This is a genomic window from Ramlibacter sp., from assembly GCF_041916345.1.
GTDB lineage: Bacteria > Pseudomonadota > Gammaproteobacteria > Burkholderiales > Burkholderiaceae_C > Ramlibacter.
Window position 1 is genome coordinate 57378 of sequence record NZ_JAYRZR010000002.1, and the last position, 54643, is coordinate 112020.

At 70.3% G+C, this 54643-nt stretch carries 54 protein-coding genes and 2 tRNA genes (2 of these 56 only partly in view); 18 read left to right on the forward strand and 38 right to left on the reverse strand.

Annotated elements, in window-relative coordinates; all coding sequences use genetic code 11:
• Positions 1–506 carry the 3' portion of a LysR family transcriptional regulator gene (locus ACE3T5_RS00850; RefSeq protein ID WP_374663431.1) on the forward strand. The gene continues 421 nt to the left of window position 1, outside the view, so 506 of the gene's 927 nt are visible here — the last part of the coding sequence; its start codon lies off the left edge, out of view; its stop codon occupies positions 504–506.
• Between the two features lie 95 nt (positions 507–601).
• Here ACE3T5_RS00850 and ACE3T5_RS00855 read toward each other — a convergent pair whose 3' ends face one another.
• The 9 genes from ACE3T5_RS00855 to ACE3T5_RS00895 all read right to left on the reverse strand — a co-directional run bounded on the left by ACE3T5_RS00855 (position 602) and on the right by ACE3T5_RS00895 (position 9229).
• Entirely contained in the window at positions 602–1678 is a 1077-nt protein-coding gene (locus ACE3T5_RS00855; protein WP_374663433.1) for an MBL fold metallo-hydrolase, read from the reverse strand.
• A 139-nt stretch (positions 1679–1817) separates the two neighbouring features.
• Positions 1818–2531 (reverse strand): ABC transporter ATP-binding protein, encoded by a 714-nt coding sequence (locus tag ACE3T5_RS00860; protein WP_374663435.1) that lies wholly within the window; start codon positions 2529–2531, stop codon positions 1818–1820.
• Complete coding sequence (locus ACE3T5_RS00865) at positions 2524–3282, reverse strand: ABC transporter ATP-binding protein (protein WP_374663437.1); 759 nt, start codon at positions 3280–3282, stop codon at positions 2524–2526. Before ACE3T5_RS00865 ends, ACE3T5_RS00860 begins: the two co-directional genes overlap by 8 nt.
• On the reverse strand, positions 3275–4273 hold the full coding sequence (locus ACE3T5_RS00870; protein ID WP_374663439.1) for a branched-chain amino acid ABC transporter permease: 999 nt from the start codon (positions 4271–4273) through the stop codon (positions 3275–3277). The genes ACE3T5_RS00865 and ACE3T5_RS00870 overlap by 8 nt, the downstream gene beginning before the upstream one ends.
• Positions 4270–5133: a branched-chain amino acid ABC transporter permease gene (locus tag ACE3T5_RS00875; protein WP_374663442.1), complete on the reverse strand. Its 864-nt coding sequence runs from the start codon at positions 5131–5133 to the stop codon at positions 4270–4272. The genes ACE3T5_RS00870 and ACE3T5_RS00875 overlap by 4 nt, the downstream gene beginning before the upstream one ends.
• Positions 5133–5750 carry a LysE family translocator gene (locus ACE3T5_RS00880; RefSeq protein WP_374663444.1) on the reverse strand — a complete coding sequence of 206 codons (618 nt, stop codon included), beginning with the start codon at positions 5748–5750 and terminating at the stop codon, positions 5133–5135. The genes ACE3T5_RS00875 and ACE3T5_RS00880 overlap by 1 nt, the downstream gene beginning before the upstream one ends.
• Before the next feature lie 104 nt (positions 5751–5854).
• Positions 5855–7042 carry an ABC transporter substrate-binding protein gene (locus ACE3T5_RS00885; RefSeq protein ID WP_374663446.1) on the reverse strand — a complete coding sequence of 396 codons (1188 nt, stop codon included), beginning with the start codon at positions 7040–7042 and terminating at the stop codon, positions 5855–5857.
• Positions 7043–7120: 78 nt separating this feature from the next.
• Entirely contained in the window at positions 7121–8704 is a 1584-nt protein-coding gene (locus ACE3T5_RS00890; RefSeq protein ID WP_374663448.1) for a benzoate-CoA ligase family protein, read from the reverse strand.
• 57 nt (positions 8705–8761) lie between these two features.
• The gene (locus tag ACE3T5_RS00895) at positions 8762–9229 is read right to left on the reverse strand and encodes a flavodoxin domain-containing protein (protein WP_374663450.1); all 468 of its coding nucleotides are present in this window, start codon (positions 9227–9229) and stop codon (positions 8762–8764) included.
• Positions 9230–9353: 124 nt separating this feature from the next.
• Here ACE3T5_RS00895 and ACE3T5_RS00900 point away from each other — a divergent pair, with 124 nt between their 5' ends.
• The 3 genes from ACE3T5_RS00900 to ACE3T5_RS00910 all read left to right on the forward strand — a co-directional run bounded on the left by ACE3T5_RS00900 (position 9354) and on the right by ACE3T5_RS00910 (position 10476).
• A complete protein-coding gene (locus ACE3T5_RS00900; RefSeq protein WP_374663452.1) occupies positions 9354–10250 on the forward strand; it encodes a helix-turn-helix transcriptional regulator in 897 nt (298 codons plus the stop codon).
• Between the two features lie 47 nt (positions 10251–10297).
• Positions 10298–10374, forward strand: a tRNA-Pro gene (locus ACE3T5_RS00905).
• Between the two features lie 25 nt (positions 10375–10399).
• Positions 10400–10476: transfer RNA gene (locus tag ACE3T5_RS00910), tRNA-Arg, on the forward strand.
• 5 nt (positions 10477–10481) lie between these two features.
• On the opposite strand, the gene ACE3T5_RS00915 is transcribed toward ACE3T5_RS00910, so the two are convergent.
• Genes ACE3T5_RS00915 through ACE3T5_RS00930 form a run of 4 tightly spaced genes read right to left on the reverse strand, consistent with a single transcriptional unit; the run spans position 10482 to position 14554 of the window.
• Positions 10482–11462, reverse strand: coding sequence for an FAD:protein FMN transferase (locus ACE3T5_RS00915; protein ID WP_374663454.1), 981 nt, complete (start codon positions 11460–11462; stop codon positions 10482–10484).
• Positions 11443–13641, reverse strand: coding sequence for a PepSY domain-containing protein (locus ACE3T5_RS00920; protein ID WP_374663456.1), 2199 nt, complete (start codon positions 13639–13641; stop codon positions 11443–11445). Before ACE3T5_RS00920 ends, ACE3T5_RS00915 begins: the two co-directional genes overlap by 20 nt.
• A gap of 10 nt (positions 13642–13651) precedes the next feature.
• Positions 13652–14128, reverse strand: coding sequence for a DUF2271 domain-containing protein (locus tag ACE3T5_RS00925; RefSeq protein ID WP_374663458.1), 477 nt, complete (start codon positions 14126–14128; stop codon positions 13652–13654).
• A gap of 33 nt (positions 14129–14161) precedes the next feature.
• Complete coding sequence (locus tag ACE3T5_RS00930) at positions 14162–14554, reverse strand: PepSY domain-containing protein (RefSeq protein WP_374663460.1); 393 nt, start codon at positions 14552–14554, stop codon at positions 14162–14164.
• Positions 14555–14804: 250 nt separating this feature from the next.
• Here ACE3T5_RS00930 and ACE3T5_RS00935 point away from each other — a divergent pair, with 250 nt between their 5' ends.
• A complete protein-coding gene (locus ACE3T5_RS00935) occupies positions 14805–16100 on the forward strand; it encodes a M20/M25/M40 family metallo-hydrolase (protein ID WP_374663462.1) in 1296 nt (431 codons plus the stop codon).
• A gap of 21 nt (positions 16101–16121) precedes the next feature.
• Here the strand turns inward: ACE3T5_RS00935 and ACE3T5_RS00940 are convergent, their stop codons facing one another.
• Positions 16122–16844, reverse strand: a complete 723-nt coding sequence (locus tag ACE3T5_RS00940) for a glutathione binding-like protein (protein ID WP_374663464.1) — start codon at positions 16842–16844, stop codon at positions 16122–16124.
• 32 nt (positions 16845–16876) lie between these two features.
• Between ACE3T5_RS00940 and ACE3T5_RS00945 the strand changes: the two genes are divergently transcribed.
• A complete protein-coding gene (locus ACE3T5_RS00945) occupies positions 16877–17566 on the forward strand; it encodes a hypothetical protein (protein WP_374663466.1) in 690 nt (229 codons plus the stop codon).
• Between the two features lie 39 nt (positions 17567–17605).
• Here the strand turns inward: ACE3T5_RS00945 and ACE3T5_RS00950 are convergent, their stop codons facing one another.
• The 5 genes from ACE3T5_RS00950 to ACE3T5_RS00970 all read right to left on the reverse strand — a co-directional run bounded on the left by ACE3T5_RS00950 (position 17606) and on the right by ACE3T5_RS00970 (position 23131).
• A complete protein-coding gene (locus tag ACE3T5_RS00950; protein ID WP_374663468.1) occupies positions 17606–18880 on the reverse strand; it encodes an acyl-CoA dehydrogenase family protein in 1275 nt (424 codons plus the stop codon).
• Between the two features lie 21 nt (positions 18881–18901).
• Positions 18902–20005, reverse strand: a complete 1104-nt coding sequence (locus ACE3T5_RS00955) for a phosphotransferase family protein (RefSeq protein WP_374663470.1) — start codon at positions 20003–20005, stop codon at positions 18902–18904.
• A gap of 19 nt (positions 20006–20024) precedes the next feature.
• Positions 20025–20744, reverse strand: coding sequence for a Crp/Fnr family transcriptional regulator (locus ACE3T5_RS00960; protein ID WP_374663472.1), 720 nt, complete (start codon positions 20742–20744; stop codon positions 20025–20027).
• 87 nt (positions 20745–20831) lie between these two features.
• A complete protein-coding gene (locus ACE3T5_RS00965) occupies positions 20832–21611 on the reverse strand; it encodes an oxepin-CoA hydrolase, alternative type (RefSeq protein WP_374663474.1) in 780 nt (259 codons plus the stop codon).
• Entirely contained in the window at positions 21611–23131 is a 1521-nt protein-coding gene (locus ACE3T5_RS00970) for a 3-hydroxyacyl-CoA dehydrogenase (RefSeq protein WP_374663476.1), read from the reverse strand. The genes ACE3T5_RS00965 and ACE3T5_RS00970 overlap by 1 nt, the downstream gene beginning before the upstream one ends.
• A gap of 91 nt (positions 23132–23222) precedes the next feature.
• Here ACE3T5_RS00970 and ACE3T5_RS00975 point away from each other — a divergent pair, with 91 nt between their 5' ends.
• The gene (locus tag ACE3T5_RS00975; RefSeq protein ID WP_374663478.1) at positions 23223–25478 is read left to right on the forward strand and encodes a hypothetical protein; all 2256 of its coding nucleotides are present in this window, start codon (positions 23223–23225) and stop codon (positions 25476–25478) included.
• 25 nt (positions 25479–25503) lie between these two features.
• Here the strand turns inward: ACE3T5_RS00975 and ACE3T5_RS00980 are convergent, their stop codons facing one another.
• Both ACE3T5_RS00980 and ACE3T5_RS00985 read right to left on the reverse strand, forming a co-directional pair.
• Entirely contained in the window at positions 25504–26673 is a 1170-nt protein-coding gene (locus tag ACE3T5_RS00980; protein ID WP_374663480.1) for an MFS transporter, read from the reverse strand.
• Positions 26674–26685: 12 nt separating this feature from the next.
• A complete protein-coding gene (locus tag ACE3T5_RS00985) occupies positions 26686–27693 on the reverse strand; it encodes a D-2-hydroxyacid dehydrogenase family protein (RefSeq protein WP_374663482.1) in 1008 nt (335 codons plus the stop codon).
• Positions 27694–27789: 96 nt separating this feature from the next.
• Here ACE3T5_RS00985 and ACE3T5_RS00990 point away from each other — a divergent pair, with 96 nt between their 5' ends.
• The gene (locus ACE3T5_RS00990) at positions 27790–28305 is read left to right on the forward strand and encodes a DUF1993 family protein (protein WP_374663484.1); all 516 of its coding nucleotides are present in this window, start codon (positions 27790–27792) and stop codon (positions 28303–28305) included.
• On the opposite strand, the gene ACE3T5_RS00995 is transcribed toward ACE3T5_RS00990, so the two are convergent.
• Complete coding sequence (locus tag ACE3T5_RS00995; RefSeq protein WP_374663486.1) at positions 28281–28616, reverse strand: hypothetical protein; 336 nt, start codon at positions 28614–28616, stop codon at positions 28281–28283. The two genes, ACE3T5_RS00990 and ACE3T5_RS00995, sit on opposite strands and share 25 nt — an antisense overlap.
• Before the next feature lie 112 nt (positions 28617–28728).
• Positions 28729–29403 (reverse strand): transcriptional repressor LexA, encoded by a 675-nt coding sequence (lexA, locus tag ACE3T5_RS01000; protein WP_374663488.1) that lies wholly within the window; start codon positions 29401–29403, stop codon positions 28729–28731.
• Between the two features lie 78 nt (positions 29404–29481).
• Here lexA and ACE3T5_RS01005 point away from each other — a divergent pair, with 78 nt between their 5' ends.
• The 3 genes from ACE3T5_RS01005 to ACE3T5_RS01015 are packed head-to-tail and all read left to right on the forward strand — an operon-like array spanning position 29482 to position 31335.
• The gene (locus ACE3T5_RS01005) at positions 29482–30417 is read left to right on the forward strand and encodes an asparaginase (RefSeq protein ID WP_374663490.1); all 936 of its coding nucleotides are present in this window, start codon (positions 29482–29484) and stop codon (positions 30415–30417) included.
• Positions 30417–30836: a hypothetical protein gene (locus ACE3T5_RS01010; protein WP_374663492.1), complete on the forward strand. Its 420-nt coding sequence runs from the start codon at positions 30417–30419 to the stop codon at positions 30834–30836. The genes ACE3T5_RS01005 and ACE3T5_RS01010 overlap by 1 nt, the downstream gene beginning before the upstream one ends.
• Positions 30837–30867: 31 nt before the next feature.
• Entirely contained in the window at positions 30868–31335 is a 468-nt protein-coding gene (locus ACE3T5_RS01015) for a DUF6152 family protein (RefSeq protein ID WP_374663494.1), read from the forward strand.
• Between the two features lie 6 nt (positions 31336–31341).
• On the opposite strand, the gene adk is transcribed toward ACE3T5_RS01015, so the two are convergent.
• The 6 genes from adk to ACE3T5_RS01045 form a co-directional block, all read right to left on the reverse strand.
• Positions 31342–31998 (reverse strand): adenylate kinase, encoded by a 657-nt coding sequence (gene adk / locus ACE3T5_RS01020; RefSeq protein ID WP_374663496.1) that lies wholly within the window; start codon positions 31996–31998, stop codon positions 31342–31344.
• Positions 31999–32116: 118 nt separating this feature from the next.
• Positions 32117–32905 carry a 3-deoxy-manno-octulosonate cytidylyltransferase gene (kdsB, locus tag ACE3T5_RS01025; protein ID WP_374663498.1) on the reverse strand — a complete coding sequence of 263 codons (789 nt, stop codon included), beginning with the start codon at positions 32903–32905 and terminating at the stop codon, positions 32117–32119.
• Entirely contained in the window at positions 32902–33111 is a 210-nt protein-coding gene (locus ACE3T5_RS01030; RefSeq protein ID WP_374663500.1) for a Trm112 family protein, read from the reverse strand. The genes kdsB and ACE3T5_RS01030 overlap by 4 nt, the downstream gene beginning before the upstream one ends.
• A complete protein-coding gene (lpxK, locus tag ACE3T5_RS01035; protein ID WP_374663502.1) occupies positions 33092–34093 on the reverse strand; it encodes a tetraacyldisaccharide 4'-kinase in 1002 nt (333 codons plus the stop codon). The genes ACE3T5_RS01030 and lpxK overlap by 20 nt, the downstream gene beginning before the upstream one ends.
• Positions 34094–34522, reverse strand: a complete 429-nt coding sequence (locus tag ACE3T5_RS01040; protein ID WP_374663504.1) for an ExbD/TolR family protein — start codon at positions 34520–34522, stop codon at positions 34094–34096.
• Positions 34523–34527: 5 nt separating this feature from the next.
• Entirely contained in the window at positions 34528–35157 is a 630-nt protein-coding gene (locus ACE3T5_RS01045) for a MotA/TolQ/ExbB proton channel family protein (RefSeq protein ID WP_374663506.1), read from the reverse strand.
• Between the two features lie 352 nt (positions 35158–35509).
• Between ACE3T5_RS01045 and xseA the strand changes: the two genes are divergently transcribed.
• Together xseA and ACE3T5_RS01055 are read left to right on the forward strand one after the other, a co-directional pair.
• Complete coding sequence (gene xseA, locus ACE3T5_RS01050) at positions 35510–36811, forward strand: exodeoxyribonuclease VII large subunit (RefSeq protein WP_374663508.1); 1302 nt, start codon at positions 35510–35512, stop codon at positions 36809–36811.
• Positions 36812–36861: 50 nt separating this feature from the next.
• Positions 36862–37443 carry a superoxide dismutase gene (locus ACE3T5_RS01055; protein WP_374663510.1) on the forward strand — a complete coding sequence of 194 codons (582 nt, stop codon included), beginning with the start codon at positions 36862–36864 and terminating at the stop codon, positions 37441–37443.
• 76 nt (positions 37444–37519) lie between these two features.
• Here the strand turns inward: ACE3T5_RS01055 and ACE3T5_RS01060 are convergent, their stop codons facing one another.
• The 3 genes from ACE3T5_RS01060 to ACE3T5_RS01070 form a co-directional block, all read right to left on the reverse strand.
• Positions 37520–37963, reverse strand: coding sequence for a DUF192 domain-containing protein (locus ACE3T5_RS01060; protein ID WP_374663512.1), 444 nt, complete (start codon positions 37961–37963; stop codon positions 37520–37522).
• 62 nt (positions 37964–38025) lie between these two features.
• Complete coding sequence (locus ACE3T5_RS01065) at positions 38026–38286, reverse strand: hypothetical protein (RefSeq protein WP_374663514.1); 261 nt, start codon at positions 38284–38286, stop codon at positions 38026–38028.
• A gap of 153 nt (positions 38287–38439) precedes the next feature.
• Positions 38440–38658, reverse strand: coding sequence for a hypothetical protein (locus ACE3T5_RS01070; RefSeq protein WP_374663516.1), 219 nt, complete (start codon positions 38656–38658; stop codon positions 38440–38442).
• 234 nt (positions 38659–38892) lie between these two features.
• Between ACE3T5_RS01070 and icd the strand changes: the two genes are divergently transcribed.
• The gene (gene icd, locus ACE3T5_RS01075) at positions 38893–40146 is read left to right on the forward strand and encodes an NADP-dependent isocitrate dehydrogenase (protein WP_374663518.1); all 1254 of its coding nucleotides are present in this window, start codon (positions 38893–38895) and stop codon (positions 40144–40146) included.
• Between the two features lie 104 nt (positions 40147–40250).
• Here icd and ACE3T5_RS01080 read toward each other — a convergent pair whose 3' ends face one another.
• On the reverse strand, positions 40251–40559 hold the full coding sequence (locus ACE3T5_RS01080) for a cold-shock protein (RefSeq protein WP_374663520.1): 309 nt from the start codon (positions 40557–40559) through the stop codon (positions 40251–40253).
• Between the two features lie 231 nt (positions 40560–40790).
• Here ACE3T5_RS01080 and clpS point away from each other — a divergent pair, with 231 nt between their 5' ends.
• The 3 genes from clpS to ACE3T5_RS01095 all read left to right on the forward strand — a co-directional run bounded on the left by clpS (position 40791) and on the right by ACE3T5_RS01095 (position 45088).
• Positions 40791–41159, forward strand: a complete 369-nt coding sequence (gene clpS / locus ACE3T5_RS01085) for an ATP-dependent Clp protease adapter ClpS (RefSeq protein WP_374663522.1) — start codon at positions 40791–40793, stop codon at positions 41157–41159.
• Between the two features lie 58 nt (positions 41160–41217).
• Positions 41218–43563 (forward strand): ATP-dependent Clp protease ATP-binding subunit ClpA, encoded by a 2346-nt coding sequence (gene clpA, locus ACE3T5_RS01090; protein WP_374663524.1) that lies wholly within the window; start codon positions 41218–41220, stop codon positions 43561–43563.
• 94 nt (positions 43564–43657) lie between these two features.
• The gene (locus ACE3T5_RS01095; protein ID WP_374663526.1) at positions 43658–45088 is read left to right on the forward strand and encodes a M20/M25/M40 family metallo-hydrolase; all 1431 of its coding nucleotides are present in this window, start codon (positions 43658–43660) and stop codon (positions 45086–45088) included.
• Here the strand turns inward: ACE3T5_RS01095 and ACE3T5_RS01100 are convergent.
• Both ACE3T5_RS01100 and ACE3T5_RS01105 read right to left on the reverse strand, forming a co-directional pair.
• On the reverse strand, positions 45078–48170 hold the full coding sequence (locus tag ACE3T5_RS01100; RefSeq protein WP_374663528.1) for an efflux RND transporter permease subunit: 3093 nt from the start codon (positions 48168–48170) through the stop codon (positions 45078–45080). The two genes, ACE3T5_RS01095 and ACE3T5_RS01100, sit on opposite strands and share 11 nt — an antisense overlap.
• Positions 48171–48180: 10 nt before the next feature.
• Entirely contained in the window at positions 48181–49401 is a 1221-nt protein-coding gene (locus ACE3T5_RS01105; RefSeq protein WP_374663530.1) for an efflux RND transporter periplasmic adaptor subunit, read from the reverse strand.
• 182 nt (positions 49402–49583) lie between these two features.
• On the opposite strand from ACE3T5_RS01105, the gene ACE3T5_RS01110 reads away from it, so the two are divergent.
• Entirely contained in the window at positions 49584–50789 is a 1206-nt protein-coding gene (locus tag ACE3T5_RS01110; RefSeq protein WP_374663532.1) for a multidrug effflux MFS transporter, read from the forward strand.
• A gap of 5 nt (positions 50790–50794) precedes the next feature.
• Here ACE3T5_RS01110 and ACE3T5_RS01115 read toward each other — a convergent pair whose 3' ends face one another.
• The 3 genes in view from ACE3T5_RS01115 to ACE3T5_RS01125 are tightly spaced (at most 11 nt apart) and all read right to left on the reverse strand, a layout consistent with a single transcriptional unit that may run on beyond the window.
• Entirely contained in the window at positions 50795–52771 is a 1977-nt protein-coding gene (locus tag ACE3T5_RS01115; protein WP_374663534.1) for a glycosyltransferase family 39 protein, read from the reverse strand.
• A gap of 9 nt (positions 52772–52780) precedes the next feature.
• Positions 52781–54070, reverse strand: a complete 1290-nt coding sequence (locus tag ACE3T5_RS01120) for an amidohydrolase family protein (protein WP_374663536.1) — start codon at positions 54068–54070, stop codon at positions 52781–52783.
• 11 nt (positions 54071–54081) lie between these two features.
• On the reverse strand, positions 54082–54643 hold the 3' portion of the coding sequence (locus ACE3T5_RS01125) for an RNA methyltransferase (protein ID WP_374663538.1). It continues 521 nt past the right edge of the window; 562 of the gene's 1083 nt are visible here — the last part of the coding sequence; its start codon lies off the right edge, out of view — the gene reads right to left on this strand; the stop codon is at positions 54082–54084.

Here is a 54643-nt window from a genome sequence, read left to right on the forward strand (position 1 = left end):
TCGACGTCGCCCTGCGGGTGCGGCCGTCCCTGGACGAGAGTGGGAGCCTGGTGGTGAAGCAGCTCGGCCGGTCGGCCACGCTGCTGGTGGGCGCACCCTCGCTGCTGGATCGGCAGGGCGCACCAGCCACACCGCTGGATCTCGAGCGGCTGGACTCCGTGGCCATGGGCGCGGTGGATGGGCGCGCGCAGTGGCGGCTCGTGGGGCCGCACGGGGAGAGCTTCCGCCTGGAGCACCGCCCGCGCTACATCGCCGACGATCTGCTCACCCTGCGCGCCGCGGTACTGCGTGGCATCGGGATCGGGCTGTTGCCCGACTACCTGTGCCGCGCGCCGCTGTCACGCGGCAAGCTGGTCGAGGTGCTGCCCGGCTGGGCGCCGCCGCCCGGCGTGGTGCATGCCGTGTTTCCCTCGCGCCGCGGCCTCGTGCCGGCGGTACGTGCCTTCCTGGACTACCTGGGGGAGCATGTGAAGGGCGAGGATCTGGCGGAGTGCGATGCCGCTTGAATGGCCGCTTCCGTCATGCCCGCGCAGGCGGGCATCCAGGAGGCATAGGCGTGCAGAGACCTTCTGGGTCCCCGCCTGCGCGGGGACGCCGGGGGCTAGCGAAGGCCGTCCCACCACAGCCGGTTCGCACGGGGCCGCCCGATGGTGAGCGGCTCGCCGATCTCCGGCGTGGCGAGGTCCAGCCCGCGCTGGTGCGCGAGTGCGGCCACGCGCTCGAGCGGCTCGCGCCAGGGGTGGAACGCGAGGTCGAAGGTGCTGTTGTGCACCAGGTAGAGCGTCCTGGCGCCCAGGTCCTCGAAGGCCCGCACGGTCTCTTCGGGGGTCATGTGCACGGCGGGCCAGTAGGCGTCATAGGCGCCGTTCTCCATCAGCGCCAGGTCGATCGGGCCATGCCGCTGGCCGATGGTGCGGAAGCCCGGGAAGTAGCCGCCGTCGCCGCTGTAGTAGATGCGGTGCGGCCCGCTCTGGATCACCCACGAGGCCCACAGCGTGGTGTTGCGGTCGCCGAGGCTGCGCCCTGAGAAGTGCTGCGCCGGCGTCGCCACGAGCTTCACGTCGCCCAGCCGGCCCTCCTGCCACCAGTCGTACTCCTCGATGCGGTCGGCCGGCACGCCCATGCCACGCAGTCGCGCACCCACGCCCAGTGGCACGAAGTAGCGCTGCACCCGGGCCGTGAGGGCCTCGATGGTGACGGTGTCCAGATGGTCGTAGTGGTCGTGCGAGAGGATCAGTCCGTCGACGGCGGGCAGGTCCGCCAGCGCGACCGGTGGCGCGTGGAAGCGCTTGGGCCCCAGCCACGAGAACGGTGACGCCCGCTCGCCGAACACCGGGTCGATCAGCCACCAGCGGCCGCGCAGCTTCAGCAGGTGCGAGGAGTGGCCGAGCCGGATGACGTGGTTGCCGGCCGCATCCAGCGCGTCGAGGTCGGCGCGCGTGAGCTTGCGCACCGGGATCGGGTCCACCGGCACCGTGCCCTCCTTGCGGGCGAGCAGGAGCCGGGTCCAGATCTCCAGCGCGCCTCGGCCCGGCTTCACATCGGGGTTCGGCGGGTTGCGGAACCGGCATTCGGCGGCGTCGTACTGCGGTGAGGCCTTGTAGGCCTCGTCCGCACAGGCGAGGGCGGCGCCGGTGCCGAAGAGAGCAATCAGGGCGACCAGAAAGGCTGTGCGCATGCCTTCGAGGACGGCCCAGGGCCTGATCAGCGAGCGTGGCGGTTCGAAGGGGCCCATCGCCGCGGATTGTGGGGCCATCCGCAGGATCCTGCCGGTCCGTGACCCTGCGCGAAGGTGCCCGCAGCGGCGACGGACGCCCTCACACGCCCAGGTGCTGCTCCAGCAGTTGCGGTTGCGCGCGCAGTTCGGTGGAGGTGCCGCTGTACGCCACCTCCCCCTTGACGAGGATGACGTTGCGGTCCGTCACCTGCGTCACGTGCTTCCAGTTCTTGTCCACGATCACGCTGGAGATGCCGCTCTCGCGGATCAGCCCGCAGATGCGCCAGATCTCGCGCGCGATCAGCGGGGCCAGGCCCTCGGTGGCTTCGTCGAGGATCAGCACGTCGGGGTTGGTCATGAGGGCGCGGCCGATGGTCAGCATCTGCTGCTCGCCGCCGGAGAGCTGCTGGCCGCCGTGGCCCAGGCGCTCCTTCAGGCGCGGGAAGGTCTCCAGCACGCGCTCATAGGTCCAGTCGCGCTGGCCCTGGGTGCCGGCGCGCGCGGCCATCACCAGGTTCTCCTTCACGCTCAGGTTGCCGAAGATGCCTCGGCCCTCGGGGACATACGCGATGCCGAGCTGCGCCACCTCATACGGCGGTCGACCGAGCGTGGACCGGCCCTTGACGGCGACGGAGCCGCCGCGCGGCACCACCAGGCCCATCAGCGACTTCAGCAGGGTGGACTTGCCCATGCCGTTGCGGCCCATGAGGCCGATGGTCTCGCCACGGTCGACGTGGAAGTCGATGCCGCGCAGGATGTGGCTGGCGCCGTAGTAGGTCTGCAGGCCGCGGGCCTCGATCAGGCGTTCAGCCATGGCCGGCCTCCTCGCCCAGGTAGGCGGATTGCACGCCGGCATCGGCGCGCACCTCGGCCGGCGTGCCGCTGGCGATGACCTGGCCGTTCACCATCACCGTCAGGTGGTCGGCCAGCGCGAACACGGCGTCCATGTCGTGTTCCACCAGCATCATCGCGTGGTCCTTCTTGAGGCGCAGCAGCAGCTCCACCATGCGTTCAGCCTCGGCCGTGCCCATGCCGGCCAGCGGTTCGTCGAGCAGCAGCACCTGCGGATCGGTGGCGAGCGTCATCGCGATCTCCAGCTGGCGCTGCTCGCCATGGCTGATGGCGCTGGCCAGGAAGTCGCGGCGGGCCTGCAGGCCGGCGAGCTCCAGGGCGCGCTGGGCGCGCTCGTTGGCCGGACTCACCTTCGATGCGAGCTGCAGCCAGTGCGCGGCACGCGGAGTGCGCGACTGCGCGGCCAGTCGGATGTTCTCCCACACGGTGAACGGCAGGAAGATGTTGGTCTTCTGGTAGCTGCGTCCCAGGCCGCCGCGCGAGATCTTCTCGGGCGGCCAGCCGGTCACGTCCTGCCCGCCCAGCGAGACCGTGCCCGCGGTGGGCGGCAGATCGCCGGAGAGCAGGTTCGTCAGGGTGGACTTGCCGGCCCCGTTGGGGCCGATCACGGCATGGATGCGGTCACGCCAGAGATCGAGCGTGACGTCATTGACGGCTGCGAGGCCGCCAAAGCGCTTGGTGAGGCCGCGCGCGGCCAGCAGCACCTCAGGCATCGCCATCCCCCTTGCGGCGCAGCAGGCGATCCGCCAGGCCCAGCAGGCCGCGGGGCGCAAAGGCCACCACCATCACGATGAACAGGCCCATCCACAGTTGCCAGTGCTTGCCCATGCGGAAGCCGCCCAGATCCGGCAGGTCCTTGAACTCGTGCAGCAGCATCTCGAAGGCAAAGGCGCCGACGATGGCGCCCGCGAAGTTGCCCATGCCGCCGAGGATGACCATCATGATCGCGTGCGCGCTCATGTGGAACCCCATCAGCTCCGGGTTCACGAAGCCGGTCTGCGCCCCCCACAGGTAACCCGCCAGGCCCGCCAGCGAGCCGGCCAGCGTGAAGGCGGCCAGCTTGTAGCCGAAGGTGCCGAAACCCATGGCGCGCATGCGGTGCTCGTTGACGCGGATGCCGGCCAGCGCGCGGCCGAACGGGCTGAACAGCAGGCGGCGCAGGAACAGGTAGACCGCCAGCAGCATGGCCAGCGTGAAGAAGTAGAAGACGCGCTTGTTCTCCAGGTCGAACAGGCCGGCCGACGGTTTGAAGTTGATGTAGATGCCGTCGGAGCCGCCCAGCGCCTTGTTGTCGAAGAACAGGTAGAACACCATCTGCGCGAAGGCCATGGTGACCATGATGAAGTAGATGCCGTGCGTGCGGACGACGAAGAAGCCGATCACCAGTGCAGCCAGGCCCGAGGCCGCGGCGGCGGCCGGCAGCGTCCACCACAGGCTGACCGGGCCATCCTGCGGCGTGAGGAAGGCCAGTGCATAGCCGGCCAGGCCGAAGAAGGCCGCATGGCCCAGCGAGACCAGGCCGGTCACGCCCTGCAGCAGATCCAGGCTCATCGCGAAGATGGCCAGGATCATCATGCGGGCCACCATCTGCACGTAGAAGTCGGTGGCAAAGAAGGGGAAGGTGGCCAGGGCCACCACACCCAGGCCCAGCGCGACCTGCAGGCCGCGTGGCAGCGATTCCAGACGGGACGATGCGGCGCTCATTGCTTGAACAGGCCCTCGGGCTTCCACAGCAGCACGGCCGCCATGAGCATGTAGACGAGCATGCCGGCCACCTGAGGCAGCAGCACCTTGCCGAACGTGTCGACGAAGCCGACCAGCAGCGCGGAGATCAGTGCGCCGCGCACCGAACCGATGCCGCCGATCACCACCACCACGAAGCACATGATCAGCACCTGCGAGCCCATGTTCGGGTACACGCTGGAGATGGGCGCGGCGATCATGCCGGCGATGGTGGCGAGCCCGACGCCGAGCGCGAACACCACGGCGTGGATCAGCTTGATGTTGATGCCCAGGGCCTCGGTCATGTCGCGGTTGAAGGCACCGGCGCGGATCTTCATGCCCAGGCGGGTGCGCGAGATCAGCAGGTACAGGCCGACGGCCAGCGCGATGCACAGGCCCGACATGAACAGGCGGTAGACCGGGTAGGACAGGTTGTCGGTGAGCGGGATCGAGGCCGCCAGCACGTCAGGGATCTTGACGCCGTGCACGTCGTCGCCCCACAGGATGGAGCGCGACTCCTCGAAGATGTAGATCAGGCCGAAGGTCAGCAGCACCTGGTCGAGGTGGTCGCGGTGGTAGAAGTGGCGGAACAGGATGCGCTCCAGCAGCAGGCCGAAGGCGACCGAGAGCGCCGTGCCGAGCAGGATGGCCAGCAGCAGGCTGCCGGTCTTGAGCGAAAGCCACCACGCGAGGTAGGCGCCCAGCATGTAGAAGCTGCCGTGGGCGAGGTTGACCACGCCCATGATGCCGAAGATCAGCGTGAGTCCGGCCGCCAGCATGAACAGCAGCAGGCCGTACTGCACGCTGTTGAGCAGCTGAATGAGGAAGTTGGCGAGGTCCATCAGGCTTGCCGTCGCGACAGCAGCAGCAGGCCGCCCATCAGGGCGAAGAGGCCGCCGAAGGTGCGGTTGATCCAGCGCACGAGCGTGGCCGAGCGCAGCAGCGGCACGAGCCGCGCGACCCCCAGCGCGCACAGGCTCAGCACGGTCAGCTCACAGACGACGAAGGTGCCCGCCAGGATCGCGAACTGCGGCACCACCGGGTGCGCGGGGTCCAGGAACTGGGGAAAGAAGGCCGCGAAGAACAGGATGGCCTTGGGGTTGCTGGCGCCCACCAGGAAGCCTTGCGCGACGAAGGAGCGCGGCGAGGCCGAGGCGCCTTCGATCTGCAGCAGCCCGGTGCTGCGGAAGGTGCGGATGCCCAGCCAGACCAGGTAGGCGGCGCCGGCTGTCTTGGCCAGGGTAAAGGCGGTTTCCGACGCCGCGAGCAGCGCGCCCAGGCCCATGGCCGACAGCGCCATCACGCCCACCACCGCCACGATGGCCCCGGCCACCGACGCCATCGCATGCGAAGGCCCGTGGTTGAGCGCGTTCGTCATGCACATCAGCATGGTCGGCCCGGGGGTCAGGATCAGCAGCAGGACCGCCGCCAGGTAGATGAGGTACGTGGAGAGACTCATGGCTCGGCCGTTCGGGACGCAAGCCCCGTGCCGGTGCCAGTCGCTGGCACGGACGGGAAGATGCAGGGGAAACAGCGCGCCGGACGGTGCCGGCGCGGTGGGCATCAGCCCAGCTTGCAGCCGGCGCCGGAATCGGCCAGGGCCTTGGCGGCGATGCCGATCACCTTGTTCTCCTTGTTCTCGACCCGGCGCAGGTAGATGTCCTGGATGGGATTGTGCGACTTGCTCATCGTCCACTTGCCACGCGGGCTGTCGATGGTCTGCGTCTCCAGTGCCTTGTACAGCGCCGGCTTGTTGCCGATGTCACCCTTGACCGCCGCCATGCCCTGCGCCAGCAGCAGGCCGGTGTCGTAGCCCTGCACCGCGTACACGTCCGGCTGCATCTTGAAGCCGGTGGCATAGGCCGTGCGCCACGCCTTGTTCTTGGGCGTATCCAGCGAGTCGCTGTAGTGCATCGTGGTCATGATGCCGTCGGCGGCAGGGCCGGCGGCGTCGAGCACGCCCTCGGTCAGGAAGCCCGAGCCCCACAGCGGGATCTTGTCCTTCAGGCCGGCCGCGGCGTAGTCACGGATGAACTTGGCCGCGCCGCCACCGGCGAAGAAGCAGGCCACGGCGTCCGGCCGCAGGGAGGCGATCTCGGTCAGCAGGGCCTGGAACTCCACGTTGGGGAAGGGCAGGCCCAGTTCCTTGATGATGGTGCCGCCTGCCTTGGTGTAGCTTTCCTTGAAGCCCTCGAAGGCCTCGTCGCCGGCGGCGTATTTCCAGGTGATCCACACGGCGCGCTTCAGGCCCTTGTCCATCATCGGCTTGCCCAGGGCGAGCGTGGGCTGGCTGTTGGTGAACGAGGTGCGGAACACGTTGGGCGCGCACAGGGCGCGCGTGGCGGCATGGACGCCCGCGTTGGGGATCAGGCTCAGCACGCCCGACTCGCGCGCGACGCGCTGGATGCCCATCTGCACGCCGGAGTGGACGGTGCCGATCAGCACGTCGACCTTGTCGCGCTGGACCAGTCGCTGGGCGTTCTCGACGCCCTTGGACGGCTCCGACTCGTCGTCGACCTTGAACCACTCGATCTCACGGCCGCCCAGCTTGCCGCCCCGCTCGTTGATGGCCATGCGAACGCCGTTCTCGATGGCGACGCCGAGCTGGGCGAAGGTGCCGGTGTAGGGCAGCATGAAGCCGACCCGGATCTTGTTGGACTGCGCGCGCACGATCTGCGGCAACAGCAGCCCGGCGGACGCGGCGCCGACGACGGCGGCACCGCGGGCGAGGACGAGACGGCGAGTGGTCATGGATGCTCCTTGGTTGATTTAGTTTAGGCCTAAAGCATTTTTAGCTCAAGTGGCATTTTCGCGCCACATGGCTTTCCCTCAGGATGCCGCGCCCGTGGCACCGGCCCGCAGCCGGAAGCGCTGGATCTTGCCAGTGGCCGTCTTGGGCAGCTCGCTGGCGAACTCGATCCAGCGCGGGTACTTGTAGGGCGCCAGCTGGCTCTTCACATGGGCCTGCAGCGCCTCGATCGTCACCTGCTGCCCGGCCTTGAGCACCACGTAGGCCTTGGGCTTGACGAGGTCGTCGCTGTCGGCCACGCCGATCACCGCGGCCTCCAGCACGGCCGGATGCGTCATCAGGCAGGCCTCCACCTCGAATGGCGAGACGTAGATGCCGCCCACCTTGAGCATGTCGTCACTGCGGCCGCCATAGGTGTAGAAGCCGTCGGCGTCGCGCGTGTACTTGTCGCCGCTGCGCGTCCATTCGCCCGCGAACGTGGCCTTGGTCTTGGCGCGGTTGTTCCAGTACATGATGGCGGCACTGGGCCCGCTGATCTGCAGCTCGCCGATCTCGCCCGGGCCGCATTCATGGCCGTCGTCGCCCACGATGCGCAGCACGTAGCCCGGCACCGGCACGCCCGTGGTGCCATAGCGCACCGCACCAGGACGGTTGGACAGGAAGATGTGCAGCATCTCGGTGGAACCGATGCCATCCAGGATCTCGCAGCCATAGGCTTCGGTCCAGCGGCGGCCGATGTCCGCCGGCAAGGCTTCGCCTGCGCTGGTGCACACCCGAAGGCGCAGGGCCTCGCGAGCCGGGCGCGCCGGGTCCGCCAGGAGGGCCGCGTACAGCGTGGGCACGCCATAGAAGATCGTCGGTTGCTGCTTCTGCAGGATGCCGAACACGTCCGCCGGCGTCGGGCGTGCGGGCAGCAGCACCGTGGTGGCGCCCACGGCCAGCGGGAAGGTGAGGGCATTGCCCAGCCCGTAGGCGAAGAACAGCTTGGCGGCGGAGTAGACGACGTCGTCCTCGCGGATGCCCAGTACGCCACGACCGTACAGCTCCGCCGTCTGGATCAGGTGGCTGTGCAGGTGCACCGTACCCTTGGGCGTGCCGGTGGAGCCGCTGGAGTAGAGCCAGAAGCACGCATCGTCGCAGGAGGTGGGGGCCACCCAGGGCGTGCGGTCGCCTTCCTCGATGAGCGCGGCCACTGAACCCGCACCACTGGTGCCGGCGGTGAATACGTGGCGCAGCGTCGGGATCTGCCCGATCAGGCCGTCGAAGGCGGGCAGCAGGGGCTGCGAGACGAACAGGGCCTGCGCACGCGAGTCGCGCAGCATGAACTCGAAGTCCTTCGAGGTCAGCAGCGTGTTGGCCGCAATGGGCACCACGCCGGCCAGGATGCAGCCCAGGAAGACCACCGGCCACTGCGGCGTGTCCAGCATCGCGATCATCACGCGCGTCTCGGGGGCGAAGCCCCTCGCGCGAAGGGCGTTGGCCAGGCGTTGCGCCCGCTCGCTCAGTTCACCGTAGGTGAGGCGCTCGCCGCTCACCGCGTCGATGTAGGCGACCTTGCCCGAACGCGCCGAATGGCGGGCCAGCAGGTCGTAGGCGGCGTTGTAGTCGCGCGGGATCTCGACGCGCGGCGGCTGCGTGCCGTGGTCGGCGTGGCTCATGTGCATGGGGTTGTCTCCTGTTCGTCTTCGGCCTGGAAGGCCTGTGGGTCGCCGCGCCGAAGCCTACGTGGCTGGCGCGGCGGCCAGGGCCTCGGGCAGCCATTGGCGGCACCATTCGACGCCCAGGCCTTCGGGCTGCGTGCCGGCGCTGGCATCGTGGCACCAGATCTCGCCGATGCGGCGCGCGCCGAGGCCCTGCAGGCGCTCGTCGAACCGGCGGCCGCCATTGCAGAAAGTCTGCAGGTAGGTGCGGTCGCCCAGCGCGATCACGCCGTAGCGCACGTGACCCAGGTAGCGGGGCTGGCTGTCGAGCGAGTCGTAGAGCGCCCGCGCGTTGTCCGGCACATCGCCCGACCCGTAGGTGGAGGTGCAGATGAGGTAAATTGCATCCTCGTCGAACGCCGAGATGTCCAGGCCGTCCATCAGCGTGACCGTGATCTCCTCCACCAGGTCGGCGCAGTCCATCTGGATGGCCTGCGCCACATAGTCGGCGGTGCTGGTCATGGTGCCGACGAGGATCTTGAGCTTCATGCGGGTCGGTGCGGTCGGGTGGGAAGAAGATGCACTAAAGTGCTTGAGGCTTGATTTCGGCGAAGTATACTGCACCATTGATCCCGCGCAAGGCGTATTGCCCGGATCTGAGCTAAGCGACTCCATGACCGTCGAATCCGATTCCCGTGCCACGCTCGCCGAACTGGGCGCGCGCGTGCGCGCCTGGCGCGCCCGACGCGGCATGACCCGTCGTCAGCTCGCCGTAGACTCCGGCCTGTCCGAGCGCTTTCTCGCGGACGTGGAGGGCGGCAAGGGCAACGTGTCGATCAACTCGCTGGCCGCCGCCGCGCGGGCGCTGAACATCACCATCATCGACCTGCTGCAGGATGCCCCCCGGCCGCCGCTGGCACGCGCGCAGGGGTTGCTCGCGCGGCTGGACGACAACCAGCTCGATCAGGCCTACACGCTGCTGTCCACGAACTTCGGCCTGGCCGATGCCGAGGGCCGCGAGAAGCGCGTGGCGCTGGTCGGCCTGCGGGGCGCGGGCAAGTCGACCCTGGGCGCCCAGCTGGCCGCGCAGCGGCAGGTGCCCTTCGTGGAGCTGGATCGCGAGATCGAGCGCGAGGCCGGCACCAGCATGAGCGAGATCCTGCTGCTGCACGGCCAGGCGGGCTACCGCCGCTACGAGCGCCGCGCCCTGCTGCGCATCGCCGAGCAGCATGCCGATGGCGTGGTCATGACCACCGGCGGCAGCATCGTCAGCGAGCGCGAGACCTTCGACCTGCTGCAGAGCCACTTCTGGTGCGTGTGGATCAAGGCCAGCCCCGAGGAGCACATGTCGCGCGTCGTGGCCCAGGGTGACATGCGGCCTTTCGGCGCGGCCCGGCCGGAGGAGGCCGACATGTCGCCCGGCGTGATGGGGGAGGCGCTGGAGGACATCCGGCGCATCCTGGCCAGCCGCGAGGCGCTCTATGCGCGAGCCGATGCGGTCGTGGACACGGCCGCGCGAACGGTGAAGCAATCGCTGCGCGACCTGGACCGCGCCGTGCCGGCGTTCTAGCCGCGGCAGGCCGCGCCGACAGGTCGACCGGCTAGAATCCGCGCCATCGGAGCGTAGCGCAGTCTGGTAGCGCATCTGGTTTGGGACCAGAGGGTCGTAGGTTCGAATCCTATCGCTCCGACCAATCCCACCCGCCCATCCCTTCCCACCTGCCCGTAGCTCAGTTGGATAGAGCACCTGCCTTCTAAGCAGGTTGTCGGGGGTTCGATTCCCTCCGGGCAGGCCAGCCGCTCATCGCGACTGTGCACGCGCCGCGGCGAAGCGCCCCAGCCCGACCTCCCTCACGCCCTCATCGTCGCGCAGCAGGAAGAGGACATCCATGCCCATGCGCTGCGCCAGCGCCGGCCCGTCGTCCGGACCCGCCACCAGCAGGGCCGTGGCCCAGGCGTCGGCGCGCATGCAGGTGCGGGCCAGCACGGTGACCGATGCCACCGTGTTCTTCACCGGCGCGCAGCGCAGCGCGTCCATCGTGTGGGCCAGGCGCTGTTCGCCAATGGCCAGGAAGCGCCGGTAGTCGCCAGACGTGGCCACCGACAGGTCCTGCAGTTCGATCACGCCGCGCACCGCACGCCGGCCCGCCTCCGGGCTTTCGACCGCCACGGACCACGGCGACCCGCCGGCCTGGCCGCCCAAGGCGCGCAGCTCGCCGTCCAGCGCGGCCAGGGCGTGGCGCACGCCGTGCCGCTGCAGCACGGCGGCCATGCGATCCACCCCGTAGCCCTTGGCGATGCCGCACAGGTCGACCTGCAAGGGCAGCGTCTTGCGGGCGCGCCTGGCGGGCCGGTCCAGGTCCAGCGCCTGGCGGGCCGCCCGCGGTGTCGCGTCGCGCGCCGCGCGAACGGCCTGGGCATCGGGTTGGTCGCGCACGGCGCCGAAGCCCCAGGCATCGACCAGGGCGCCCACGCACGGGTTGAAGGCGCCACCGCTCTGGTCATGGACATCCAGCGCGCACGCCAGCACCTCCACCATGTCGGAAGGCAGATCGACCCAAGTGCCCACGGGGGCGTGGTTGAGGCGCACGAGATCGCTGTCCGGCTTCCACGGCGACATCTGGGCATCCACCTGCTCGACAGCCGCCGACAGATCCGCCTGCAGGGCGGCCAGATCTGTCGCGCCGTCGGCATCCAGGTGAACGGACCAGCGCGTGCCCATGGTCGGCCCGTTCAGCACGGTGCGCCGCCAGGTGGTGGCGTCAGAAGATGTCTTCGGCATAGCGCTCCCTGGCTTTGAGTTGGGCCACGCTCAGGTTCAGGGGCGCCAGCAGGGCATCCAGCGCCTCGGCCACGCCCTGCGCCATGGCGCGGCTGCCGCACACGCGCACCAGGGCGCCCTGGGCGAGCAGGTCGCGCACGCGGTCGGCGTCACGCCGCAACGCGTCCTGCACGTAGCCGCCGCCTTCGGGCACGCGCGAGAACACCGTGCGCAGGCTGGTCAGGCGGCCTTCCTGGAGCCAGCCCTGGACTTCGTTGCCGAAGTAGAAGTCCTGCGCCGGATCGCGTCCGCCAAAGTACAGGTGCATCGGGCTGTGCCGGTCGTTGCGGCGGATGAAGCCGGCAAGCGGCGACACACCGGTGCCGGCACCGATCAGCAGCACAGGCCGCCGCGTGCGTGGCAGCGCAAAGCCCGGATTGGGCCGGATGAAGGCCGTGACGGGCTCACCCACCTTCAGGCCGAGCAGGTGCGAGGAGCACAAGCCGCCCGGCACCTGGCGTACGCAGAGGGCGACGAAGCCGTCTTCCCAACCCGACGCCAGCGAGTAGTAGCGCGGCACGGCCGAGCCCGGCGGCACGATGCCGATGAGATCGCCGGCCGCGAACCGGGCCAGGCCGTGGCGGCTGCCAGGGCTCTGTGACGGCCAGGTGAAGCGCAGGATCGATGCGGGCTGCTCGCTCGCGCCGGGATAGTCCTCGCGCGAGGCCAAGGTCAGCGTCACCGTCGGCGGGACGCGCGGCACGTGCGCCAGCACCAGGCCCTCGCCCAGCGCCTGGGCCAGGGCCTCGCCCCAGCGCGCGAACTGCTGGCTCGACTGCTGGTGGATGCACTCCAGCGGCAGCAGCGCGGGCCACCCGCGTTCGCGCAGCATGTGGTCCAGCGCCACCGCGAAGGCGCAAAAGGCGGGGAACTGCCGGTCGCCGAAGCCGAGCACCGTGACCGGCACGGACCCGGCAGACTGCTTCGCGATCTGGGCCAGGGCCTGGCTGGCGTGGGCCGGGGCCTGGCCCTCGCCATAGGTGGCGGCCAGCACGAAGACCTGCCGGGCTGCCGGCGTGGTGCGGAAGTCCTCCAGCGCGGCGGTGTGCACCCGGTGGCCGTTGCGGGCCAGGGCATCATGCAGCGTCTGCGCGAAGCCCCAGGTGCTGCCGCCCTCGCTGGCCACGAAGATCAGGATGTCGGCCTGTCCCACCGGCACGTTGCCGGTGATGCGGGGTGCGAGGCCACGTGCCTGCCACCAGATGAGAAAGCCCGACAGCCAGAACACCAGCACGCTGGCGCCGGTGAGGCCGAGGACCGCGGCCCACAGCCAGGCGGCGTTGCCGGTGTGCAGCACGAGGGCCCAATCGTTGACGCGCTGGGCCCGCGTCGCGTCCTGCCAGGCCAGCATGCGGCCCGAGTGGCGGTCGATCCAGCCCTGGCCCTCTACGGTGGCGATCTTCCAGGTGTCCTCGGGGTCCGTGGCGCTCGGGAAGGTGAGCTTGCGCAGATCGCCCACGGTCATGCCTTGCAGCGCCGCCAGCTGAGCGGCAGGCACGGCAGGCTGGGCCGTCACGATGGAGGCCACCTCGGGCTCCGCGCGGGCGTCGAGTTCCACCAGGCCCAGGGTCGACGCACTGAGGGTTAGCGCCGTGAGCGATGTCAGGGCGAGCACGACCAGCACCACCCGACCGGCGACGACGTGGATGCGCTGGGGCAGGGTGCCGCGCACGCGGCCGGCCAGCCGCCGCCAGCCGCCCATGCGGCGAACGAGCAGCACCAGGGCGGACACGCAGAGCAGGCCCATGACGAGCGCCGTGGCCGCTGCGCCCCAGCGACCGGCATCCCCGAGCAGGAGCGAGCGGTGCAGGTTCTTGATCCAGCGGGGCAGCACCGTGGCCTGCCACGGGCCCAGCACGCGGCCGTCGGCCGGGTCCACGTAGCTGGCCTGTGGCTGGTCGCCGGCAAAGCCGTAGACCACGATGGCCCCCGATGGCAGGCGGCGGATCTCTTCCGCGCCGGAGACGCTGCGCGACACGCGCTCCACGAGCGTGGCCACGGGCAGGTGGGCCGCTGCGGTGGGTGCCTCCCAGGCCTGGCGGACCGGGTCGATCGCCAGCAGGGCGCCGCTCAGGCCCAGCAGCACCGTCAGCGTGCCGACGGTCAGGCCCAGCCAGCTATGGATGCCTTTCCAGCCCATGCCCATCACGTCACTGGAGCTGGAAGCTCGCCGACTGGATGTACTGCTTGCCGGCCTGCGGCTTGCCGGCCTGGCTCGCGCTCAGCGGAATGCGCACTTCCGACGGGCTGTCGCGCATGTCTTCCACGGCCGCGTCGATGCGGATCTCGTAGCCTGCGTCGATCAGCGCATCGGCCAGGTCGGCGGTGACCTTGAGCGTGCGGCCTGCGCCGACACTGGCACCCGTGACACCATCGAGCCGCCTGGCATCCTGTGCCGAGAGGCGGTTCCAGTCGGCCAGGTGCTTGTGGTACTTGGCCTTGCCGCCGGCGACCCACAGCGTGCGGACATACGTGCCCTTGGCGTCGGTCAGGTAGGCCGCTAGGTAGGCGCCGTTGCCGCCGTAGTTCTTGAGCTGCGCGGTCAGCGTGACCGGGCGGCTGTGCGACACGGCGGGAAGGCCCAGCGCACAGGCGGTGGCCAGGATGGTGAGGAGCGGTCTGGACATGGTGAGGATCCTTGTGAATGAGGGTGATCGGATCTAGCGGCGCGGCCCGGGCTCGGGCGACGGCGCGGAGGCGGCGTTCGATGGCGGCGGCCGTCCTGCGCGCGCGGCACCGTCGTGCTCGTGATCGCGTGCCCGTTCCCGCAGCCCCTCGCCTGACTTCAACTTCAGCACGGCCAGCGTCTCCGGGTCGAGCCGGGCCTTGAAGCTGCGTCCCTGGGCGTCGGTGCCGCTGATCTCGTAGCAGCCGTCGTCGATCTTCAGTCGCTGGATCTGCCAGCCCTTGGCGGCTGCCGCCTGCCGGACGGCCTCACGCGACTGCCACCGGCCCAGCGGCGCCTCGCAGTCGGGGCCGGCCCAGGCCGGCAGGGTTGCGAGGGCCATGGACGCGAGCAGCACGCCGTGGCGGGAAGAGGGGGGATGGCTCATGGCAGGGCTCCTTCGGCATTGAGCTGCGGGCGGCGGCTGCGTGCCGTGTCTGCAGGTCTGTTGAAGGGCATTGTGGGCCGGCCCCACTGCCTGCGACCTGAACGGCGCAGTCATCTCCTGTTCAGGATCAAGCAGAGGCCACGCGGTGCCGGGTGGCGGCCGTTTCGAGCCCGTGCACGGCGCCAGACGCCCCTGTGCGCGGGCTCCGGGCGCCTGTATGCTGCGTTCTCCACGGATGAGGAGAACACCGATGCACACCCCCTGGTCCCGGCGCGCGCTGCTCGCGACCGCATTCACCAGCCTGCTGTCCCTGCCGCCAGCCTTGTGGGCCCAAGGCGCGGACGCGGCCGTCCAGCGCGCCGCCGCCGAGCAGAAGCAGCCCTTGCTGGACACGCTGAAGGCGTTCGTCTCCATCGAGACCGGCAGCCGCGACATCGAGGGCATCAACCGCGCCACGGACCTGCTGGCCAGCAAGCTGCGGGCATTGGGCGGCGACGTGGCCTTCATCGAGCCCTCCGAAGCCACGACCTACCGCATGGCCGACACGCCGCCCAAGCCGGGGCGCATGGTGCGCGCCACGTTCAAGGGCAGCGGCAGCAAGCGCATCCTGCTCATCGCCCACATGGACACCGTCTACCTCAAGGGCATGCTGGAGAAGCAGCCCTTCCGCATCGACGGCAACCGGGCCTACGGCCTGGGCATCTCCGATGACAAGCAGGGCGTGGCCATGGTGGTGCACGTGGTCGCCCTGCTCCAGTCGCTCGGCTTCAACGAGTACGGCACGCTGACCGTGCTGGTCAACTCCGACGAGGAGATCAGCTCCCCCGGCTCGCGCGAGGCGCTGAGCGAGGCGGGCGCCCAGCATGACGCGGTGCTTTCCTTCGAGGCGACCCGCGCCGAAACCGACAAGCTGTCGCTGGCCACCAGCGGCATTGCCTCGGTGGAGCTCAAGGTGGAAGGCCGGGCCTCCCACGCCGGGGGCGCGCCGGAGCGCGGCGTGAACGCGCTCTATGAACTGTCGCACCAGATCCTGCAGATGCGGGACCTGTCGGAGCCGCAGGTGGGCCTCAAGCTGAACTGGACGATTTCGCAGGCCGGCACCAACCGCAACGTCATTCCCGCCCATGCCACCGCGCAGGCGGACGTGCGGGTGCTGCGCGTGGCCGACTACGACCGTATCGAGGCCAGCGTCCGCGAGCGGGTGAAGAAGCAGCTGCTGCCGGATGCAAGGATCACCGTGAACTTCGAGCGTCGGCGGCCGCCCCTGGAGGCGACGGAAGCGAGCCGCAAGCTGGCGGCGCATGCGCGTGGCATCTATGCCGAGATCGGCCGCACGCTCGTGATCGACGACCAGCCCGAGGGCGGCGGCACCGACGCTGCCTTCGCCGCGCTGCGCACGCGCGCACCGGTGATCGAGCGCTTCGGCCTGCCGGGCTTCGGCGCCCACTCGGCCGAGAACGAGTGGGTGCTGCTCGATGCCATCGAGCCGCGCCTCTACCTGGCTGCCCGGGTGATCATGGATGTCGCGCGCGGGAAGGGCCTGTAGCGGCCCGCGACGCAGGCCGCCTCAGCGCTTCTCGTACTGCGTCTTGCCGAACAGCACCTCGCGCGCCTTGTCGTCGGTGATCGGCTTGCGCCGATCCGCCAGCACCTGCACGCCGCGCTGCACCGCGGGCCGTGCGGCGATGGTCTCGAACCAGCGCTTCAGGTGCGGGTGCTCGTCGAGCACGATGCCCTGGTTGGCCCAGTTGCGCAGCCACGGGAAGGTGGCGATGTCGGCGATGGAGTACTCGGCGCCGCCCAGCCAGGGGCTCTGCGCGAGACGGCGATCCATCACGCCGTACAGCCGGCGCGCCTCGTTGGTGTAGCGGTCGATGGCGTACTCGATCTTCTGCGGGGCATACAGCCTGAAGTGGTGCGCCTGCCCCAGCATGGGGCCCACGCCGCCCATCTGGAACATCAGCCACTGCAGCACCTCGTACTTCTCGCGGTCGCCCCGCGGCAGGAAGCGCCCGGTCTTGGCCGCGAGATACACCAGGATGGCACCGGATTCGAACAGGCTGATCGGCTGGCCGTCGGGGCCCTGCGGGTCGGTGATCGCCGGGATCTTGTTGTTCGGGCTGATGGCCAGGAAGTCCGGCTTGAACTGGTCGCCGGCGCCGATGTCCACTGCGATCGCTTCATACGGAAGGCCACACTCCTCCAGCATGATGTGGACTTTGTGGCCGTTGGGCGTGGCCCAGGAAAAAACCTGGATCGGGCTGCTCTGCCGGGCGGTGTTTGCTTTCATAATGATCCCACTCTAGGTCAATCCGCCCACGCATGTTCGACCGCCTCCGGAAAGCCTTCACCCGCGACAACAAGGAGCCCGAGGCGCCTGCCTCCCAGATCAGCCATGGGCCGGTTTCCGAGTGGGCGGCCTCGCGCGGCATGACGTTCTCCGCGGCGTCTGCCGGCGGTGCGGTGGCCATGCAGGGCAAGGTGGGGGGCTGCCAGTGGCGCATGGAGATCGGGCGCCCCTCGCGCAAGTACATCGAGGGCGAGGAACTCCGCGCCCGCGCCGAGCTGGGCGTGAACGACGACGTATCGGCCCTGGTGATCAACCGCCCGCTGAAGGACGCGCTGGAGCGGCAGGCCTACAGCATGATCACCGACACGCTGCAGACCACGGCAGACCCGAACCTGCCGGAAGAGATGCGCTGGCTCGCCATGTACGACGAGGTCGGCTGGGATGGTTTGCCTTCCAACTTCTGGAAGCGCTACGCGATCCTCACGGACCAGCGCGAGCACGCCCTGGCCTGGCTCGACACCGACCTCGCGCGCCTGCTCATGGAATGGCCGCAGCCCGCGCCGGAGCCGCACACCCCGTTCATCGTGGTGCTGATGCGCGGCAAGTGCTACCTGCGCATGCAGTACCACCCGGCGGACACCACGACGCTGCAGCACGCGTCCACCATCTTCACGACCGCGTGCGAAAGCGCCCTGGGCGCCTTCAAGGGCCGCGGGCGCTGAGCGCGCCAGGCCGGCCCGTGCAGGCCGGCCGACGCAGGGTCAGCTGCCGCGCGTGACGGGCACCGAGGCGTCCTTGCCGTAGGCGCCGTACTTGCCCAGTTCCCACTTGGCGATGGCATTGCGGTGCACTTCGTCCGGGCCGTCCGCGAAGCGCAGCGTGCGCGCGCCGGCGTAGGCATACGCCAGCGGGAAGTCATCGGAGACGCCGCCGCCGCCATGGGCCTGCATGGCCCAGTCGATCACCTGGCAGGCCATGTTCGGGGCCACCACCTTGATCATCGCGATCTCGGTTTTGGCCACCTTGTTGCCGGCGACGTCCATCATCCAGGCCGCCTTCAGGGTGAGCAAGCGCGCCATGTCGATCTTGCAGCGCGCCTCGGCGATGCGTTCCTGCGTCACGGTCTGCTGGGCCACCGTCTTGCCGAAGGCCACGCGCGCCAGCGAGCGGCGGCACATCAGTTCCAGCGCGCGCTCGGCCAGGCCGATCAGGCGCATGCAGTGGTGGATGCGGCCCGGGCCCAGGCGGCCCTGGGCGATCTCGAAGCCGCGGCCCTCACCCAGGAGGATGTTGCCCACCGGCACCTTCACGTTCTCGAAGAGCACCTCGGCGTGGCCGTGCGGCGCATCGTCGTAGCCGAACACGTTGAGGTGGCGCAGGATGGTGATGCCGGGCGTCTCGGCCGGCACGACCACCATGCTCTGCTGCGAGTGCTTGGGTGCGTCGGGGTCGGTCTTGCCCATGGTGATGAAGACCTTGCAGCGCGGGTCATTCGCGCCGGAGGTCCACCACTTGCGGCCGTTGATGACGTAGTGGTCGCCCTGGCGCTCGATGCGGGTGGAGATGTTGGTCGCGTCGGACGAGGCGACGTCCGGCTCCGTCATCGCGAAGGCCGAGCGGATCTGGCCTTCCAGCAGCGGCTTCAGCCAGGTGGCCTTGATCGGCTCGGAGCCGTAGCGGGCGATCGTCTCCATGTTGCCGGTGTCCGGCGCGGAGCAGTTGAAGACCTCGCTCGCCCATGGCACGCGGCCCATGATCTCGGCCAGCGGGGCGTATTCCTGGTTGGTCAGGCCGGCACCGTGATAGCCCGAGGCCTGGGCGGTGTCGACCGGCAGGAACAGGTTCCACAGGCCCGCCTCACGCGCCTTGGGCTTGAGGTTCTCGATGGTCGCCAGCGGCTTCCAGCGGTTGCCGGCCGCGGTGTTCGCGGCCTGCTCCTCCTTGTACGCCTTCTCGCTGGGATAGACGTGGTCATCCATGAACTTCTGCAGGCGGGCCTGCAGTTCCCTGGTCTTGGCGGAATACTCGAAATCCATGGGGACTCTCCTTCGTGTGCGTCAGGCCTTTTGGGCGAATGTCCAGGCCAGTTCGGCCATGGGCCGCGCGCCGGCGGCCGAAGCGGCCGCCTGCGCGCTGGATGCGGTGCCCGCCTCGACCCGCTTGGCAATGCCTTGCAGGATGGCGGCGATGCGGAACAGGTTGTAGGCGAGGTAGAAGTTCCAGTCGGCCTTCAGCGCCTCGACGGTGCCGAAGCCGGTGCGCTCGCAGTAGCGGCGCATGTAGGCGTCTTCCGAGGGGATGCCCAGCGCGGCCAGATCCAGGCCGCCGATGCCACGCCCCGGATGCGGGATGTGCCACGACATGCAGTGGTAGCTGAAGTCCGCCAGCGGGTGGCCGAGCGTGGACAGTTCCCAGTCGAGCACGGCCACGATGCGCGGCTCGGTCGCGTGGAACATCACGTTGTCCAGGCGGTAGTCGCCATGCACGATGGAGACCATGGCCTCGTCGCGCGCGGCCGCCGGGATGTGCGCAGGCAGCCAGTCGAGCAGGCGCTCCATCTCGGGGATGGGCTGCGAGAGCGGGCCGGCGCCATCGGCGGAGGCCTTGTACTGCTTGCTCCAGCGGCCGATCTGGCGCTCGAAGTAGTTGCCGGGCTTGCCATAGTTCGCGAGGCCGCGCTCGGCGAACTTCACGCTGTGCAGCGCGGCGATCACCCGGTTCATCTCGTCGTAGATCTCGGCACGCTGGGCCGGCGTCATGTCGGGCAGGGCCTGGTCCCACAGCACGCGGCCCTGCATGCACTCCATGATGTAGAAGGCGCGGCCGATGATGGACTCATCCTCGCACAGGCCCAGCATGGCGGGCACGGGGACATCCGTTCCGGCGAGGCCGGACATGACGGCGAACTCGCGCTCGATGGCGTGCGCGGAGGGCAGCAGCTTCGCCACCGGGCCGGGCTTGGAGCGCATCACGTAGCTGCGCCCTGGGGTGTCGAGCCGGTAGGTGGGATTGGACTGGCCGCCCTTGAACATCTGCACGGACAGCGGGCCTTCGAAGCCGGCGATGTGCTGGTGCATCCAGGCGGTGAGCGCGGCGGTGTCGAATGCGTGCTGCGCCGAGACGGGCCGCGTGCCGATGAAGTGGTCGTAGGTGTCGCTCATGGGGTCGGTACGTGGGCGATCAGTTGTCGGCCTCGACGATGCGCGACAGGGCGTCGCGGTTGCGCACGACCAGGCCGCCGGGTTCGATGCGGATCACTTCCTCGCGCTCCATCGACTTCAGTTCCTGGTTGACGCGCTGGCGCGAGGCGCCCAGCAGCTGCGCCAGCTCTTCCTGCGCGAGCTGCAGGCCGATGCGCACCTCGCGCCCGTCGGCCAGCGAGGGCACGCCGTAGCTGCGCACCAGATGCTGCAGCTGCTTGGCCAGGCGCGCGCGCAGGGGCAGGGTGTTCAGGTCTTCCACCAGGCCGTAGAGCTGGCGGATGCGCCGCGCATGCAGGCGCAGCACGGCCTCGTACAGCTCCACATGCTGCGCGAGGATCTTGCGGAAGTCCCCGCGCGAGACGGACAGCAGTGTCGTGTCGCCATGCGCATAGGCATCGTGGGTGCGCCGGTCGCCGTCGAAGATCGCCACGTCGCCGAACCAGATGCCCGGCTCCACGTACGTCAGCGTCACCTGCTTGCCCGTGATCGAGGTGGAGCTCACCCGCACCGCGCCGCGCGCCACCGCGCTCCATTCTTCCGGCGGGTCGCCGCGTGCGCAGATGAGTTCGCCATCCTTGAACCGTTTGACGTAGGCGCATCGGAGGATGTCGTGGCGGAGGGAGGGCGAGAGGGATGAGAACCAGCGGCCGGCGTTGATTGCCGCCCGTTCCTCAATGGTAAGAATCGGCTCGTCCATGGTCTGTCCTGTGAGTGACTGGCGCTGCGCGCATTGTCACGCGGGGGACCCTGCGCGGCGCACAGGGTTGTCACCTGAGCGGCTCGCCTACTCGTAGCGGGGCGTCTGCCGCGCGAGGAAGGCTTCGATGCCGATGCCGCCGTTGGCGTGATGCAGGTTGCGCACGAAGTGCTGCTGCTCGGCGCGCAGCTGGGCTTCCAGCGGCACCAGGGGCGCCGCGCCCAGCAGCTCCTTCACGCTGGCCAGGGCATTGGGCGCGCGTTCGTTCAGGCGCTCGGCCAGGGCCAGCGCCTCCGTAAGGGCGGTCTGCGCCGGCACCACGCGGTTGACGATGCCCAGCTCGTGCAGGCGCGCGGCGCCGATGGGCTCACCCGTCATCAGCAGTTCGCTGGCCAGCTGGCGCGGCAGGGCGCGGCCCAGGGCCCAGCTCGCACCGCCGTCGGGCGACAGGCCAACCGTCGTGTAGGCCATGACGAAGATCGCGTTCTCGGCCGCGACGATGAGGTCGCAGGCCAATGCCAGCGAAAAGCCGGCGCCGGCGGCCGCGCCCTCGACCGCGGCGATCACCGGCTTGGGGAAGGTGCGGATCGCCTCGATCCAGCCGTGCAGCGCGTCGACCGATGCCGACTGCACCTCCGGCGGCTTGCGCCGGTTGTCCAGCAGCCGTTGCAGGTTGCCCCCGGCGCAGAAGTGCGCGCCTTCGCCGGTGATGATCACGCTGCGCACGTCGGTGTTGCGCTCGGCGGCGTTCAGCGCCTCCACGCCGGCCGCATACATCTCGGGTCCCAGCGCATTGCGGAACTCCGGGTTGCTCAGCGTCAGCACCAGGGTGCGGCCCTGGCTCGCGCTCTTCAATTCGGCCGGCATCAGGCCTCCTCGTGCAGCAGCGAGAGGCCGATGGCCCCGCGGCGGCGCAGCCAGGGGCTGGGGCGGTAGCGAGGATCGCCGTAGACCGTCTGCAAGTTGAACAGAACCTCCAGCACGTTGGCCGGACCGAGCCGGTCGCCAAAGGCCAGCGGGCCCATCGGGTAGCCCAGGCCCAGCGTGACGGCCAGCTCCAGGTCCTTCGGGGTGCAGATGCGCTGCTGGCAGATGTCGGCGGCGATGTTGACGATGGTGGCGAGCACGCGCTGCGTGACGAAACCACCGGAGTCGCGGATCACGCTCACCGCCTTGCCGTCGCGGGCGAACAGCGCGTGGGCGGCATCGCGCATGTCGGTCCGCGTGGCCGGATTGGTGGCCAGCACGCGCCGTCGCGTCGCCTTGTCGTCGACCAGCATGTCGATGCCGATGGTGCGTGCCGGGTCCAGTCGTTCCACCACGGCCACGGTCGTGACGTCGAAGCCCAGCGGCGCGACCAGGGTCAGCGCACGGGGCGAGGGCGACTGGCCGGTCTCGATGGTGGCGCCCAGGTCCTTGAGCAGCTGGTACAGCTCGGAGCGGCGGGTGGCACGGGTCGAGACCCACACCGGCGGCATCTCGGCCACCACCGGCACGGCCGGCTCGGGCGGCAGCTGCGCCTGGCCGTCGACATAGCGGTAGAAGCCTTCGCCGCTCTTGCGGCCCACCACGCCGCCGGCCAGCCGCTGGGCAGTGATCACGCTGGGCCGGTAGCGCGGCTCCTCGTAGTACTGGCGGTAGATCGACTCCATGACCGGATGCGAGACGTCCAGCGCGGTCAGGTCGAGCAGTTCGAAGGGGCCCAGCTTGAAGCCGGCCTGGTCGCGCAGGATGCGGTCGATGGTCGCGCAATCCGCCACGCCCTCGCTGGCGACGCGCAACGCCTCCGTGCCGTAGCCCCGGCCGGCGTGGTTCACGATGAACCCCGGCGTGTCCTGGGCCTGCACGGGCGTGTGGCCCATCTCCCGTGCATAGGCTGCGAGCCCGGCGCAGACCGACGCATCCGTCTTCAGGCCGGCAATCACTTCCACCACCTTCATCAGCGGGACCGGGTTGAAGAAGTGGTAGCCAGCGAAGCGCTGCGGCCGCTGCAGCGCGGCGGCGATGGCCGTCACCGACAGCGACGAGGTGTTGGTGGCCAGCACGGCATCGGGGCCGACGATGGCCTCCAGCTCCTTGAACAGGCCCTGCTTGACATCCAGCCGCTCCACGACGGCCTCCACCACGAGCCCGCAGTCCGCCAGCTCGCCCAGGGTGGCGGCCGGCCGCAGGCGCTCACGGCAGGCCTGCGCCTGCGCAGCCTCCATCCGGCCCTTGGCCACCATGCGGTCCCATTGGCCCGTGATGTCGGCGAGCGCCTTCTCGACGGCGGTCGCCTGGGTGTCGAACAGGCGGACGGTGCTGCCAGCCTGTGTGGCGATCTGCGCGATGCCGCGACCCATGGCCCCGGCGCCGACCACGCCCACGATGCGATGTGTTGTCTCCATGGGACGGGGATTATCCGTGAGGGCACTGCACCACCTGCGTGTCAGCCTTTGGCGTTCCCCGCCGCATCCGGCCTGCCTAGAATGCGGGAACATGCCGACGAAGCCCGCTGCTCAGCTTCCGACTCTCCTGCTTGCCGCGTGCGGGTGCCTGCTGGCCGTGGAGGCCACCGCCACCACGCTCGGCCGGGCACGCGCAGCCGTGCTGATCGGCCGCCCGCTGGACGTGCAGGTGCCTGCCGTGCTCAATGCCGCAGACGGCGCTTCACCCTGCGCCGACGCCGAGGTGTTCCATGGCGACCGCCGCATCGAGCGAGCACCGGTCGTCCGCTGGGAGCCAGGCGCCGGCAGCCAGGGCACGCTGCGGATCCTCACCTCCGTGGCCGTGGACGAACCCATGGTCACCATCTACCTGCGGGTGGGCTGCGGCCAGAGCGTCACCCGCAAGTTCGTGCTGCTGGCCGAGCCTCTGCAGGAGGTGGAGGCCCCGCCGCCGCCCCCGCCCCTGACGCGGACCTTGCCCTTGCAGATTGCCGGGGGTGGGGCCGCCGGCTCCGGTGCGGGGGCCCGACCACTCGACGGCCTGCCGACCGGGGCTGGCGCGCCACCTGCCGGCGACGCGGCTGCGCGGCCGCAAGCGGTGACCGTGCCCCGCGCGGCGCCCCGACTCACGCCCGCACCTGCTCTGGGCGCCGCACCGGCCCGGCCTGCACGCCAGGCCACGGCCGCGCCCAAGACGGCGGAGACCCGGCCGCCGCCGGCGCAACCGCGCCCCCGCCCGCGGCTGAAGCTGGAGCCGCTGGATCTCACCCAGGAACGCGATCCCACCCTGCGCCCGTCGCCGGAACTCAAGGCCGCTCCCACCGAGGACTTGCAGGCCCGGCAGACCGCGGCGGCGCTCTGGGATGTGCTGCGCAAGGCGCCCGAGGACGCCCTGCGTGACGCCCAGCGGCTGCAAGTCCTGGAGCGCGATCTGGATTCGCTGCGCCGCCAGACCGAGCAGAACGCGGCGTCCCTCACCGCCATGCGCGAGCAGGTCGAGAAGGCACGCAACGAGCGCAACATGCTCGCGATGGTCGGCATCGGCCTGCTGGTGCTGCTGCTGGCTGCCGGCGGCTGGCTGGTGATGCGCATGCTGCAGGACCGTCAGGTCCGGCGCGCGCGCTGGTTTGATTCCCAGCGCAGCGACATGGGCTCCCTGGAGGCCCGTGCGCCGGCGCCGACGCGCGCGCCGGTGGACGAAGCACCCAGCGAGGCGACGCCGCTCGCCGCCGAGCCGCCGCGACCCAAGTCCCAGGCCGTCCCTGCGGCGCTGCCGCCGAACCGCGGCCCGCTGTACACGCCGCCACCGCCGCCCGCGCCGCGCAACTCGTTCTGGAACAGCGGCGATGACTTCCAGCCCAGCCAGGGCGGCAGCATCCGCATGGTGGGCGTCGAGGAACTGATCGACATCCAGGACAAGGCCAACTTCTTCATCTCCCTCGGCCAGATCGACCAGGCAGTGGCCATTCTCGAGGCCCACGTGCACGACCAGGTCGAGACAAGCCCGCTCGCCTGGCTGGACCTGCTGGAGCTGTATCACAAGCATGGCCGCCGCGATGACTTCGCGCGGCTGCGCGGGGAGTTCCGCGCGCGATTCGCGGCCGATGTGCCGGAATTCGACGATTTCGACAAGCCCACCGGCGGGCTGGAGAACTACGAGCGGGCCCTGAGCCGCATCGTGGCGCTGTGGCCTTCGCGGAAGGTGCTGGAAGTGATCGAGGAATCGATCTTCCGCAAGCCCGGGCTTCCCGGCTCCGACACCTTCAGCCTCGAGGCCTACCGCGAACTGCTGCTGCTGTACCACATCGCCACCGACGTCGCACCCGCGCACGACGACGACGACGAGGACGACACGATCCGCCGCCCGCGGCCGTCGCCACCGAAGGCCGCAGCGCAGGCCGACTTTGCGCACACCAACCTCGAGCCGCTGAGCGCCGCCGACGAGCAGGAGCTGATGCAGCTCTCGCCCGACCTGCTGCTGGTGCCCCCCACCTCGTCGCGTCTCGGGCTGGACATCGATCTCGGCGGTTTCGACGATGCCGAGCCCATGATGGCCGATGATTTCGGCGGGCTTGAGCTCCTGCCGGCAGAGCCGCCGGCGCCGGCTGCGCCGCGCCCTGAGCCGGCTGCCACGCCGGCCCCGCGGCCCCCGCGGGCCTCGCGCTCGGCGTCGATGGAAGAGGACACCATCCCGATCGAGCGGCATGACGCGTCCCCGAACATGATCGAGGTGGACTTCGACACCGGGTTCTTCGACGACCTCATCGACCAGGACGGCAAGAAGGGCGGCGGCGGCAAGAGCCGCTGACGCGGCGCCTCAAGCCGCCGCCGCGTCACCGGCTGTGGCCAAGGCGGCTCGCCAGCACGCTGGTGGCCATCGCGGCGACCAGTCCGCAGAACCCCCACAGGTGCAGTTCGTCCATGCGGCCGCTGGCGATGAGCCAGCCGCCCGTGCCGGCGCCGATGGCCTGGCCCGCATACATCGCCGAGGTGTTCAGGGCGACCGATGCCGCCGCCAGCGGCGGCGCCACGGCGACCAGCCGGGCCTGCTGCGCCGAGTTCGACGAGAAGCAGCCCAGGGCCCAGGGCGCCAGCACCAGGGCCAGCAGCAGCACGCTGGTGCCGAGCGGGAAGGTCAGGAGGCTGAGCGCCATCAGGCCTATGCCGATGAGTACCGCGCGGTCGGCGCCCAGGCGATCGATGTGCCGTGACATGAGCACGTTGCCCAGCAGCCCGAAGAGGCCGAACCACATGAACACGAGGCCGAGGCCGGCGGGACCCAGGCCGAGCCGGGCGTGGAAGTAGGGCGCGAAATAGGCGAACATCACGAACTGCCCGGCAGCGGAGAGCACGGTGACGGCCACCGTCGTCATCAGGACGGGGCTGCCGAACGTCTGCCGCCACGCGAGCAGCGACAGGGCGGGCGGCTTCAGGCCGCCGGGCATGGCCCGCCAGACCCATGCGGCGCTCGCCAGGCTGAGCAGCGCGACCAGACCGAAGGCCGCGCGCCAGCCGAAGGTGCCGCCCACCCAGGCGCCCAGGGGGGTCCCGAGCACGGAGGCCGCCGACCAGCCCAGGAAGATGAAGGCGATCGCGCGTCCGCGCTCCTGCAGCGGCACCAGCAGGCCGACGCAGGCGGCCGCCTGGGGCGTGAACACCGCCGGTGCGAAGACCGCCAGCACGCGCAGCGGCAGCAGCCAGGCGAAATCCGGCGCGAGCGCGCAGGCCGCATGCAGCAGCGCGTACCAGACCAGGCAGAACGTGAGCAGGCGCCGGCGGTCCGTGCCAGCCAGGACCGCGGCGAACACGGGCGCGCCGATCGCCATCACCACGCCGCTGGCCGTGATGAGCTGCCCGGCCACCGCGACCGTCACCTGCAGCGAGGCGCTGATCTCGTTGAGCGTGCCCGGCACCACCATCACGCCGGTGGCGATCATGAAGTTGCCGGTCAGCAGCGCCCACAGCACGGGCGCGGTGCGCTGGCGGGGGGCGGGATCAGCCAAGCCGTCGCGCGGTCAGCGGCGCACCTGCAGCGCGCCTGGATTGACGATGTGGGAGGGCGTGCCGCGGATGAAATTCACGACGTTGTCGAACGCGGCACCGAAGTACAGCTCGTAGCTTTCCTGCTCCACGTAGCCGATGTGCGGCGTGCAGATGCAGTTCTCGAGCCGCAGCAGGGCATGGCCCTGCAGGATGGGCTCGCTCTCGAACACGTCGACCGCGGCCATGCCCGGGCGGCCCCGGTTGAGCGCGGCGATCAGCGCGTCCGGCTCCAGCAGCTCGGCGCGAGAGGTGTTCACCAGCAGGGCCGTGGGTTTCATGCGGGCGAGGTCCTCGGCGCGCACGAGGTGCATGGTGTCGTCGGTCAGGCGCAGGTGCAGGCTGAGCACGTCGCTTTCGGCGAACAGGGCTTCGCGGCTCTCCGCGGCCGAGAAGCCATCGGCCACGGCGCGCTCGCGCGATTCGGGGCGGCCCCAGACCAGCACGTTCATCCCGAAGGCCTTGCCGTAGCCGGCGACCAGCTGGCCGATGCGGCCGTAGCCCCAGATGCCCAGCTTCTTGCCCTTCAGCGCGGTGCCGAGCCCGAAGTTCGGCGGCATGGAGGCCGCCTTCAAGCCCGATTGCTGCCAGGCGCCGTGCTTGAGGTTGCTGATGTACTGCGGCAGCCTCCGGGCGGCGGTCATGATCAGGGCCCAGGTCAGTTCGGCCGGGGCGACCGGCGAGCCCACGCCCTCGGCCACGGCGATCCCGCGCTCGGAACAAGCCTCCACGTCGATGTGGGAGCCGACGCGGCCCGTCTGGGAGATCAGCTTCAGGCGCGGCAGCTTGTCGACGAGCTGGCGGGTGATGTGGGTGCGCTCACGGATCAGGACGATGACATCGGCGTCGCGCAGGCGCACGGAGAGCTGGCCGATGCCCTTGACCGTGTTCGTGTACACCTTGGCGGGGTAGGCCTCCAGCTTGGTGGCGCACTGCAGCTTGCGCACGGCATCCTGGTAATCGTCGAGGATCACGATGTTCATGCGGGCATTGTGCCTTGGCCGCAAGCCCGTCCCCTGCAGGCTTGGCGCCTTGCGGCTACCATGCGCGCCTTCCCGACGAACCCACAAGGAACCCACGTGTCCGTTTCCATGCATGCCGCCAGCATTCCGGTCTTTCAGCACATGCTGACCAACCTGCGCCACATCCTCGAGAAGGGGGAGGCCCATGCGCAAGCCCGCTCCATCGACCCGGCGGTGCTGCTGCAGGACCGCCTGACCCCTGACATGCTGCCCCTGGTGCGGCAGGTGCTGATTGCCTGCGACGCCGCCAAGAACGGGGTGGCCCGCATTTCCGGCGTGCCGGCGCCCAAGTTCGACGACACCGAGCAGACCTTCGCCGAACTGCGGGAGCGGATCCAGAAGACCCTGGACTACCTGGCCACGGTGCCAGCCTCGGCCATGGATGGCACCGAGGAGCGCGAGATCACGTTCCCGGTGGGGCGGGATGCCACGCGCACGATGAAGGCCCAGGCCTATCTGCTCACCTGGGTGTTGCCCAACTTCTTCTTCCACGTGACCACCACCTACGCCATCCTGCGGCACGACGGCGTGGAACTCGGCAAGGCCGACTACCTGGTGGGCGCTGCCCGCTGAGCATTCGCCTGGGCCTCTCGCCGCGCCTCCTGCGCGGCGAGGCGGTCCAGTTCGGCGCAGACATCCGCCAGGCGGCCGGAAATCACGATGCGGCCGGCACCTGTGCGGCTGCCCGACTCCATGACTTGCACCACGCGAAGGGGCGGCTTGATCGCCTGGGCCGGGCGCGCCGACCTGGTCAGGGCGGCGGGGGTGGCGCGGCTGGCCGAGGGGGGCGTGGGCAGGGCCGGCGGCCGAGGGCCGAAGAACCAGGCGGCCAGCGCCTGCAGCGGGGCGGATGCGAAAGGAAGGGGGGTAGCGGTTGCGGCCATGTGTCGACTCCTGGGTAGCGGTGGGCACAGGCAGGATTGCAGGGGACGCCGGCGCCGCAGGGTGATGGCAACTGGAATGCCATACGCCTGCCACCTGGGCACCGGCGGCAGCTCACATGAGCATGGTGTTGCGGATCAGGCCGACGGCGATGCCTTCGACCTCGAAGGGTTCGCCGGGCTCCACCACGATGGTGGGGTAGTCGGGGTTTTCGGCGTGCAGCTCGATCAGGTGCTTGTTGCGGCGGAACCGCTTGACGGTGACGTCGTCACCCAGGCGAGCCACGATGATCTGGCCGTTCTTGGCGTCCTTGGTGGCCTGGACGGCGAGCAGGTCGCCATCCATGATGCCGGCGTCACGCATGGACATGCCGCGCACCTTGAGCAGGTAGTCGGGCCGGCGCTGGAAGAGGCCGCTTTCGACGTAGTAGGTCTGGTCGACATGTTCCTGCGCCAGGATCGGCGAACCGGCTGCCACCCGCCCCACCAGCGGCAGGGCCAGCTGGGCCAGGGTCTGCAGGGGCAGGGCATACTGCTTCACGCGGGACTCGTGGATCGACCGCAGCGTTTCGCTTTGCAGGCGGATGCCGCGCGAGGTGCCGGCGACCAGCTCGATCACGCCCTTGCGGGCGAGGGCCTGCAAGTGTTCCTCGGCCGCGTTGGCGGACTTGAAGCCGAGCTCGGCGGCGATCTCGGCCCGGGTGGGCGGTGCGCCAGTCCGTGCGATGGCGCTCTGGATCAGGTCCAGGATCTGCTGCTGGCGAGGCGTGAGCTTGGGGGTGTCGATCATCGCGGGCTCCTTGCGGGCTGGCTGCGGTGTCACTGTGTTCACATCCAGTGGCTGTATTTTTGAACAGTTTCCAGAGCAATGCAAGTGCATCAGTCGCAAATCGTGGTATTGGGTACCGGCGGCACCATCGCCGGACGCGCGGCCTCGGCCTCCGACAACGTGGGTTACCAGGCGGCACAGGTCGGTGTCGGGGCCCTGCTCGATGGCATTGCCGCACCCCCGGGCGTGACCCTTGTCAGCGAGCAGGTGGCCCAGGTCGATAGCAAGGACATGGAGGTCGCGGTGTGGCTGGCCCTCGCCGGCCGTGTCGCGCACTGGCTCGCTCAACCCGGCACGCTGGGCGTGGTCGTGACGCACGGGACCGACACCATGGAGGAGACCGCGTACTTCCTGCAGGCCGTGCTCGCCCCGGAGCGCCCGGTGGTCCTGACCGGCGCCATGCGTCCGGCGACGTCGGTCGCGGCCGACGGGCCGCAGAACCTGGCGGATGCCCTGGCGGTCGCGGCGACGCCCGGCGCGCGTGGTGTGATGGTCGTCTTCGCCGGCCGTGTCCATGACGCCCAGGATGTGCGCAAGGTCCATGGCTACCGCACGGACGCCTTCTCGTCGGGCGACGCCGGCGTGCTGGCGCATGTGGAGGAGGGGCGGTTGCGCCGCGTGCGCGAGTGGCCTGCGGCCCCATGCCGCGTGCCGCTGAAGCAGATTCCCGCCGCCGAGGCCTGGCCGCGGGTGGAGATCGTGTGGAGCCACGCCGGCGCGTCGGGGCGCGTGGTCGATGCCCTGGTGGCGGCCGGCGTGGATGGCATCGTCGTGGCCGCCACCGGCAGCGGCACCGTGCATGCCGCGCTGGAGGCGGCCCTGCGCCGGGCCGCGGCATCCGGCGTGGCGGTGCGCCGCGCCTCGCGCTGCGCGCAGGGCCCGCTGCTGGCGCCCGGCGACGCGGCGATCCCGCCGGCCGACCACGTGTCGCCGGTCAAGGCGCGCATCGCGCTGCTGCTGGAGCGGATGGCCTGATGTTCGCCGGCCTGCAATCCCACCCCTGGGCCTATCCGGCGCTGGAGGTCGTGCACATCCTCGGCATCGCCCTGCTGCTGGGCAACCTCGTGCTGCTGGAACTGCGGGTGTTCGGCCGCGGGGCCGCGATCCCCGTGGCGGATCTCGCCCGGCTCGCGCTCGGCATCGCCGTGTGCGGCTTCGCGCTCGCAGCCGCTTCCGGCCTGCTCATGTTCGCCAGCCAGCCCGCCGAGCTGCTGACCAACCGCGCATTCACCCTGAAGATGCTGTTGCTTTTCGCGGCGGGGTGCAATGCAGCCTGGTTCCACGCGCGCGGCTCGCTGGCGCGCTGCGATGGCCTGGCCCGGTTGTCCATGCTGCTGTCCACCGTGATCTGGGTGGCCGTCGTGGCGTGCGGCCGCTGGATCGCCTACCGATGACCCGACGTTGACCTTCGAGGAGCGCGTACCGATGAAACGCAGAGACCTGATGCTGGCCCTGGCGGCCGCACCCGCCGCCAGCTGGGCCCACCACGGCTGGAGCAGCTTCGACCAGGACCGCCCCCTGTTCCTCCAGGGCCGGGTGGCCTCGGTGAAGTGGCAGAACCCGCATGCCGAACTGGTGCTGGAACTGCCGGTCGACTACAAGGTGCCTGGCGATCTGGCGTCCCGCAAGGTGCCGGCGCAGTCCGCGCCGGTGGACGGGCCGGCGTTGCTGGCGCGGGCGGTCGCGCCGACGCGCAAGGACCGCCGCTGGGAGATCGAGCTGGCCCCGCTCACGCGCATGGAGGCCTGGAAGGTCACGCCCGTGAAGGTGGGCGACACCGTGGGCGTGCTCGGCTTCACCTTCAAGGAAGAGAAGGGCTCGGCCATCCTGCGGGCCGAGTACCTCTTCGTCGGCGCGCAGGCCTACGGCCTGCGCTCCAGCCCCGCGAGCTGAGGCGGCTCAGCTCGCCAGCGCCTGCATGGCGCGGGCGGTGATGTCTTCCACGCCGCCCATGCCGTCGATGCGGCGGTAGCGCGGCGCGGCCTGCGGGTCGCGGCTGGCCCAGTCGGCGTAGTAGGCCACCAGCGGGCGGGTCTGCGCGGAGTAGACCTCCAGGCGCTTGCGCACCGTCTCTTCCTTGTCGTCGTCACGCTGCACCAGCGGCTCGCCCGTGACGTCGTCCACGCCGGCCACCTTGGGCGGGTTGAACTTGACGTGGTAGGTGCGGCCCGACGGCGGGTGCGAGCGGCGCCCGCTCATGCGCTCGATGATGGCCTCGAAGGGCACGTCGATCTCCAGCACGTAGTCGAGCTTGACGCCGGCGTCGCGCATGGCGTCCGCCTGGGGAATGGTGCGTGGGAAACCGTCGAACAGGAAGCCGTTCGCGCAATCCGGCTGCGTGATGCGCTCCTTCACCAGGCCGATGATGATGTCGTCGCTCACCAGGCCGCCGGAATCCATGACCTGCTTGGCCGCCAGGCCCAGCGGCGTGCCGGCCTTGACGGCGGCGCGCAGCATGTCGCCCGTGGAGATCTGGGGGATGCCGTACTTCTGGCAGATGAATGCCGCCTGCGTGCCTTTGCCGGCGCCGGGCGCGCCCAACAGGATCAGTCTCATGGGGTCCTCGGATGATGGAGAGTCGGCCAGCGCTGCGGGTCGGGCCTGCCCGGCCGTCGCGCCTGTGTGCGGTGAGGATAGCACGCGACCCTGCGTGCTGACTGACACAGCCGCGCCGTCAGTTCGGCTGGCCCGCGATCAGCGCGCGCACGCGCGCCAGGTCATCGGGTGTGTCGACGCCGGGGCCGGGCGCGTGGTCCGTCACGTGCACGGCGATGCGGTGGCCGTGCCAGAGCGCGCGCAGCTGCTCCAGGGCTTCGCACTGTTCCACCGGCGCGGGCGCCAGGCGTGGAAAGGCGCGCAGGAAGCCGGCGCGGTAGGCGTACAGGCCGATATGGCGCAAGGCCGCAGGCGCCACGGGCAGCGCCGGCAGGCCGCCGCCACCCGCGCCGTCACGCCACCAGGGGATGGGTGCCCGGCTGAAGTACAGGGCCAGGCCGTCGGCCTGCAGCACCACCTTCACGATGTTCGGGTTGGCCAGCTCCGCGGCTTCGGTGAGCGGGTGTGCCGCCGTCGCCATTGCGGCCTGCGGACGCTCGACCAGCAGCTTCGCGACGGCGTCGATGAGGGCGGGGTCGATCAGCGGCTCGTCGCCCTGCACGTTGACGACCACGTCGTCGCCATCGAGGCCGAGCAGCGTGCAGGCCTCGGCCAGGCGGTCGCTGCCGGAGGGGTGGTCGGCGCGGGTCAGCAGGGCTTCCACGCCGTGGTCGCGGCAGGCCTTCGCAATGCGCTCGCTGTCGGCGGCGACGACCACGCGGGCCGCGCCGCTCAGCCGCGCGCGCTCGGCCACGCGCACCACCATCGGCCGGCCGCCGATGTCGGCCAGCGGCTTGTCGGGCAGGCGGGTGGACGCCAGCCGCGCCGGCACGAGCACGGTGAAGGCGCCAGGGCCGGGCGATGTCACGACACGAGGCGCGTGCGCGGGGGCAGGCGCTCCAGCTCTTCGTCGCTCAGCGTGCGGGCTTCCTCCTCGAGCATCACGGGGATGCCGTCGCGGATGGGGTAGGCCAGCCTGGCGCTGCGCGAGATGAGTTCCTGGCGCTGCCGGTCCAGGTCGAGCGGTCCCTTGGTGACGGGGCAGACGAGCAGCTCAAGCAGGCGGGGATCCATGGGGCGATGATAGCTTCGCGTCCAGCAGGCGATCGAAGGCGCCCCAGAAGGCGGGCTCGATGGCCACCTCGAGGGGGACCGCCCAGGCCTGCGGGCGCAGCCGCCAGATCTTCACTGCGTCCTTCTCGGTGCACAGCAGGGTGCCGTCGGCGGGCAGGTCGCCGGCCGCGAAGGGGTGGTGGTCGCCGAAGGCCCGCGCCTCATCCAGCACGACCCCGGCGGCGCGCAGTCCTTCGAAGAAGGGCTCCGGGTTCGCCACCCCGGCGACTGCGCGCACAGGTCGCGGCGAGCCGGCCGCCCACGCCGCCAAGGGGCCGCGCGTGCCGTCGGCCTGCATGGCGTGGTCCGCGAGGCGACGTTCGATGCGAAAGCCGCCGATGCCGGGCGGGTCGCCGTGCTGCAGCACGAGATCCACCTCGCGCGGCCAGGGCTCCCGCAGGGGGCCCGCTGGCAGCAGCCAGCCATTGCCGATGCCGCGCCGGTCGAACACGCACAGGGACACGTCATGCGCGAGCGCGCGGTGCTGCAGGCCGTCGTCGCACACCAGCACCTGGGTGGCGGGGTAGCGGGCGAGCAAGGCACGGCCAGCCTCCGCACGCCGCTGCGCGACGAAGACCGGCACGCCGGTTCGCCTGCGCACCAGCAGCGGTTCGTCGCCTGCGAGGGCCGGGTCGTCCCCTGGCAGCACCTCGCGGCAATCGGTGCCGGTGCGGCCGTGGCCGCGCGAAATCATGCCGGCGGGGATGCCGCGCTGCGCCAGGTGCGCCAGCAGGGCCATCACGACGGGTGTCTTGCCACCGCCGCCAGTCACGACGTTGCCGACCACGACCACCGTGGCTGGCAGCCGCTCGGCGCGCCGCGAACCGCTGGCATAGGCGTTGCGATGCAGGGCCGTGGCCAGGCCGTACAGGGCCGAGACCGGCCAGAGGGCGCGGGCCAGCGGGCCGCGGCCGAGCCAGGCGCGCTGCAGCGCGCCGCCCACCTAGCGGGCCCCGCCCTGGGCCGAGGACTGCGTGGCGAAGGTGATCTGCGTCAGGCCGGCACGGCGCGCGGCCTCCATCACCGTGATCACCGACTGGTGCGGCGCCGTGGCGTCGGCGCTGATGATCACGACGGTGTCCTTGCCGGCCTTGGCGGCGTCCGCCAGGGCGGAGGCCACCACATCCGGGTTGCGACCGGCGACCGGCTGCTTGTTCACCGTGTAGCGGCCGTCGGCGGCCACGGCGACGATCACCTCGCGCGGGTAGTCGCGCTGGGCATCGGCGTCGGCCACCGGCAGCCGCAGCTGCATCTCGGTGAACTTGCTGTAGGTGGTCGACAGCATCAGGAAGATCAGCACCACCAGCAGCACGTCGATGAACGGGATCAGGTTGATCTCCGGCTGCTCCTTCGGTCGCGGTCTGAAGTTCATGGCGATCAGCGGCGCAGCGTGTTGAGGTGCCGCACGAAGCGCTCGGCCGCCAGCTCCAGCGTGAGCAGGTATTCGTCCACCCGGCTGCGGAAGTAGCGCCAGAAGATCAGGGCCGGGATCGCGACGATCAGCCCGAAGGCCGTGTTGTAGAGCGCCACCGAGATGCCATGCGCGAGCTGCGCCGGGTTGCCGCCGGTGGCCCCGCCGGCGGGCGACTGCGAGCCGAAGATCTCGATCATGCCGACCACCGTGCCGAGCAGGCCCAGCAGGGGCGCGGCCGAGGCGATGGTGGCCAGCGCGTTCAGGTAGCGCTCCAGCCGGTGGGCCACCGCGCGGCCGGTCTGCTCCATCGTCGCGCGCAGGTCGGCCTCGGAGCAGCGCGGGTCGGAGTTGAGCGCGCGGAAGCCGCTGGCCAGCACCTCGCCGAGCGCGGAGTTCTGTTCGAGCTGGCTCACCACGTCGGGCGAGGGCACGGCCGTGCGCGAGACCGAGAGCGCCTCGTCCAGCAGCCGGGGCGGCGCGATCTTGGCCGTCTTCAGGCTGATGAAGCGCTCGATGATCAGGGCCAGCGCGAGGATGGAGCAGGCGATGAGGGGCCAGATGGGCCATCCTGCGGCTTGTATGATCGAAAGCAAGGGGGGTTCTCCGCCGTTTGACTGCCGTCGGCTGCGCTTGCCGCAGCCTCGCGTGCGGCGGATTATGGCGGACTCGCCGCGAGCCCGGTCATCCGGGCGTCGCCCCGCCACGACACTCACAAAACGTGTGGATAACTTTGTTGAGAAGTGCCCCCCGGCGCCCCGCCAACCCGCATGGCTGCTGCACCGTGACAGATCGATGACGATTTGAGCAGGAAAAAACAGTTTGAAATCAATGGCTTGCTCGGAGAAATGAGCCTTCCAGGGACTAACCCTCGGCCGTGCCGCCGCTCACGCGGCGCTGTGGATGACAGGCAGTGGCCTGCCGGCACCCGCCGGGGAGGGCGCGCGCATGTTCGATGAGGATGTCACGCCCCGCTCGCGCATCTGGAGCGTCGGCGGGCTCTGCCGCGCGGTGGCAGACGCGCTCGATGCGCGCTTCAACCCGGTCGCGGTGCGCGGCGAGATCTCCGGGTTCACCCGCGCCGCCAGCGGCCATTGCTACTTCACGCTGAAGGATGCGGATGGCCAGATGCGCTGCGCGATGTTCAAGCGCGCCGCGAGCCTGGCGGGCTTCCTGCCGCGTGATGGTGACCTGGTGGAGGTGCAGGCCCGCCTGGGGGTCTACGAGCCGCGCGGCGACCTGCAGCTCATCGTCGAGTCGGTGCGGCGCGCCGGGCAGGGCACGCTGTTCGAGCAGTTCCTGCGCCTGAAGGCCCGGCTGGAGGCCGAGGGCCTGTTCGACGGCGGCCGCAAGCGCGCGCTGTCGCCGCTGCCGCGCGGCGTGGGCGTCGTCACATCGCCCGGCGCGGCGGCCCTGCGTGACGTGGTCACCTGCCTGCGTCGTCGCGCGCCGCACGTGCCGGTGGTGATCGCCCCGGCGTCGGTGCAGGGCGCGGATGCACCCGCCGAGCTGGTGGCGGCGTTGCAGGCGCTCTATCGCCTGGCCGAGGAAGGTCGGGTGGATGTGATCCTGCTCGTGCGCGGCGGCGGCTCGCTGGAGGACCTGTGGGCCTTCAACGACGAGCAGCTCGCCCGCACCATCGTGCGCAGTCCCGTGCCGCTGGTCAGCGGCGTGGGCCACGAGACCGACTTCACCATCGCCGACTTCTGCGCCGACCTGCGTGCGCCCACGCCCACCGCGGCCGCCGAGCTGGCGGCCGAGCCGCGCGCCCTGTGGCTGCAGGCCCTCGCGCAACAGGGCGAGCGCCTGCACGAGGCCGCGCTGCGCCGGGTCGACCGCGCCGGCCTGCGGCTGGACCAGGCCGCTGCGCAGCTGGGTCGGCCCTCGTCGCGCATCGCCTCGCAGCAGATGCTGCTGCAGCGGCGTGCCCAGGCCCTGCGTGGCGCCGTGGCCCGGCGGCTCGCGGCGGACGCCGAGGCCCTGCGTGGGGCGGTGCGTGCGTTGCCGCTTGCCGTGGCCGGACGCACGCGCGAGACGCGTCATCGTCTGGCGCAGGCCGGCCTGCGCCTGGAGCTGCTGGATCCGCGGCTGGTGCTGCGCCGTGGCTATGCCATGCTGCTGGAGCCCGCTTCCGGCCGTGCGCTCACCAGCGTGGCGGCGCTGCATCCCGGCGAGGCGGTGCGCGCTGTCCTTGCCGATGGCGAGGTTGATCTGCGCGTCGCGGCAGCGCGCCCCGGGGATCCTCCCTAGAATCTCGCCGATCACTGTCGATCCGATTCGCTCACGAGGAAGAGAAAACCATGGAACATGTCCTGCCCCCCTTGCCCTTCGCCATCGATGCGCTGGCGCCCCACTACTCGCGCGAGACGCTCGAGTTCCACCATGGCAAGCACCACAACGCCTACGTGGTGAACCTGAACAACCTGCAGAAGGGCACCGAGTTCGAGTCCATGTCCCTGGAGGACATCGTGCGCAAGTCCTCCGGTGGCATCTACAACAACGCCGCCCAGATCTGGAACCACACCTTCTTCTGGAACTGCATGAAGCCCGCCGGCGGCGGTGAGCCCACCGGCGCCCTGGCCGCGGCCATCAACGCCAAGTGGGGCAGCTACGCCGCCTTCCGCGAGGCGTTCGTGAAGTCGGCCGTGGGCAACTTCGGCTCCGGCTGGACCTGGCTGGTCAAGAAGCCCGACGGCAGCGTGGACATCGTCAACACCGGCGCCGCCGGCACGCCGCTGACCACCGCCGACAAGGCGCTGCTCACCGTGGACGTGTGGGAGCACGCCTACTACATCGACTACCGCAACCTGCGCCAGAAGTTCGTGGAGACCTTCCTCGACAAGCTGGTCAACTGGGATTTCGCGGCCGCGAACTTCGCCTGACCGGCTGCGCCGGCCAGGAAAAAGGGGCCCGTCGGGCCCCTTTTTCTTGCGCGTCGCGCCGACCGGCGGCGTCGCCTCAGCGGGCGCCGAAGACAGCGCCTTCGATCTTCATGCCGGGCTTGAGCCCCTTGCGTGCGAACCAGCCCTTGTTCATCTCCAGCACGTAGCGCACCGGTTTCGTCGAGCAGTGTGAATCCAGCGTCTGCGGCTGCATCTCCTCGATGTTGACGATGGCGCCGTCGTCAGCGATGAAGGCCACAGACAGTGGCAGCAGCGTGTTCTTCATCCAGAAGCACTGCTGGGCCGGCGCCTCGAACACGAACAGCATGCCCTCGTGCTGCGGCATCTCCTTGCGGTGCATCAGGCCGATGGCGCGCTGCTCGGGCGTGCGGGCCACCTGGGCGTCGATCTGGTGCATGCCAGCCGCCAGGCGCACGCGCGGCAGGTTCATCTGCGGCTCCTGGGCGGCGGCCAGGCCGGCACCCAGGACCAGGATCGCGAAGGCGAGAAACTTCTTCATGGCCCTGATTGTGCGGCAGGCGGCGCCGGCCCGCGGACGGCGCCGCTGACCGGGCGGGCCGATCAGGCCTTGTTGGCGGGCGCCTTGCGCGACTTGCGGGCGGCGGCCTTCTTCTTGGACTTCTTGGCCGTGGTGGCCTGCTTCTTGGCGGCGGCCGGGGCCGGCTGCGCGGCCGGGGTCACGGTGCCGGCGGCGGCCGGGGCGGTCGGGGCAGGGGCCGTTGCCGGGGCCTGGGCGACCAGGGCCGGCGCAGCGGGGCCGGCGGCGTAGGCGGACGAAGCGGCGGCGACCGCGGCGATCAGCAGGGCGTGGAGCTTGGACATGTCAGGTTGCCTCGGATGGCTGTATGGGTTCTGGAGGATGGCGTCGGCCGCACCAGCGGCCGGGCGCGCATGAAAAAGCCCGCCGGCGGCGGGCTCAGGGGGCGGATGCGCTCAAGGCGTACCCGCAGCCAGGCGCCAGGCCCGGCCAGAAGATCACTTCTTCTCTTCCTTCTTGGCGTCCTTCTTGGCGTCCTTCTTGGCTTCGGCCTTCTTCTCGTCCTTCTTGGCTTCGGCCTTCTTCTCTTCCTTCTTCTCTTCCTTCTTCGCCTCGGCCTTGGCGGCGGGGGCGGCGGCCGGCGCCGGGGCGGCGGCTTGGGCGAACACGGCGGCGGAGAACAGGCCGGCAATCAGGGCGGCGAGCAGCTTGGTCATTTGGATTTCCTTCAGATCGATCTTTGGGGTTGAACACCGGTGCGGATGCGCCGGCACTGACCGAAACGCGGCAGCAGCTCATCTGGTTGACAAGGTCGAGCAGGAAACTGCAGCGGCCCGGCTGGCGGGGGCGCCAGGCGCCGGCATCCCGCAAGGCGGGAGACAGTTTCACGGCTAGAATTTGCGGGTTTGCCAAGTCGCAAGAACCCGACCCACCCGGAGACGATTTCCCTCATGTACCAGCACATCAAGGTGCCCGCCCAGGGCCAGAAGATCACCGTCAACGCCGACATGTCCCTGAACGTGCCGGACCAGCCGATCATTCCGTACATCGAGGGCGACGGCACCGGCTTCGACATCACCCCGGTCATGCTGAAGGTGGTGGATGCCGCGGTGGCCAAGGCCTACGGTGGCAAGCGCAAGATCGAGTGGATGGAGGTCTACGCCGGCGAGAAGGCCACCAAGGTCTACGGCCCCGACGTCTGGCTCCCCGAGGAAACCCTGCACGCCGTGCGTGACTACGTGGTGTCCATCAAGGGCCCGCTGACCACCCCGGTGGGCGGCGGCATCCGCTCCCTGAACGTCGCGCTGCGCCAGGAGCTGGATCTGTACGTCTGCCTGCGCCCCATCCAGTACTTCAAGGGCGTGCCCTCGCCGCTGAAGGAGCCCGAGAAGACCAACATGGTCATCTTCCGCGAGAACTCGGAAGACATCTACGCCGGCATCGAGTGGGAAGCCGAGAGCGACAAGGCGAAGAAGGTCATCAAGTTCCTGATCGAGGAAATGGGCGTCAAGAAGATCCGCTTCCCCGAGACCTCCGGCATCGGCGTGAAGCCGGTCTCGCGCGAGGGCACCGAGCGCCTGGTGCGCAAGGCCATCCAGTACGCGATCGACAACGACAAGCCCAGCGTGACCATCGTGCACAAGGGCAACATCATGAAGTTCACCGAAGGTGGCTTCCGTGACTGGTCGTACGCGCTGGCCCAGAAGGAGTTCGGCGCCGAGCTGATCGACGGCGGCCCGTGGTGCAAGTTCAAGAACCCGAAGACGGGCAAGGACATCATCATCAAGGACTCCATCGCCGACGCCTTCCTGCAGCAGATCCTGCTGCGCCCGGCGGAGTACAGCGTGGTGGCCACGCTGAACCTGAACGGCGACTACGTCTCCGACGCGCTGGCGGCCCAGGTGGGCGGCATCGGCATCGCCCCCGGCGCCAACCTGAGCGACTCGGTCGCCATGTTCGAGGCCACCCACGGCACGGCGCCCAAGTACGCCGGCAAGGACTACGTGAACCCCGGTTCCGAGATCCTCTCGGCCGAGATGATGCTGCGTCACATGGGCTGGAAGGAAGCCGCCGACCTGATCATCAGCTCGCTGGAGAAGTCCATCCTGTCCAAGAAGGTCACCTATGACTTCGCGCGCCTGATGGACGGCGCCACGCAGGTCAGCTGCTCCGGCTTCGGCCAGGTGATGATCGATCACATGTGATCGGGCACGTCGCCTGGCGCCTGCCAGGCGATGCCGGACGCGGCCCCTGTCGCCCCCGGGCGGCCGGGGCCTGTTTCATGGTGCGGCGGACGCGCCAGCCGGGCTTACTTGTGAGCGCTGTCGCCGTGGCTGGCCGCATGGAACTGCGGCGCGCGGACCTTGGGCTGGCGGCCCGGCCGCTCCATGGCGCCGGCCGGGGCACTGCTGCCCGGTTGCGCCTGGATGTTCTGCGCCAGCTGGCCCTTGGGGCCCTGCTGGATCTCGAACGTCACGCGCGAGCCCTGCTTGAGGGTCTTGAAGCCATCCATGGCGATGGCCGAGAAATGGGCGAATACGTCCGAACCGCCGCCATCCGGCTCGATGAAGCCGAAGCCCTTGGCGTCGTTGAACCACTTGACCGTACCGGTTGCCATCTTGCGCCCCCGTGATGAATGCAACTGCGTGAGGCAGTGTCATGCTTTGCGGTTCACCTGTCAACATTTTCACTTACCGATGGTCGGCTGGTGTCCGCGGACGCGGGCCGCAACGAACGCGCGGGCGTCTTTCTGGCAGGGCATTTGCATGCCTTGCCGGATGACGCTTGAATGTGACGAGAATGTCACCATGTCCGCAGGGTCGGGCAGCCCCACGGCGGGCTCGATAGAATGAATTTCATGGCCAATCAGACACCCGTACCGCCGCCCTTGAAACCGGGTGTGCGGCCGACCGTGGATGACGGCGGTTCGGTGGTCGCGGAGCGCAAGACGCTGCGCACCCAGCCGCCCCAGATGTACCAGGTCGTCATGCTGAATGACGACTACACCCCGATGGAGTTCGTGGTGGTGGTGATCCAGGAGTTCTTTCACAAGGACCGGGAGACCGCCACCCAGATCATGCTCAAGATCCACCTGGACGGCAAAGGCATCTGCGGGGTCTACCCGCGGGACATTGCCGCCACCAAGGTGCAGCAGGTGCAGGATGCCGCGCGCGAGGCCGGCCACCCGCTGCAGTGCTTGAGTGAACCGGTGGAGTAGCCCGGCACTCCCCCATGCAATCCGTTATCGTCACGTCAGCCAGGCAGAAGGAACCCTCATGATTGCCCAGGAATTGGAAGTCAGCCTCCACATGGCGTTCGTGGAAGCGCGGCAGCAGCGCCACGAATTCATCACGGTGGAGCACCTGCTGCTGGCCCTGCTGGACAACCCCAGCGCCGCCGAGGTGCTGCGCGCCTGCTCGGCCAACATCGAGGACCTTCGCAAGTCGCTCGCCAACTTCATCAAGGACAACACGCCGCAGGTCGCCGGCACCGATGACGTGGACACGCAGCCCACGCTGGGCTTCCAGCGCGTGATCCAGCGCGCCATCATGCACGTGCAGTCCACCGGCAACGGCAAGAAGGAAGTGACCGGCGCCAACGTGCTGGTGGCCATCTTCGGCGAGAAGGACTCGCACGCCGTCTACTACCTGCACCAGCAGGGCGTGACCCGCCTCGACGTGGTGAACTTCATCGCGCACGGCATCAAGAAGAGCGATCCGCCCGAGCCCGCCAAGAGCGGCGAGGCCGCCTCCAGCGAGCAGGAGGAGGGCGGCGAGAAGAACGAGAAGGCCTCGCCGCTGGAGCAGTTCACCCAGAACCTGAACCAGTCCGCCAAGGACGGCAAGATCGACCCGCTGATCGGCCGTGAGTACGAGGTCGAGCGCGTGATCCAGATCCTGTGCCGCCGCCGCAAGAACAACCCGCTGCTCGTGGGCGAAGCCGGCGTGGGCAAGACCGCCATCGCCGAGGGCCTGGCCTGGCGCATCACCCAGAAGGACGTGCCCGAGATCTTGGCGGAGTCCACCGTCTACTCGCTCGACATGGGCGCGCTGCTGGCCGGCACCAAGTACCGCGGCGACTTCGAGCAGCGCTTGAAGGGCGTGCTGCGGTCCCTCAAGGACAAGCCCAACGCCATCCTGTTCATCGACGAGATCCACACCCTCATCGGCGCGGGCGCGGCCTCCGGCGGCACGCTGGATGCCTCCAACCTGCTGAAGCCGGCGCTGTCGTCGGGTACCCTCAAGTGCATCGGCGCCACCACCTTCACCGAGTACCGCGGCATCTTCGAGAAGGACGCCGCGCTGTCCCGCCGCTTCCAGAAGGTGGACGTGGTCGAGCCGACGGTGGAGCAGACCATCGAGATCCTGAAGGGCCTGAAGAGCCGCTTCGAGGAGCACCACAGCGTGAAGTACGCGGCCAACGCCCTGCAGGCCGCCGCGGAACTCTCCGCCAAGTACATCAACGACCGCCACCTGCCCGACAAGGCCATCGACGTGATCGACGAGGCCGGTGCCGCCCAGCGCATCCTGCCGGTGAACAAGCGCAAGAAGACCATCTCCAAGTCCGAGGTCGAGGAGATCGTGGCCAAGATTGCGCGCATCCCCCCAGCCTCCGTCTCCAACGACGACCGCGGCAAGCTGCAGAACCTCGAGCGCGACCTGCGCAGCGTGGTGTTCGGGCAGGACAAGGCGCTGGAGGTGCTGGCGTCCTCCGTCAAGATGGCGCGCTCGGGCCTGGGCAAGGCCGACAAGCCCATCGGCGCCTTCCTGTTCTCCGGCCCCACCGGCGTGGGCAAGACCGAGGCCGCCAAGCAGCTCGCCTACATCATGGGCATCGAGCTGATCCGCTTCGACATGTCCGAGTACATGGAGCGTCACGCGGTCAGCCGCCTGATCGGCGCGCCTCCGGGCTACGTCGGCTTCGACCAGGGCGGCCTGCTCACCGAGGCCGTCACCAAGAAGCCGCACGCGGTGCTGCTGCTCGACGAGATCGAGAAGGCGCACCCGGACATCTTCAACGTCCTGCTGCAGGTCATGGACCACGGCACGCTGACGGACAACAACGGCCGCAAGGCCGACTTCCGCAACGTGATCCTGATCATGACCACGAACGCGGGCGCCGAGACCATGAACAAGGCGGTGATCGGTTTCACCACCGAGCGCCAGGCCGGCGACGAGATGGCCGACATCAAGCGCCTGTTCACGCCTGAGTTCCGCAACCGCCTGGACGCCATCGTCAACTTCAAGCCGCTCGACGAGCAGATCATCCTGCGCGTGGTCGACAAGTTCCTGCTCCAGTTGGAGCAGCAGCTCGCCGAGAAGCGGGTGGAGGTCACCTTCACCGACGTCCTGCGCAAGTACCTGGCGCGCAAGGGCTTCGATCCGCTGATGGGCGCGCGGCCGATGCAGCGCCTCATCCAGGACACGATCCGCCGCGCCCTGGCCGACGAGCTGCTGTTCGGTCGCCTCACCGAGGGCGGTCGCCTCACGGTGGACATCGACCTGAAGACCGACGAGAAGGGCGTGGAGACGGCCGACGTGAAGCTGGACATCCAGCCGCTGCCCAAGAAGGAGGGCAAGGCCAAGCCGGAGCCGGAGGAAATCTCCACCGACAACCCGTAAGGGCATCGTGCCGCAGGCAAGGGCCACCCCAGGGGTGGCCCTTTTCGTTTTCACCAAGGCTGGGGCACGAGGCGCTCGCGCACAATCCGACGCCATGATGCAACCCACCTCCCATCGCCGGCGCGTGCTGCTCCGGTCCCTGCTGGCGGCTTCCGCCGGCGTGCCCCTCGTCTCGATGGCCCAGTCGATCCCCGTGCTCTCCGAAGCGGACCTCGCTCACGCCGTCACCTTGCGTGACGCGGGGCTCAAGACCTCGCTCGCCTACGATCTGATGGCCTCGCTGGTGCGAGAGGTGGGTCCGCGCCCTGCGGGCTCGCCGGGCGATGCGATGGCCGTGGCCTGGGCCCAGTCGCACCTGCGTCGCCTGGGCTTTGCCAACGTGCGCGCCGATCCGGTGCCGCTGACGGTGTGGCAGCGTGGTGCCACGACCGTGGAAGTGACGGCGCCCGAGAAGCGTGCCGTGGTCGCCGTGGCCCTGGGCAACACCGTCGGCACGGCCGAACCCGGCATCGAGGCTGAGATCGCGTGGTACCCGGACTTCCAGGCCCTGCGTGCCGACAGCAGTGACAAGGCGCGGGGCCGCATCGTCTTCATCGACCAGAAGATGGACCGTTCGCGCGACGGCAGTGGCTATGGCCGCGCGGTGCTGGCGCGCGTGGCCGGCGCGGTGGAAGCGGCGCGTCGTGGTGCGCTGGCCGTGGCGATCCGCTCGATCGGCACGGACCGCGACCAGATCGCCCATACCGGCGCCATGCGCTACGACCCGCAGGTCGCGCAGATTCCTGCCGTCGCCGTGGGCGTGCCCGACGCCGACTGGATGGCCGAGCGGGTGGCCGCTGGCCAGGCGCTGCGCATGCGCGTGCACATGGCGCGCGTGCCGCAGCTGCGCGCCGTCACGCACAACGTCATCGGCGAAGTGCCCGGCACCGACCTCGCGAAAGAGGTGGTGCTGCTGGGCGCCCACCTGGACACCTGGGACATCACGCCCGGCGCGCAGGACGACGCCAGCGGCGTTGGGATCGTGATGGCTGCGGCCAAGGTGCTGCTGGATGCCGGCCGCCAGCCGCGCCGCACGGTGCGCGTGGTGCTGTTCGGCAATGAGGAGAACGGCTTCGACGGTGCGAGGGACTACGGGCAGCGCTACCAGGCGCAGCCCCACCAGCTGCTGGGCGAGAGCGACTTCGGCGCCGACCGTATCTGGCGCTTCCGCGCCCGCATGCGGCCCGAGGCGCAGCCCGTCATCGACGCCATGTCGCGCGTGCTGGCGCCACTGGGCATCGAGGCCGACGGCCAGCCCGGCAACCCGTCACCGGACGCATCGGTGCTGATGCGCATGCGCAACTGGCCGGCGGTGGAGCTCACCCAGGACGGCACGCGCTACTTCGACGTGCACCACACGGTCAACGACACGGTGGAGCGGGTGGATCCCTCCTCCATGCCGCAGAACGTGGCGGCCTGGGCGGCGGTGGCCTGGCTGGCGGCGCAGGCGGGCGTGGCCTTCGGGCCGATCGAGCTCACGCGCTGACGGGCGCCTGTTCCGGCGCGCCCCTGCGTGCCAGACGGGCCGCGATGCGGTCCCGCGCGGACTCGATGGCATCGTAGAACGCCGGCACGACCAGCAGCGTGAGCAAGGTGGAGGTGATGGTGCCGCCGATGATCGCGATGGCCATCGGCCGGTAGAACGACGCCCCTTCGCCGGTGCCGATGGCCACGGGCAGCATGCCGGCGATGAGTGCGAAGGTGGTCATCAGGATCGGCCGCAGCCGTTCCCGGCCTGCGGCCCGCAGCGCCGCATCGCGCGCCACGCCCGCCCGCTGGTGCTGGCGCGCGGCGTCGAGCAGCAGGATCGCGTTCTTGGCGACCAGGCCCATCAGCATGATCACGCCAATGAAGCTCATGAGGTTGAGCGTCGCGCCGGTGGCCAGCAGGGCCAGCACCACGCCCACCAGGCTGAGCGGCAGCGAGGCCATCACCGCGATGGGCGCGGTGAACGAACCGAACTGCATCACGAGGATCAGGTACATCAGCCCGACCCCCATGACCAGCGCGACACCCATGGCGCCGAACACCTCCTGCTGGTCCTTGCCGGCGCCGCCGAGCGAGACACCGTAGCCGGGCGGGAAGTCCATGGCCTTGGCCAGGCGCATCGCCTCGGCGATGACCTCGCCGGAGGCGCGGCCCTGCACGTTGGCGGAGACCGCGATCAGCCGCCGGCCGTCCAGGTGGCGGATCAGCGCCGGGCCTTCGCCCACGGTCACGCGCGCGATCTGGCCGAGGGGCACCACATCCTGCCCATCGCCTACGGCAAGCGGCAGCCGCTCCAGGTCGGCCGGGCTCGTGCGGTCCGAAGGGCGCAGCCGGATCGCCACGTCACGGGCCTGGCCGCCGGGGTCGATCCAGTCGCCGGCCTCCACGCCGGCAAAGGCGACCCGCAGGGCCTGGGCGGCATCCTGTACCGACACGCCCAGTTGGCCGGCGAGCCCGCGGTCCAGGGCCACCCGCAGCTCGGGCTTGGGCGCCTGTTCCGACAGGCCGACGTCCACCGCGCCCGGCACGGTGCGCAGGCGGTCCATGTAGCGCTGGGCGACAGCCGTCAGCACGCGCGCATCCGGCCCATGGAACTGGATCTGCACCGGCTTGCGCACGCCGTTGTTGATGTCGTCGATCACCACCAGCTCCGCGCCCACCAGCTCCTGCAGGCGCACGCGCAGGTCACGGGCCACTTCCAGCGCCGAGCGGTGGCGCTCGGTGGAGGGCCCGAGGTCCACGTACACCCGGCCGCCCTCGGCGTTGACCTGGCTGTTGGTGGCCCGTGTCTCGGGCAGCGTGCGCGCCAGGGTGGCGGCGCGCTCGACCTTCGCCTGCGCGTAGGCCAGGCTGGTGCCCGAAGGCACACGGACTTCGATGGCGATGGTGCTGCCGTCCTGCACCGGCAGGAAGCTGGAGCCGCCGAACGCTGCCTGCAGGGCAATGGCGCCGATGAAGCTGCCCGCGGCGGCCACGCCCATCCACGCACGGTGCGTCAGCGCCCAGGCGATCACGCCCGCATAGCGGTCGGCCTGATGGTCGAACCAGGCATTGAAGCGGGCCAGCGCCGCGCCCAGGCGCGAGGGCGCCGCGCGCGCATGCGGCGGCGGGTCACCCCAGTAGGCAGAGATCATCGGGTCCAGCGTGAACGACACCAGCAGGCTGATCAGCACCGAGCAGGTGACGGCCAGCGCGAAGGGGCGGAACCACTCGCCTGCCGCACCGGGCATGAAGGCCACCGGCACGAAGATGGCCACGATGGAGAAGGTGGTGGCCGCCACCGCGAGGCCGATCTCGGCCGTGCCCTGGCGAGCGGCCGTCAGCCGGTCGGCCCCGCGCTCGAGATGCCGCACGATGTTCTCTCGCACCACGATCGCGTCATCGATCAGCACGCCGATCGCCAGCGACAGGCCCAGCAGCGTCATGATGTTCAGCGTCAGGCCGCACAGCCAGATGGCGATGAAGGCCGCGATGGCCGAGGTGGGCAGGCTGAGCGCGGTGATGAGCGTGGAGCGCCACGAGTTCAGGAACACGTAGACCACCGCCACCGTCAGCACGGCGCCCAGCACCAGCGCCTCGATCACGTTGTTGAGGTTGGCCTGCGCATCGCGCCCGCCGTCGCGCGTCACGGCGAGTCGCGTGCCGGCCGGCAGGCCGCGGTTGATGTCCTCGACCACCTTGCGCACGCCAGCGGCCACGGCCACTGTGCTGGCGTCCCGCGCGCGGGTCACGGCCAGCGTCACGTTCGGCTCGCCATTGCGCAGGCTCACGCTCTCGGGCTCCGCAAAGCCGTCCACCGCGGTGGCAAGCTGGCCCAGCCGCAGTACCTCGTCGCCGCGCCGTCGCACGACCAGCTGTGCGAAGTCCGCGGGCTGGGCAAAGCGGCCCAGCAGGCGGATGCTCTGGTCGTCCAGCGGGCCTACCACGCGGCCGACCGGCGCGTTGGCGTTCTGCGCGCGGACGGCGGCGGTGACCTCGGCCACCGAGATGCGGTGCTCCCGCAGGCGGTCCGCGTGCAGCAGGATGCTCAGTTCACGCCGCAGCGAGCCGGTGACCGTGACCACCGACACGCCGGGCACTGCCCGCAGCTTGTCGGCGATCTCGTCCTCGGCCAGACGCGAGAGCGCGTCATGGCCCTGCGTGCCGGACGACAGTGCGAGATCCATCACCGGCTGGGCGGAGGGGTCGCGGCGCCGCACGACCGGCTCGCGCATCTCCACCGGCAGCTTGTAGCGGATGCCGCCGATGGCGTTCCGCACCTCGTCGGCCGCCTCGATCATGTTGCGGCCGAAGGCGAAGATCAGCACGACCTGCGCCTGGCTGTCCTTGGCCAGGGAGCGTACCTCGCTCACGCCAGCGATGCCCTGCAGCGCGCGCTCGACCCGGTTGATCACTTCGCGTTCCACCGTCTCGGGCGAGGCGCCGGGGTAGGCGATCTCGATGGCCAGCACCGGCTGCTCGACGTCCGGAATCTCGTTCACCCGCAGGCTGCGCAGCGCCAGCAGGCCCAGCGCCATGAGCATGATCACCACGACGACCGTGGCCAGGGGCCGGCGAATGCTGAAGTCGGAGAGAAACATGGTCCGGCCCTCAGGAAGCGCGGCCCGCGCCATCGGCCACGGGACCCGACTCACGCACGGCCTGGCCGTCGCTCAGGTTGCCGACCGGATGGCGCAGCACGCGGTCGCCCGCGGCCAGGCCGCCGCGCAGCGCGTGGTCACCGCGGCGGGGGTCGCGCGGCGCCACATCCACCGGCACCTTGCGCAGCCGCGGGCCGTCGATCTTCCACACCCAGGCCTGGCGGCCTTCGGCGACCACGGCCGAGGCCGGCAGCGCCAGCCGTGCCGCCTCGCTGGCGTGGACCCGGCCTTCGACGTACAGGCCAGCCAGCCGCGCCGGGGTGGTGGGGTCGACCTCCACCTGCACCTCCACTTGCCGCGTCGCCGCCTGCGCGGCCGGGCTGATGCGTCGCAGCGTGCCGGTGAACGCCGTGGCGTCCTGGCCCTGCACGCGATAGCTCACCGTCTGGCCGACACGCAGGGACGCGGCGGCCTCGGCGGGCAGCACACCCTCGATGCGCAGACGGCGCGGATCGATCACCTTCAGCAGCTCGCGGCCGACCTGCGCGGTGTCGCCGACGGAGACCTTCCGCTCACTGACCACGCCGTCGAAGGGCGCGCGCACCTCGGTGCGCTGCAGTTGCTGGCGAGCCTGTGCCACCCGGGCCTGGGCCGCCGCCAGTTCGCTGCGGGCCGCATCACGGCGTGCCTCGGTGTCTTCCAGCGCCTGCATGGATGCCATGCCCGAGGCGCGCAGGGTCTGCAGCCGGTCCAGCTGCCGCTGCGCCTGCTCCAGCGCCTGGCCCGCAGCGCGCTCGGCGGCCTGGGCGGACAGCAGGGCATCGCGGACCGCCGTGTCATCCAGCCGCACCAGCAGCTCCCCCTGACGTACGGGCTCACCGTTCTCCCGCAGCACCGAGGTGACGACAGTGCCGAGTTCGGCGCGCAGGTCGGCCCGGCGCTCGGGCTGCAGCGTGCCGGTGAGCAGCGGGCCCGACGGGCCGTCGGCCGAGCCGACGACCAGCACGTCCTCCGGGCCCAGCAGCAGGGTCGCACGCGCGGAGGCCGCGCCTGGCGCCGAAGCCTTGGCGCCGTCGCTGCAGGCTGCCAGGGCCAGCGAGCCGGCGAGCAGGGCGATCCACAAGCAGGCCCGGGGATTCGCCGGCATGCCGAGGGACGCAAGGGTGGGGCGACGCCGGAACGCGCGGTTGCGGGGGGTGGGCAGTTCGCCAGTCGGCGTGATCGCTTGCATGAGGCTCCTCCAGGGTCGCGGCACTGTGCCCGGGCGCCCCGCACGCGTCATCCGCCGCGCGACGGGCCGTCGGCTGGCGTGACGAAGCGCGCCCCGGCAGCGACGAATGGCGTCTGGCCGCGACGAGCTGCACCCCCGCAAGCCGCCCACCAGGCTCTGCGCCTACACTCGATCGCTTCACGATGCAGCCGGATTCCCCACCGCCCCGCGCCAGCCTGGGGCTCATGCTCAACCTGCTGGCCCAACTGGCCTTCGGCCTGCTGGCCATGACCATCTGCCTGCCCTCGATGCAGGCGTGGCCGGGCGTGTTCGACGCCTCGCAGGCGGCGGTGCAGCTCACCTTCAGCGGCTACATCGCGGCCTACGGCTGCCTGCAGCTCGTCTGGGGGCCCCTGTCGGACCGGCTGGGCCGCCGACCGGTGCTGATGGGCGGGCTGGTCATCGCCATCGCCGGCTCGGTGCTGGCGGCGCTGGCGCCGAGCCTCACGGTGCTGACCGTGGCGCGGCTGATCCAGGGCGCGGGCTGCGCGGCGGGCATGGTGGCCGGGCGGGCCATGGTGCAGGACTACTTCTCGGGCCCGGACCGCACCCGCATGATGGCCTTCGTCGGCATGACCATGGGCCTGTGTCCGCCGGCGGCGACGCTGCTGGGCGGGCAGATCCACGTGCGGCTTGGCTGGCAGGGCAACTTCGCGCTGATGGCCGTGCTGGGTGCGGTGCTGCTGGTCGCGGCGTGGCGGCTGCCCCGTGTGCCCCGTCCGCCGGCCACCGGGGGCGGCGCGGCGGCGCTGCTGGCCGGCTATGCCCGGCTGGCCCGCGAGCCGGCCTTCGTGCTGCACGTGGTGATCCTGTCCTCGCTCACCGCGGCCTTCTACACCTTCCTCGGCGGCACGCCGCTGGTGCTGGCGGGCTATGGCGTGCCGCCGCAGGACATCGGCTGGACCATCATGGCCATCCCGGGTTCGTACATCGTGGGCAATGCGCTGACGACACGGCTGGTGCACCGCATCGGCGACCGCCGCCTCATGACGGCGGGCCAGATCGCCACCCACGCCGGCATCCTCGGCGTGCTGGCTTGTGCGCTGGCAGGGTGGAACACGCCGCTGTCGCTCGCGCTGCCCCTGGTGCTGATGGGCATTGGCCACGGCCTGCTGGTGCCGCCCACGCTGGCGGGCACCGTGGGCCTGATCCCGGCCCTGGCTGGCTCCGCGGCCGCGGTAGGGGGCGTGATGCAGCAGCTCGTGGGCGCGCTCGCCGGCTTCGTGGTCGGCCTGGTGCCGCACCACGGGGCGGCGGCAATGGGTGCCTTGATGCTGGGGTGGACGGTGCTCGGCCTGCTGGCGCAGTTCGCGCTGGCCCGCACCAGGCCGCGCGCGGCTGCCGCCTGACGGGTTCAGCGAAGCCCGCGGGGCATGCCCACCGCGACCCAGTCCCCCCAGCCGGCACCCATGTCGATCACCTCCACGGCCAGCCGCTGCGTGCGCGCAGGCACGCGCACGGCTGGCAGCATCCAGGTGGTGGAGGGCGGCACCGGCAGGTAGAGCAGCACCTGGCCGGTGTCGGCATCGCTCAGGCGCAGGGCGTGGTGCAGTTCCGAGGGGCCGGTTCGCAGCGGGACCACGACGAAGTCGGCCATCGATGTGTCGAGCAGCAATCGCAGCCGGCTGCGATGGGTGTCACTGCCTGACCAGGAGCCGAAGTAGTCCCCGCTGCCGAATGGATCGGACCGCACGCCGTAGGCGCCGCCGCGCGTCCAGCCGTCGCCAGCCTCGATGCCCAGAACGGGCAGACGGTCCCCCACCATGGTCACCGGCACGGTGCCGCCGCCGTTGCGCCAGCAGAAGTCGGGGTCGGCGCCGCGATGCAGGAACACGGTGGTGGGCGTGAAGTAGGTGTGCAGCGTGCTGGGCGGCGCGTGCTCGAAGCGCGACAGGTGGCGGGCGACTTCGGTCAGTCCGTCGACACGGGCCAGTTCATCCAGCAGGGCTTGCGCCGCGCCGTTGCGAACGGTCGGCATCTGCACCAGCACCGGCCCGCAGGTGTGGGCGAGCAGCTTGCGGATCAGGGCGCGGTCTTCCGTCCAGGGGATGAGGATGGCCTTCAGGCCGAAGTGCCGCTCCACCCGCTGGCGCTCCGCCAGCAGCCGCTGCTGCGACACGCCGGACAGTTCGTCCGCGTAGAGCCGCCAGGTGGTGCGCACGGAGGGCCCCGCCACCGCAGCGGTGCAGGCGACCAGCAGCACCGCCTGCAGCCAGCGGGCGCGGGCGAGCCGTGCCAGGGAAACCAGGGCCAGCGCCGCGAACACGCACAGCAGCGGCACGACATGGCTCAGGTTGCGCTCGAAGAACACCGGGTAGCCGGCGAACTGCACCACCGTGCCCAGCGCGACGAGGAACGCCGCAAGCGGCCGCCACTGGCGACGCCACGCGGTGAGGGCAGCGCCGATCACGGCCACCACCAGCCACACGCCGGTGGTCGCGTTGAAGTAGCGCAGGGCATAGGCCACCCGCTCCAGGTAGCTGCCATCCGGCGTGCCGTGTGGCCAGTGGTAGGTGCCGTACTGGGTGCGCAGCACCCGCACGCCATCCAGGAAATCCGCGAAGTGCACCAGCGCGTAAGGCGCGCCGAGCACGAAGCCGGCGAGCAGGCCGGCGGGCATGGGATAGGCGCGGGCCCATGCATAGGCGCGCTCCGCAGGCCCGAGGGCGGCCACGCCGCGTGTGGCCGGCCGCCGCTCGTGCGGGTCCAGCGCCAGCACCAGCAGCGGCAGGAGGAGCAGCATCGAGACCTTGGTCGCGATCAGCAGGCCCAGCACCAGGGCGGCGCCGAAGGCGCGCTCGGGCCGCACGGGTGGCCGGCCCGACAGCAGCCCGACCAGCACCAGCGTGAGCAGCGTGACGAAGGTCTCCGGCCGCGCATAGAGCGCGTCCTGCACCAGCAGCGGGTGAACCGCCACCAGGGCGGCGGCCACGAGGCCCGTGACGGCGCCGAACCAGTGGCGTGCGAGCAGGAAGGTGCCCGCCACGCTGGCAGCGCCCAGCAACGCACTGAAGCCACGCAGCCAGGGCAGCGCCTCCAGGACGGTGCCGCCCGGCCACCATTCGCGCAATTGCAAGGCCGCGGCCGAGGCCAGCATGTAGGCCGAGAAGTTGTACTGCGGGTAGCGGAACCACGGTGGCAGCAGCTCCGCGTGGTGCCAGTTCGTGTCCAGCGTGCCAAATTGCAGCAGGTGCGACGCCACGCCGACGGTGATGATCTCGTCCGGGTGGTCGTAGGTGTATTGCAGCGCTGACAGCCGCAGGACGGCGGCGCAGCCCACCAGCAGGGCGAAACCGGCCCACACCCACGCGGCGCGATGGCGATCCGTCATGACGAGGCGTTAACGGGTGGCGTGCCGGGGCAGCTCGAAGGCCGTGCCCGCAGGCCGGTCTGGCAGGTTCAGCGTACTGACCTGTTGGGCGGCCGAAGCCAGCAACTGGCCGCGACGCCAGACCTTGAGCCGCGTCGCCCGCAGGCGGATGGCATCGGCCGGATCGCGCGCCTGCAGCAGCACGAAGCTGGCGTCGCAGCCCGGGGCGATGCCGTAGTGATCCAGGTGCATCACCTTCGCCGCCTGGGTCGTCACGGCCTCGAAGCACTGCCGGATGGCCGGCTGGCTGGTCATCTGCGCCACGTGCAGACCCATGTGCGCCACCTCCAGCATGTCGGCCGAGCCCATGCCGTACCAGGGGTCCATCACGCAGTCATGCCCGAAGGCCACCGTCACGCCGCCGGCCAGCAGCTCGGGCACGCGGGTCATGCCGCGCCGCTTGGGATAGGTGTCGTGCCGGCCCTGCAGCGTGATGTTGATGAGGGGATTGGCGACCACGCTCACGCCGCTCTCGGCGATGAGCGGGATCAGCTTGCTCACGTAGTAGTTGTCCATGCTGTGCATGGAAGTGCAGTGGCTGCCGTTCACGCGGCCCTGCAGGCCCAGGCGCTGGGCCTCGAACGCCAGGGTCTCGATGTGGCGCGACAAGGGGTCGTCGGATTCGTCGCAGTGCATGTCCACCAGCTTGCCGCGCTCCGCCGCCAGCTCGCACAGCAGCCGCACGCTGGCCGCGCCGTCGGCCATGGTGCGCTCGAAGTGCGGAATGCCGCCGACGACATCCACGCCCAGGTCGAGCGCGCGCTGCAGGTTCTCCACACCGCCGGGGGTGCGCAGCACGCCATCCTGCGGGAAGGCGACCAGCTGCAGGTCGAGGTAGGGCGCCACGCGTTCCTTCACCGCCAGCATCGCGCGCACCGGCAGCAGGCTGGGGTCGCTCGTGTCCACATGGCTGCGGATCGCCAGCAGGCCCTTGGCCACTGCCCAGTCGCAGTAGGCGAGGGCGCGCTCGACCAGCGCCTCCTCGGTCAGCAGGGGCTTCAGCTCGCCCCAGAGCGCGATGCCCTCCAGCAGCGTGCCGCTCTGGTTGACGCGCGGCAGCCCGTAGCTGAGCGTGGCGTCCAGGTGGAAGTGCGGATCGCAGAAGGGCGGCGTGAGCAGCTGGCCCTGCGCGTCCACGGTCTCGGCGGCGGGCACCTGCAGGCCCGGCTGAACGTCCACGATGCGCCCCCCTTGCACCGCCACCGACTGGTCGGTGCGGCCATCGGGCAGGGTGGCGTGGGTGATGAGGAGGTCGAGCATGGTGTGGCGCTTCAGGTCCCTGTGGCGCGGTGAGCATAAGCCGTGCCCGCGGCCGGGGCCCGCCCCGGGCCGTCGCCGCGTCGCAAGATGGCCACGGGCCGCTCCGCCCGCGCCCGCAGCTGCCCGCACCCGCCCTCCACATCCTGCCTCGCCGATTGCCGCAGCTTGGTGAGGATGCCGCGCCGGTGCAGCGTGCGCGCGATCTCGCGGCAGCGGTCCCAGCCGGGCCGGCGGTAGTCGAAGCCATCGACCGCATTGAAGGGGATCATGTTCAGCACCGCGTACTTGCCGGCGAGCAGACGGGCGATGGCGTCCAGCTCCTCGTCGCCGTCGTTCACGCCGGCCAGCAGGGTCCACTGGTACTGGATGGGGTAGCCGGTGGCGCGGGCGTAGGCTTCGCCGGCGTCCACCAGCTCCTGCGGCGTCATTCGCGGCGCGCGGGGCAGCAGCTCGCGCCGCAGGTCGTCGCGCGTGGTGTGCAGCGACAGCGCCAGGGCCGGCTTCACCCGCCCGCGCGGCAGGCGCTCGAACACGCGCGGGTCGCCCACGGTGGAGAACACGAGGTTCTTGTGG

Excerpts from the sequence above, each read along its gene's own strand:
- ACE3T5_RS01065 (WP_374663514.1), bottom strand. The coding sequence starts at position 38,286 with ATGTCCAAGCTCCACGCCCTGCTGATCGCCGCGGTCGCCGCCGCTTCG.
- ACE3T5_RS00855 (WP_374663433.1), bottom strand. The coding sequence starts at position 1,678 with ATGCGCACAGCCTTTCTGGTCGCCCTGATTGCTCTCTTCGGCACCGGC.
- adk (WP_374663496.1), bottom strand. The coding sequence starts at position 31,998 with ATGAGACTGATCCTGTTGGGCGCGCCCGGCGCCGGCAAAGGCACGCAG.
- clpA (WP_374663524.1), top strand. The coding sequence starts at position 41,218 with ATGATTGCCCAGGAATTGGAAGTCAGCCTCCACATGGCGTTCGTGGAA.
- ACE3T5_RS00940 (WP_374663464.1), bottom strand. The coding sequence starts at position 16,844 with ATGAAAGCAAACACCGCCCGGCAGAGCAGCCCGATCCAGGTTTTTTCC.
- ACE3T5_RS01110 (WP_374663532.1), top strand. The coding sequence starts at position 49,584 with ATGCAGCCGGATTCCCCACCGCCCCGCGCCAGCCTGGGGCTCATGCTC.
- ACE3T5_RS00915 (WP_374663454.1), bottom strand. The coding sequence starts at position 11,462 with ATGCCGAAGACATCTTCTGACGCCACCACCTGGCGGCGCACCGTGCTG.
- ACE3T5_RS01120 (WP_374663536.1), bottom strand. The coding sequence starts at position 54,070 with ATGCTCGACCTCCTCATCACCCACGCCACCCTGCCCGATGGCCGCACC.
- ACE3T5_RS00885 (WP_374663446.1), bottom strand. The coding sequence starts at position 7,042 with ATGACCACTCGCCGTCTCGTCCTCGCCCGCGGTGCCGCCGTCGTCGGC.
- ACE3T5_RS00995 (WP_374663486.1), bottom strand. The coding sequence starts at position 28,616 with ATGGCCGCAACCGCTACCCCCCTTCCTTTCGCATCCGCCCCGCTGCAG.
- ACE3T5_RS00880 (WP_374663444.1), bottom strand. The coding sequence starts at position 5,750 with ATGAGTCTCTCCACGTACCTCATCTACCTGGCGGCGGTCCTGCTGCTG.
- ACE3T5_RS00890 (WP_374663448.1), bottom strand. The coding sequence starts at position 8,704 with ATGCACATGAGCCACGCCGACCACGGCACGCAGCCGCCGCGCGTCGAG.
- ACE3T5_RS01080 (WP_374663520.1), bottom strand. The coding sequence starts at position 40,559 with ATGGCAACCGGTACGGTCAAGTGGTTCAACGACGCCAAGGGCTTCGGC.
- ACE3T5_RS00955 (WP_374663470.1), bottom strand. The coding sequence starts at position 20,005 with ATGAGCGACACCTACGACCACTTCATCGGCACGCGGCCCGTCTCGGCG.
- ACE3T5_RS00950 (WP_374663468.1), bottom strand. The coding sequence starts at position 18,880 with ATGGATTTCGAGTATTCCGCCAAGACCAGGGAACTGCAGGCCCGCCTG.
- ACE3T5_RS01030 (WP_374663500.1), bottom strand. The coding sequence starts at position 33,111 with ATGGATCCCCGCCTGCTTGAGCTGCTCGTCTGCCCCGTCACCAAGGGA.
- ACE3T5_RS00860 (WP_374663435.1), bottom strand. The coding sequence starts at position 2,531 with ATGGCTGAACGCCTGATCGAGGCCCGCGGCCTGCAGACCTACTACGGC.
- ACE3T5_RS00930 (WP_374663460.1), bottom strand. The coding sequence starts at position 14,554 with ATGAGCCATCCCCCCTCTTCCCGCCACGGCGTGCTGCTCGCGTCCATG.
- ACE3T5_RS00900 (WP_374663452.1), top strand. The coding sequence starts at position 9,354 with ATGACCGTCGAATCCGATTCCCGTGCCACGCTCGCCGAACTGGGCGCG.
- ACE3T5_RS01105 (WP_374663530.1), bottom strand. The coding sequence starts at position 49,401 with ATGCAAGCGATCACGCCGACTGGCGAACTGCCCACCCCCCGCAACCGC.
- ACE3T5_RS00975 (WP_374663478.1), top strand. The coding sequence starts at position 23,223 with ATGCCGACGAAGCCCGCTGCTCAGCTTCCGACTCTCCTGCTTGCCGCG.
- ACE3T5_RS01005 (WP_374663490.1), top strand. The coding sequence starts at position 29,482 with ATGCAAGTGCATCAGTCGCAAATCGTGGTATTGGGTACCGGCGGCACC.
- ACE3T5_RS01070 (WP_374663516.1), bottom strand. The coding sequence starts at position 38,658 with ATGACCAAGCTGCTCGCCGCCCTGATTGCCGGCCTGTTCTCCGCCGCC.
- ACE3T5_RS01010 (WP_374663492.1), top strand. The coding sequence starts at position 30,417 with ATGTTCGCCGGCCTGCAATCCCACCCCTGGGCCTATCCGGCGCTGGAG.
- clpS (WP_374663522.1), top strand. The coding sequence starts at position 40,791 with ATGAATTTCATGGCCAATCAGACACCCGTACCGCCGCCCTTGAAACCG.
- ACE3T5_RS00895 (WP_374663450.1), bottom strand. The coding sequence starts at position 9,229 with ATGAAGCTCAAGATCCTCGTCGGCACCATGACCAGCACCGCCGACTAT.
- xseA (WP_374663508.1), top strand. The coding sequence starts at position 35,510 with ATGTTCGATGAGGATGTCACGCCCCGCTCGCGCATCTGGAGCGTCGGC.
- ACE3T5_RS00965 (WP_374663474.1), bottom strand. The coding sequence starts at position 21,611 with ATGCCGGCCGAATTGAAGAGCGCGAGCCAGGGCCGCACCCTGGTGCTG.
- ACE3T5_RS00945 (WP_374663466.1), top strand. The coding sequence starts at position 16,877 with ATGTTCGACCGCCTCCGGAAAGCCTTCACCCGCGACAACAAGGAGCCC.
- ACE3T5_RS00935 (WP_374663462.1), top strand. The coding sequence starts at position 14,805 with ATGCACACCCCCTGGTCCCGGCGCGCGCTGCTCGCGACCGCATTCACC.
- ACE3T5_RS01060 (WP_374663512.1), bottom strand. The coding sequence starts at position 37,963 with ATGAAGAAGTTTCTCGCCTTCGCGATCCTGGTCCTGGGTGCCGGCCTG.
- ACE3T5_RS00970 (WP_374663476.1), bottom strand. The coding sequence starts at position 23,131 with ATGGAGACAACACATCGCATCGTGGGCGTGGTCGGCGCCGGGGCCATG.
- ACE3T5_RS00920 (WP_374663456.1), bottom strand. The coding sequence starts at position 13,641 with ATGGGCTGGAAAGGCATCCATAGCTGGCTGGGCCTGACCGTCGGCACG.
- ACE3T5_RS00870 (WP_374663439.1), bottom strand. The coding sequence starts at position 4,273 with ATGAGCGCCGCATCGTCCCGTCTGGAATCGCTGCCACGCGGCCTGCAG.
- ACE3T5_RS01100 (WP_374663528.1), bottom strand. The coding sequence starts at position 48,170 with ATGTTTCTCTCCGACTTCAGCATTCGCCGGCCCCTGGCCACGGTCGTC.
- lexA (WP_374663488.1), bottom strand. The coding sequence starts at position 29,403 with ATGATCGACACCCCCAAGCTCACGCCTCGCCAGCAGCAGATCCTGGAC.
- ACE3T5_RS01095 (WP_374663526.1), top strand. The coding sequence starts at position 43,658 with ATGATGCAACCCACCTCCCATCGCCGGCGCGTGCTGCTCCGGTCCCTG.
- ACE3T5_RS01115 (WP_374663534.1), bottom strand. The coding sequence starts at position 52,771 with ATGACGGATCGCCATCGCGCCGCGTGGGTGTGGGCCGGTTTCGCCCTG.
- ACE3T5_RS01040 (WP_374663504.1), bottom strand. The coding sequence starts at position 34,522 with ATGAACTTCAGACCGCGACCGAAGGAGCAGCCGGAGATCAACCTGATC.
- ACE3T5_RS01015 (WP_374663494.1), top strand. The coding sequence starts at position 30,868 with ATGAAACGCAGAGACCTGATGCTGGCCCTGGCGGCCGCACCCGCCGCC.
- ACE3T5_RS00985 (WP_374663482.1), bottom strand. The coding sequence starts at position 27,693 with ATGAACATCGTGATCCTCGACGATTACCAGGATGCCGTGCGCAAGCTG.
- ACE3T5_RS00960 (WP_374663472.1), bottom strand. The coding sequence starts at position 20,744 with ATGGACGAGCCGATTCTTACCATTGAGGAACGGGCGGCAATCAACGCC.
- ACE3T5_RS00875 (WP_374663442.1), bottom strand. The coding sequence starts at position 5,133 with ATGGACCTCGCCAACTTCCTCATTCAGCTGCTCAACAGCGTGCAGTAC.
- ACE3T5_RS00865 (WP_374663437.1), bottom strand. The coding sequence starts at position 3,282 with ATGCCTGAGGTGCTGCTGGCCGCGCGCGGCCTCACCAAGCGCTTTGGC.
- ACE3T5_RS01055 (WP_374663510.1), top strand. The coding sequence starts at position 36,862 with ATGGAACATGTCCTGCCCCCCTTGCCCTTCGCCATCGATGCGCTGGCG.
- icd (WP_374663518.1), top strand. The coding sequence starts at position 38,893 with ATGTACCAGCACATCAAGGTGCCCGCCCAGGGCCAGAAGATCACCGTC.
- ACE3T5_RS00925 (WP_374663458.1), bottom strand. The coding sequence starts at position 14,128 with ATGTCCAGACCGCTCCTCACCATCCTGGCCACCGCCTGTGCGCTGGGC.